This window comes from Marinobacter sp. SS21 (assembly GCF_028369065.1).
In the GTDB taxonomy this organism is placed as follows: domain Bacteria; phylum Pseudomonadota; class Gammaproteobacteria; order Pseudomonadales; family Oleiphilaceae; genus Marinobacter.
This window is the reverse complement of record NZ_JAQNDA010000004.1, coordinates 1-56,414: the sequence shown is the minus strand read 5'-3', so window position 1 is coordinate 56,414 and position 56,414 is coordinate 1. Positions and strand designations below refer to the sequence as shown.

General features: G+C 61.9%; 54 protein-coding genes and 1 pseudogene. 24 read left to right on the top strand and 31 right to left on the bottom strand.

Annotation, left to right across the window (positions count from 1 at the left end; genetic code table 11):
- Window positions 1–177 precede the first annotated feature (177 nt).
- Entirely contained in the window at window positions 178–1,854 is a 1,677-nt protein-coding gene (gene panP, locus N6L25_RS06720) for a pyridoxal-dependent aspartate 1-decarboxylase PanP (RefSeq protein ID WP_271979017.1), read from the top strand.
- Window positions 1,855–1,891: 37 nt separating this feature from the next.
- On the opposite strand, the gene N6L25_RS06715 is transcribed toward panP, so the two are convergent.
- Window positions 1,892–2,158, bottom strand: coding sequence for a hypothetical protein (locus N6L25_RS06715; protein ID WP_271979016.1), 267 nt, complete (start codon window positions 2,156–2,158; stop codon window positions 1,892–1,894).
- Between the two features lie 91 nt (window positions 2,159–2,249).
- Entirely contained in the window at window positions 2,250–3,815 is a 1,566-nt protein-coding gene (locus N6L25_RS06710; protein ID WP_271979015.1) for an inorganic phosphate transporter, read from the bottom strand.
- 377 nt (window positions 3,816–4,192) lie between these two features.
- Here N6L25_RS06710 and N6L25_RS06705 point away from each other — a divergent pair, with 377 nt between their 5' ends.
- The 3 genes from N6L25_RS06705 (at window position 4,193) to N6L25_RS06695 (ending at window position 8,665) form a co-directional block, all read left to right on the top strand.
- The gene (locus N6L25_RS06705) at window positions 4,193–5,293 is read left to right on the top strand and encodes a GGDEF domain-containing protein (RefSeq protein ID WP_271979014.1); all 1,101 of its coding nucleotides are present in this window, start codon (window positions 4,193–4,195) and stop codon (window positions 5,291–5,293) included.
- Between the two features lie 59 nt (window positions 5,294–5,352).
- Window positions 5,353–5,799, top strand: coding sequence for a flavodoxin (locus N6L25_RS06700; RefSeq protein ID WP_271979013.1), 447 nt, complete (start codon window positions 5,353–5,355; stop codon window positions 5,797–5,799).
- Between the two features lie 304 nt (window positions 5,800–6,103).
- A complete protein-coding gene (locus N6L25_RS06695; RefSeq protein WP_271979012.1) occupies window positions 6,104–8,665 on the top strand; it encodes an EAL domain-containing protein in 2,562 nt (853 codons plus the stop codon).
- A gap of 4 nt (window positions 8,666–8,669) precedes the next feature.
- Here the strand turns inward: N6L25_RS06695 and N6L25_RS06690 are convergent, their stop codons facing one another.
- The 3 genes from N6L25_RS06690 to rd form a co-directional block, all read right to left on the bottom strand.
- Window positions 8,670–9,527, bottom strand: a complete 858-nt coding sequence (locus tag N6L25_RS06690) for an acyl-CoA thioesterase (protein ID WP_271979011.1) — start codon at window positions 9,525–9,527, stop codon at window positions 8,670–8,672.
- Window positions 9,528–9,714: 187 nt separating this feature from the next.
- Window positions 9,715–10,869, bottom strand: a complete 1,155-nt coding sequence (locus N6L25_RS06685; protein WP_271979010.1) for an NAD(P)/FAD-dependent oxidoreductase — start codon at window positions 10,867–10,869, stop codon at window positions 9,715–9,717.
- A 24-nt stretch (window positions 10,870–10,893) separates the two neighbouring features.
- Window positions 10,894–11,061, bottom strand: a complete 168-nt coding sequence (gene rd / locus N6L25_RS06680) for a rubredoxin (RefSeq protein ID WP_271979009.1) — start codon at window positions 11,059–11,061, stop codon at window positions 10,894–10,896.
- Between the two features lie 277 nt (window positions 11,062–11,338).
- Here rd and N6L25_RS06675 point away from each other — a divergent pair, with 277 nt between their 5' ends.
- From N6L25_RS06675 to phoR, 5 genes are all read left to right on the top strand, one after another.
- Window positions 11,339–11,896: a hypoxanthine-guanine phosphoribosyltransferase gene (locus N6L25_RS06675; protein WP_271979008.1), complete on the top strand. Its 558-nt coding sequence runs from the start codon at window positions 11,339–11,341 to the stop codon at window positions 11,894–11,896.
- Entirely contained in the window at window positions 11,877–12,455 is a 579-nt protein-coding gene (locus N6L25_RS06670) for a chorismate--pyruvate lyase family protein (RefSeq protein ID WP_271979007.1), read from the top strand. Before N6L25_RS06675 ends, N6L25_RS06670 begins: the two co-directional genes overlap by 20 nt.
- A 67-nt stretch (window positions 12,456–12,522) precedes the next feature.
- Window positions 12,523–13,407, top strand: coding sequence for a 4-hydroxybenzoate octaprenyltransferase (gene ubiA / locus N6L25_RS06665; protein WP_271979006.1), 885 nt, complete (start codon window positions 12,523–12,525; stop codon window positions 13,405–13,407).
- A 105-nt stretch (window positions 13,408–13,512) separates the two neighbouring features.
- Window positions 13,513–14,205: a phosphate regulon transcriptional regulator PhoB gene (gene phoB, locus N6L25_RS06660; RefSeq protein WP_271979005.1), complete on the top strand. Its 693-nt coding sequence runs from the start codon at window positions 13,513–13,515 to the stop codon at window positions 14,203–14,205.
- A gap of 33 nt (window positions 14,206–14,238) precedes the next feature.
- A complete protein-coding gene (gene phoR / locus N6L25_RS06655; RefSeq protein ID WP_271979004.1) occupies window positions 14,239–15,561 on the top strand; it encodes a phosphate regulon sensor histidine kinase PhoR in 1,323 nt (440 codons plus the stop codon).
- A gap of 8 nt (window positions 15,562–15,569) precedes the next feature.
- On the opposite strand, the gene N6L25_RS06650 is transcribed toward phoR, so the two are convergent.
- Window positions 15,570–16,433, bottom strand: a complete 864-nt coding sequence (locus N6L25_RS06650) for a response regulator (RefSeq protein WP_271979002.1) — start codon at window positions 16,431–16,433, stop codon at window positions 15,570–15,572.
- Window positions 16,434–16,844: 411 nt separating this feature from the next.
- On the opposite strand from N6L25_RS06650, the gene N6L25_RS06645 reads away from it, so the two are divergent.
- Genes N6L25_RS06645 through N6L25_RS06635 form a run of 3 tightly spaced genes read left to right on the top strand, consistent with a single transcriptional unit; the run spans window position 16,845 to window position 19,791 of the window.
- Window positions 16,845–18,074, top strand: a complete 1,230-nt coding sequence (locus N6L25_RS06645) for a lytic murein transglycosylase (RefSeq protein WP_442915217.1) — start codon at window positions 16,845–16,847, stop codon at window positions 18,072–18,074.
- Window positions 18,062–19,093: a metal-dependent hydrolase gene (locus N6L25_RS06640; protein WP_271979001.1), complete on the top strand. Its 1,032-nt coding sequence runs from the start codon at window positions 18,062–18,064 to the stop codon at window positions 19,091–19,093. Before N6L25_RS06645 ends, N6L25_RS06640 begins: the two co-directional genes overlap by 13 nt.
- Window positions 19,045–19,791, top strand: a complete 747-nt coding sequence (locus tag N6L25_RS06635) for a pseudouridine synthase (RefSeq protein WP_334312388.1) — start codon at window positions 19,045–19,047, stop codon at window positions 19,789–19,791. Before N6L25_RS06640 ends, N6L25_RS06635 begins: the two co-directional genes overlap by 49 nt.
- A gap of 45 nt (window positions 19,792–19,836) precedes the next feature.
- Here N6L25_RS06635 and N6L25_RS06630 read toward each other — a convergent pair whose 3' ends face one another.
- Entirely contained in the window at window positions 19,837–20,316 is a 480-nt protein-coding gene (locus N6L25_RS06630; RefSeq protein WP_271978999.1) for an asparaginase domain-containing protein, read from the bottom strand.
- Window positions 20,317–20,327: 11 nt separating this feature from the next.
- Complete coding sequence (gene pbpG / locus N6L25_RS06625; protein WP_271978998.1) at window positions 20,328–21,233, bottom strand: D-alanyl-D-alanine endopeptidase; 906 nt, start codon at window positions 21,231–21,233, stop codon at window positions 20,328–20,330.
- 282 nt (window positions 21,234–21,515) lie between these two features.
- Between pbpG and N6L25_RS06620 the strand changes: the two genes are divergently transcribed.
- Window positions 21,516–24,113 (top strand): EAL domain-containing protein, encoded by a 2,598-nt coding sequence (locus tag N6L25_RS06620; protein ID WP_271978997.1) that lies wholly within the window; start codon window positions 21,516–21,518, stop codon window positions 24,111–24,113.
- Here N6L25_RS06620 and N6L25_RS06615 read toward each other — a convergent pair.
- From N6L25_RS06615 to N6L25_RS06605, 3 genes are all read right to left on the bottom strand, one after another.
- On the bottom strand, window positions 24,085–25,623 hold the full coding sequence (locus tag N6L25_RS06615; RefSeq protein WP_271978996.1) for a flavin-containing monooxygenase: 1,539 nt from the start codon (window positions 25,621–25,623) through the stop codon (window positions 24,085–24,087). The genes N6L25_RS06620 and N6L25_RS06615 overlap by 29 nt on opposite strands.
- An 86-nt stretch (window positions 25,624–25,709) precedes the next feature.
- Complete coding sequence (locus tag N6L25_RS06610) at window positions 25,710–26,636, bottom strand: ferritin-like domain-containing protein (RefSeq protein WP_271978995.1); 927 nt, start codon at window positions 26,634–26,636, stop codon at window positions 25,710–25,712.
- Between the two features lie 24 nt (window positions 26,637–26,660).
- Complete coding sequence (locus N6L25_RS06605) at window positions 26,661–27,503, bottom strand: SDR family NAD(P)-dependent oxidoreductase (RefSeq protein ID WP_271978993.1); 843 nt, start codon at window positions 27,501–27,503, stop codon at window positions 26,661–26,663.
- 81 nt (window positions 27,504–27,584) lie between these two features.
- On the opposite strand from N6L25_RS06605, the gene N6L25_RS06600 reads away from it, so the two are divergent.
- Entirely contained in the window at window positions 27,585–28,217 is a 633-nt protein-coding gene (locus N6L25_RS06600) for a TetR/AcrR family transcriptional regulator (protein ID WP_271978991.1), read from the top strand.
- A gap of 286 nt (window positions 28,218–28,503) precedes the next feature.
- Here N6L25_RS06600 and N6L25_RS06595 read toward each other — a convergent pair whose 3' ends face one another.
- From N6L25_RS06595 to ald, 3 genes are all read right to left on the bottom strand, one after another.
- A complete protein-coding gene (locus N6L25_RS06595) occupies window positions 28,504–29,112 on the bottom strand; it encodes a Yip1 family protein (protein WP_271978990.1) in 609 nt (202 codons plus the stop codon).
- Between the two features lie 82 nt (window positions 29,113–29,194).
- Window positions 29,195–29,767 carry a glutathione S-transferase family protein gene (locus N6L25_RS06590; protein ID WP_271978989.1) on the bottom strand — a complete coding sequence of 191 codons (573 nt, stop codon included), beginning with the start codon at window positions 29,765–29,767 and terminating at the stop codon, window positions 29,195–29,197.
- A gap of 72 nt (window positions 29,768–29,839) precedes the next feature.
- Window positions 29,840–30,970, bottom strand: a complete 1,131-nt coding sequence (ald, locus tag N6L25_RS06585; protein WP_271978988.1) for an alanine dehydrogenase — start codon at window positions 30,968–30,970, stop codon at window positions 29,840–29,842.
- A 224-nt stretch (window positions 30,971–31,194) separates the two neighbouring features.
- Here ald and N6L25_RS06580 point away from each other — a divergent pair, with 224 nt between their 5' ends.
- A complete protein-coding gene (locus N6L25_RS06580; RefSeq protein ID WP_271978987.1) occupies window positions 31,195–31,992 on the top strand; it encodes a dienelactone hydrolase family protein in 798 nt (265 codons plus the stop codon).
- Window positions 31,993–32,101: 109 nt separating this feature from the next.
- Here N6L25_RS06580 and cspE read toward each other — a convergent pair whose 3' ends face one another.
- The 5 genes from cspE to cysZ form a co-directional block, all read right to left on the bottom strand.
- Complete coding sequence (cspE, locus tag N6L25_RS06575) at window positions 32,102–32,308, bottom strand: transcription antiterminator/RNA stability regulator CspE (RefSeq protein WP_227173699.1); 207 nt, start codon at window positions 32,306–32,308, stop codon at window positions 32,102–32,104.
- Between the two features lie 232 nt (window positions 32,309–32,540).
- A complete protein-coding gene (gene crcB / locus N6L25_RS06570) occupies window positions 32,541–32,921 on the bottom strand; it encodes a fluoride efflux transporter CrcB (RefSeq protein WP_271978986.1) in 381 nt (126 codons plus the stop codon).
- A 73-nt stretch (window positions 32,922–32,994) separates the two neighbouring features.
- On the bottom strand, window positions 32,995–35,442 hold the full coding sequence (locus tag N6L25_RS06565; RefSeq protein ID WP_271979294.1) for an acyl-CoA dehydrogenase: 2,448 nt from the start codon (window positions 35,440–35,442) through the stop codon (window positions 32,995–32,997).
- A 177-nt stretch (window positions 35,443–35,619) separates the two neighbouring features.
- Window positions 35,620–38,454, bottom strand: coding sequence for an RNA polymerase-associated protein RapA (gene rapA, locus N6L25_RS06560; protein ID WP_271978985.1), 2,835 nt, complete (start codon window positions 38,452–38,454; stop codon window positions 35,620–35,622).
- 13 nt (window positions 38,455–38,467) lie between these two features.
- A complete protein-coding gene (gene cysZ / locus N6L25_RS06555) occupies window positions 38,468–39,220 on the bottom strand; it encodes a sulfate transporter CysZ (RefSeq protein WP_271978984.1) in 753 nt (250 codons plus the stop codon).
- Window positions 39,221–39,311: 91 nt separating this feature from the next.
- Here cysZ and N6L25_RS06550 point away from each other — a divergent pair, with 91 nt between their 5' ends.
- Window positions 39,312–39,755 (top strand): VanZ family protein, encoded by a 444-nt coding sequence (locus N6L25_RS06550; protein ID WP_271978983.1) that lies wholly within the window; start codon window positions 39,312–39,314, stop codon window positions 39,753–39,755.
- 565 nt (window positions 39,756–40,320) lie between these two features.
- On the opposite strand, the gene N6L25_RS06545 is transcribed toward N6L25_RS06550, so the two are convergent.
- From N6L25_RS06545 to N6L25_RS06535, 3 genes are all read right to left on the bottom strand, one after another.
- Window positions 40,321–41,301: a histidine phosphatase family protein gene (locus N6L25_RS06545; RefSeq protein WP_271978982.1), complete on the bottom strand. Its 981-nt coding sequence runs from the start codon at window positions 41,299–41,301 to the stop codon at window positions 40,321–40,323.
- Between the two features lie 15 nt (window positions 41,302–41,316).
- On the bottom strand, window positions 41,317–41,793 hold the full coding sequence (locus tag N6L25_RS06540; protein ID WP_271978981.1) for an NUDIX domain-containing protein: 477 nt from the start codon (window positions 41,791–41,793) through the stop codon (window positions 41,317–41,319).
- 127 nt (window positions 41,794–41,920) lie between these two features.
- On the bottom strand, window positions 41,921–42,571 hold the full coding sequence (locus tag N6L25_RS06535) for a class I SAM-dependent methyltransferase (RefSeq protein ID WP_271978980.1): 651 nt from the start codon (window positions 42,569–42,571) through the stop codon (window positions 41,921–41,923).
- Window positions 42,572–42,698: 127 nt separating this feature from the next.
- Here N6L25_RS06535 and mnmH point away from each other — a divergent pair, with 127 nt between their 5' ends.
- From mnmH to N6L25_RS06510, 5 genes are all read left to right on the top strand, one after another.
- Window positions 42,699–43,787, top strand: a complete 1,089-nt coding sequence (gene mnmH / locus N6L25_RS06530) for a tRNA 2-selenouridine(34) synthase MnmH (RefSeq protein ID WP_271978979.1) — start codon at window positions 42,699–42,701, stop codon at window positions 43,785–43,787.
- A 148-nt stretch (window positions 43,788–43,935) separates the two neighbouring features.
- A complete protein-coding gene (locus N6L25_RS06525; protein ID WP_271978978.1) occupies window positions 43,936–44,769 on the top strand; it encodes a mechanosensitive ion channel family protein in 834 nt (277 codons plus the stop codon).
- A 360-nt stretch (window positions 44,770–45,129) separates the two neighbouring features.
- Complete coding sequence (locus tag N6L25_RS06520) at window positions 45,130–45,687, top strand: aminoacyl-tRNA deacylase (RefSeq protein WP_271978977.1); 558 nt, start codon at window positions 45,130–45,132, stop codon at window positions 45,685–45,687.
- 129 nt (window positions 45,688–45,816) lie between these two features.
- Window positions 45,817–47,103, top strand: a complete 1,287-nt coding sequence (locus N6L25_RS06515) for an FAD-dependent monooxygenase (protein ID WP_271978976.1) — start codon at window positions 45,817–45,819, stop codon at window positions 47,101–47,103.
- Between the two features lie 42 nt (window positions 47,104–47,145).
- Window positions 47,146–47,511: a histidine triad nucleotide-binding protein gene (locus N6L25_RS06510; protein ID WP_271978975.1), complete on the top strand. Its 366-nt coding sequence runs from the start codon at window positions 47,146–47,148 to the stop codon at window positions 47,509–47,511.
- 137 nt (window positions 47,512–47,648) lie between these two features.
- Here N6L25_RS06510 and phoU read toward each other — a convergent pair whose 3' ends face one another.
- From phoU to N6L25_RS06485, 5 genes are all read right to left on the bottom strand, one after another.
- On the bottom strand, window positions 47,649–48,380 hold the full coding sequence (gene phoU / locus N6L25_RS06505; protein WP_271978974.1) for a phosphate signaling complex protein PhoU: 732 nt from the start codon (window positions 48,378–48,380) through the stop codon (window positions 47,649–47,651).
- 36 nt (window positions 48,381–48,416) lie between these two features.
- Window positions 48,417–49,310, bottom strand: coding sequence for a phosphate ABC transporter ATP-binding protein PstB (gene pstB, locus N6L25_RS06500; protein ID WP_271978973.1), 894 nt, complete (start codon window positions 49,308–49,310; stop codon window positions 48,417–48,419).
- Window positions 49,311–49,320: 10 nt separating this feature from the next.
- Window positions 49,321–50,616 carry a phosphate ABC transporter permease PstA gene (gene pstA, locus N6L25_RS06495; protein WP_271978972.1) on the bottom strand — a complete coding sequence of 432 codons (1,296 nt, stop codon included), beginning with the start codon at window positions 50,614–50,616 and terminating at the stop codon, window positions 49,321–49,323.
- The gene (pstC, locus tag N6L25_RS06490) at window positions 50,609–51,997 is read right to left on the bottom strand and encodes a phosphate ABC transporter permease subunit PstC (RefSeq protein ID WP_271978971.1); all 1,389 of its coding nucleotides are present in this window, start codon (window positions 51,995–51,997) and stop codon (window positions 50,609–50,611) included. Before pstC ends, pstA begins: the two co-directional genes overlap by 8 nt.
- 206 nt (window positions 51,998–52,203) lie before the next feature.
- Window positions 52,204–53,262, bottom strand: coding sequence for a substrate-binding domain-containing protein (locus tag N6L25_RS06485; RefSeq protein ID WP_271978970.1), 1,059 nt, complete (start codon window positions 53,260–53,262; stop codon window positions 52,204–52,206).
- Between the two features lie 307 nt (window positions 53,263–53,569).
- On the opposite strand from N6L25_RS06485, the gene N6L25_RS06480 reads away from it, so the two are divergent.
- Window positions 53,570–53,968, top strand: coding sequence for an acyl-CoA thioesterase (locus N6L25_RS06480; RefSeq protein ID WP_271978969.1), 399 nt, complete (start codon window positions 53,570–53,572; stop codon window positions 53,966–53,968).
- 111 nt (window positions 53,969–54,079) lie between these two features.
- Here N6L25_RS06480 and N6L25_RS06475 read toward each other — a convergent pair whose 3' ends face one another.
- Both N6L25_RS06475 and N6L25_RS06470 read right to left on the bottom strand, forming a co-directional pair.
- Window positions 54,080–54,367, bottom strand: coding sequence for a HigA family addiction module antitoxin (locus tag N6L25_RS06475; RefSeq protein ID WP_271978968.1), 288 nt, complete (start codon window positions 54,365–54,367; stop codon window positions 54,080–54,082).
- Window positions 54,368–54,377: 10 nt separating this feature from the next.
- Window positions 54,378–54,657: pseudogene (locus tag N6L25_RS06470) on the bottom strand (type II toxin-antitoxin system RelE/ParE family toxin).
- A 173-nt stretch (window positions 54,658–54,830) separates the two neighbouring features.
- On the opposite strand from N6L25_RS06470, the gene N6L25_RS06465 reads away from it, so the two are divergent.
- Both N6L25_RS06465 and vapC read left to right on the top strand, forming a co-directional pair.
- Window positions 54,831–55,025 (top strand): type II toxin-antitoxin system VapB family antitoxin, encoded by a 195-nt coding sequence (locus N6L25_RS06465; protein ID WP_271978967.1) that lies wholly within the window; start codon window positions 54,831–54,833, stop codon window positions 55,023–55,025.
- Window positions 55,022–55,423 (top strand): type II toxin-antitoxin system VapC family toxin, encoded by a 402-nt coding sequence (gene vapC, locus N6L25_RS06460; RefSeq protein ID WP_271978966.1) that lies wholly within the window; start codon window positions 55,022–55,024, stop codon window positions 55,421–55,423. Before N6L25_RS06465 ends, vapC begins: the two co-directional genes overlap by 4 nt.
- A 320-nt stretch (window positions 55,424–55,743) precedes the next feature.
- Here vapC and N6L25_RS06455 read toward each other — a convergent pair whose 3' ends face one another.
- Window positions 55,744–55,971 (bottom strand): hypothetical protein, encoded by a 228-nt coding sequence (locus tag N6L25_RS06455; protein WP_271978965.1) that lies wholly within the window; start codon window positions 55,969–55,971, stop codon window positions 55,744–55,746.
- On the bottom strand, window positions 55,968–56,192 hold the full coding sequence (locus N6L25_RS06450; protein ID WP_271978963.1) for an addiction module protein: 225 nt from the start codon (window positions 56,190–56,192) through the stop codon (window positions 55,968–55,970). The genes N6L25_RS06455 and N6L25_RS06450 overlap by 4 nt, the downstream gene beginning before the upstream one ends.
- Between the last annotated feature and the right edge of the window lie 222 nt (window positions 56,193–56,414).

Genomic DNA, 56,414 nt, shown 5'->3' with positions numbered 1-56,414 from the left:
CGCGCAATGGTTGTTACAGGACCGCCAAAGGACGCCTGATCGGCAGCGGCATCACCCTTGATGGGGAAATTATGCCAGACTGCCCATGACCGTTTGATGAGAAGCAGGGCTTCTCGCCGTTATCCGCTGGCCAGCCGGGATGGACCTGCGGAATCCCACTGAGACAGAGTGGCGCTTATGACCGGAAAGAAAAAATCCGCTCAGGCTTCGGTAGAGGCCATGTATCGTGTATTCACGGTTCCCGAGGCACCGGAATCCACCCTCAGCCGGATTGACCAGAACATATCCAACAACCTGGCGGGGTTCCTGCAGGAACACATCGTTGCCATTGAGCGCGACCTCGGCGACGTGGAGAAGGATTTCTCCGATTCCAGCATCCCCGAAAAACCGGTTTTTGTGTCTGAGCAGACCCAGTTCCTGCTCGACAAACTGGTGGCCAACTCGGTCCACACCGCCTCTCCCAGCTTCATCGGCCACATGACCTCGGCGCTGCCCTATTTCATGCTGCCGCTGTCGAAAATCATGATTGCCCTGAACCAGAACCTGGTGAAGACCGAAACCTCCAAGGCGTTTACGCCCATGGAGCGGCAGGTGCTGGGCATGATCCATCGCCTGGTGTACAACGAAGACGGCGCCTTCTACCGCAAATGGATGCACGACCCCCGCCACTCTCTCGGCGCCATGTGTTCCGGCGGCACCATTGCCAACCTGACGGCCTTGTGGGTAGCCCGCAACCGCGCCTTCCCGGCGGAGGGCAGTTTCCGCGGCATCCATGAGGAAGGCCTATTCAGGGCGCTGCGCTATTACGGTCACGAAGGGGCCGCGGTGCTGGTGTCCCGTCGCGGCCACTATTCCCTGCGCAAGGCCGCCGACGTGCTGGGCCTGGGCCGGGAGTTCCTGGTGGCGGTGGACACCGACGACGACAACCGCATTCTGACCGATGCCCTGCGGGATAAGTGCCTGGAGCTGCAAAAGCAGAAAATCAAGGTGATGGCCATTTGTGGCATCGCGGGAACCACCGAAACCGGCAACGTCGACCCGCTGGACGCGATGGCCGACATTGCCCGGGAATTCGGCGCCCACTTCCACGTCGATGCCGCCTGGGGTGGCCCAACCCTCTTCTCCCGCGACTATCGCCACCTGCTGCGGGGCATCGAGCAGGCCGACTCGGTCACCTTCGACGCCCACAAGCAGCTCTATGTACCCATGGGGGCGGGCCTGGTGGTTTTCCGCGATCCGGCCCTGGCCAGCGCGGTCGAACACCATGCCCAGTACATCATCCGTAAGGGTTCCCGCGACCTCGGCAGCACCACCCTGGAAGGCTCCCGGCCGGGCATGTCGATGCTGATCCATTCCGGGCTCAAGATCCTCGCCCGGGAAGGCTACGAGATCCTGATCAACCAGGGCATCAGCAAAGCCAGGCGCTTCGCGGAACTGATTGACGGTCGCGACGACTTTGAGCTGGTTACCCGTCCGGAGCTGAACATCCTCACCTATCGCTACTGCCCGCCCCTGGTTCAGGAGGCCCTGGCACTGGCAGACCCGGTTCAGATGGAGCGCATCAACACCAGCCTGAACCGGATGACCAAGTTTCTGCAGAAAACCCAACGGGAACGAGGCAAGGCTTTCGTGTCACGGACCCGGCTGGAGCCGGCACGCTACCAGCACTTCCCGTGCATCGTGTTTCGGGTGGTACTGGCCAACCCGCTGACCACCGAAGAGATCCTGCGGGACATCCTGGCGGAACAGGCGGCCCTGGCCCATGAGCCGGGCATCAGTGATGAGATGAATATCTTGATGGAGACGGCGCAGGCCGCGCTGACACTGCACCAGCCAGACAGCAGGCAGGCCTGAGCACCTGCCTGGACGGGAAAAGGCGGTTTAGCCGACCTCAATACAGGGCGGCTTCGTCGTCCAGCACCTCACGCAGGATGTCCAGGAACATGCGGTCCGCCTCGCTCCAGTTCTCCGGAATGCGCACGGTGGTATTGGCGCTGATTTCCTGCGCCATCAGTTCATTGGCGTTCGGCTGGTCGCGGTACTTGCGGGCGATTTCCATTGACTTGACCGCTACGGTCGGATCGCTCAACACCTTCTTGATAAAGCCCCGCAACTCACTGATGGTCTTGGACTGACGACTTTCTGAAGCTGTGCTCATCGGATACTCCCCCGCTAATGGCACTTGGCGGACCCAGGCTCTGGGCCCGCCTTCAATAGTATGAACGTTTGCCCGCAGAGGCAACCGGGCCTCACTGCATCAGCAGGCCGCGAATGGTGAAGAACAACAGCGCCGCCATGGAGGCCGACGCCGGCACCGTGATCACCCAGGCCGCAATGATGCGGGTCAGGTGCGAGCGCTTGACCAGCTCTTCCCGGTAGATCTTCTTCAGGCGCTTGCGCTCGGCCTTGGAGAGCGGGACTTCCTGCTTGTGCTTGCGCGCTTTCTTCAGCAGCCCTTCCATCTCCTCCACCGAAGCGTCACGGAAGTTGTCGAGAAACGGCTGCAGGCGCGCACGTTCGGACGCATCATGGTTCTCGATGATGGAATGAAGCTGACTGGCGTAGTTGGATTTCAGGTATTCCCGCAGGAAACCGACCCCGAACACCCCACCGATGGCAATGTGAGTAGAGCTCACCGGCAGCCCCAGTTGCGAGGCAATGATCACGGTCAGCGCCGCCGACAGGGCAATACAGAAGGCTCGAGTCTTGTCCAGCTCGGTGATTTCGCTGCCCACCGTCTTGATCAGGCGCGGACCGAACAGCATCAGTCCCACCGACAGCCCGAGCGCGCCCACCAGCATGACCCAGGTCGGAATGCTGGCGGAGGTGATCACGCCGCCGGAACTCAAGGCATCGTTGATGGCGGCCAGGGGCCCGATGGCGTTGGCCACGTCGTTGGCGCCATGGGCAAAGCTGAGCAAGGCTGCGGCAAAGATCAGCGGCCAGGTAAACAGGGTATTGACCCCAGAGGCACTGTTTTCCATGGTGGCCGCCCGACGCACCACCAGCGCCCGCATGACCAGCAACGCCAGGGCCGCCACCCCCAGGCCAACCAGCGACGCCTCAAGGAAATCCACCTTGATCACTTTCTTGACGCCCTTGACCATCAGGTAGGTCCCAAACGCCCACGCCATGATGGCCACCAGCCAGGGCACGAAGGTGCGCGCAGCGGGAATCACGTTGGCCCGGTAGAGCACGGTCTTCTTGATCAGGAACAGGAACAGCGCGGCCAGAACTCCGCCCAGCACCGGCGAGATCACCCAGCTGGCAACGATCTTGCCCATCACGAACCAGTTGGCGATGTCCCAGCCGCCGGCCGCGATACCGGCCCCCAGCACACCACCGACGATGGAATGAGTAGTCGACACCGGCGCGCCCATCCAGGTGGCCAGATTGAGCCAAAGCGCGCCCGCCAGCAACGCTGCGGTCATCAACCAGACGAAGCTTTCCGGGCTTGCCAGTCGCTCCGGCACGATGATGCCGCCCTTAATGGTGGAAACCACGTCGCCGCCGGCGATCAGCGCGCCAGACGCTTCGAAAACCGCGGCAAGCAGCACCGCAGCACCCAGCGACAAAGCGCCAGACCCCACGGCCGGGCCGACGTTGTTGGCGACATCGTTGGCGCCGATATTGATCGCCATGTAACCGCCGATGACCGCCGCTGCCATCAGCAGCATGCTGTTGGGCAGGCCGCTGCCCAGATGTCCAACCGCCAGGAACACCCCCAGCAGGAACAACAGGCTGAGCCCGATGCGATAGCGTTCCGTGGCGGAACTGGTGAGAAGGTTGTCGAGAAAACTGTTTGTTTGGGCCATGGGAACAACCGTGCCTGTACCTCGTGAATCAAGGGCGCCACTATAATTTTTTTGCCATCAAAATGAAATCATCAGCCGGGCCAGAATAACCCGGCCGACCTGCCGGGCGCCCCCGCGAGCGCGTAAAAATCCGATAAAAAATAGATCGTTAGACAAAACATCTGAGCAACTGAAGCGACCCGACCCGGGCACCAAAAAGTTAACCCGCCAGTGACCGAAGTGCCCCTGAGCTATTCTGCTACGACGCGCTTCGGCTCCGTGCAATATTCCCGTCGAGGTTGTCGACCAGGTCATGCCGGGCGGCTGCAATATCACCAAAATTGGCGCATAATCGCGAGCGTTGACGTCAATAATTATAAGAAACCTCCGTTACGGCCATGACCCAGTTAACTCAGGTACGAGACAGCACCGCTGAACAGGACGAAGAGAACCGGGTCGCACGGGTGTTGGCCTGGCTCTCGGCGATGGCGTTACTGTTTCTGATCGGCATTGGCGTCAAGTCGTGGCTCTCCAGCCACACCACCCACGCGCTGGTGCTGTGGGGCTTTGCCTTACTGGTTGGCCTCAATATTGCGGTGTTCCTGCACACCCGCAACCCGACCCAACACAAGGTTGGATTGATTCTGGTGGTAGCAGCCCTGTTCGCCTACCTGTTTGCCAGCGGGGGCGAGAGCAATACCGGTCCGCTCTGGTTCTATGTGTTTCCGCCACTGCTGTTCTACCTCACCGGCCTGCAATTCGGTACGCTGCTGCTGCTCAGCTGCATGCTGTTTGCCACCATCGTGTTTCAGTTTCCTGGACTGCCGTTCGTCAGTGCCGAGTACACGACCGATTTCAAGGTGCGCTTTTTCGCCACCATCACCTTTGAATCGATTTTCTGCTACGTACTGGAATACAGCCGACTCAAGGCCAGAGGCGAGCTGATGGCATTGGCCTTGAGTCACGAACAGGCCGCTCGCACCGATGAACTCACTGGCCTGGCCAACCGGCGAGACATGCACCAGCGGCTGCTCGGCGAATTTTCCCGTTACCAGCGCTCCGGCCATCATTTCTCCATTGCCTTGATCGACCTCGACTGGTTCAAGCGCATCAACGACGAGTTTGGCCACGACGCCGGCGATCTGGCGTTGCAACGCTTCGCCGGTGTGCTACAGAAGCTGGTGCGACAAACCGATTATGCCGCCCGCTGGGGCGGAGAAGAGTTCCTCATTCTGCTGCCGGACACCTCGCTCCTGCAGGCCCTGAGCCTGGCGGAGCGACTGCGGGCGGAGGTGGCCAGCACCTGTTTTAGCTTCCGCGGCACCCGGCTACCGGTCTCTGTCAGCGCCGGCGTCGGCTCCATCACCCAGGCCGACTCCGTCAACCAGCTACTCAACCAGGTGGATATGCAGCTGTATTCCGCCAAGAAAAACGGCCGCAACCAGATTGCCCCACGGGTCCGCAGCCGGGTCGATCCATCGACGTCCCACGACGCTTGAGCCCACCCCCCGCTGCCGTTACCATGGCGACCCCATTCGCCTCAGAGAGACCCGACCCCATGGCTTCGATCCAGATAATAGTCGGCAGTGTATACGGCGGCGCCCTGATGACCGCCCGCGCCATCAAGCAGGCCCTCGAAGCGGAAGGGCACCAGATTACCGTCCTGGACAACCCCACCCTGCCGGACCTGATTGCCAACAACCACCCGGTGCTCATCTGCACCTCAACCACCGGACAGGGCGAGATCCCCCCGAACCTGCTGCCGTTCTACCTGGCCCTGAAAGATCAGCTGCCGCAACAGCCGGGGCGCAAATTTGGCGTGGTGGTGCTCGGCGACAGCTCCTATGGCGAAACGTTCTGCGGCGCCGGCGAGCTGATGGAAGAGGCGTTTTACGAAACCGCAGCGCAGAAGGTGGGCGAGACACTGCGAATTGACGCTCTTGAAACCACCGAACCGGAAGCCGAAGCCCTGCCCTGGGTTCGCGACTGGCTTCAGCGGTTGTAACGTTTTTTAGACTCGGTCGCGTTTCTGGCGTTCCAACCGCACTTAGGACTTGAGCACGGTTCCAGCAATCGCCATACTGCATGCTGGATACACAGGGGGCTCGCAGCGTGCTGACGCAGCTCAGGCTTGATTCGGGCATAGTTCGGGCATAGTTCGGGCATAGTTCGGGCATAGTTCGGGCATAGTTCGGGCATAGTTCGGGCATAGCCCAGCCGCTCCCCGACACCGTGCGACGGGAACGCACTGGGGAGGGACGACCCTCCTCCGGCAGCAAGCATAACAATCACAACAAGACCGGATTACCGTGCGCCAATTTGTACTACTGAGCGGACTGCTGGGCGTACTTCTTGTCCTGGCGTCAGCCACCTATAGTGAACAGGCCCAAGGGGCAGGTTGGGCTCAGCCCGATATCGCTTACCTGAAACTTCCCGCCGATACTTCCTTGACGCTGGATCAGGTCCAGGCTCGCACTGATTGGCTCCGGCTGGCAGAACGCACCCCGAACTTCGGTTACCAGACCGAAGAGTTCTGGTTCCGTATGACCCCACCCCGGTCACTGCGCAACCAGGTACTGGAGATCAGCTACCCGCAACTCGACTATGTCACGTTCTACCTGGTGCAGGACGGTCAGCTGCAGGACACCGTGCGAATCGGAGACCGGATCCCGTTCAGCGAGCGGCCGCTCAAGCACCCCACCTTCCTGATTCCCTACCAGCTGCCCGCCGACCACGGCGCGGAGATCTTCCTCCGGGTGCAAACCAACGGCGCCCTGCAGGTACCTCTTCGCATCTGGGAACAGGCCGCCCTGTTCGACAACATCGCCCTCGAGGACCAACTGCACAGCCTGTATTACGGCGTGCTGATCACCGTAATCTTTTTCAACCTGTTTATTTTCCTGGCACTGCGAGAGACCACCTATTTCCTCTACGTGCTGTCCACGTTCGGCTACCTGTTCCTACTGGCTTCGCTGCGAGGCGTCACCTTCCAGATGCTGTGGCCCGATGCGCCCTGGCTGCACAACATGTCGGTGTTGGTGGCGGTCCCGGCGGCGGTGGTGTTCACGCTGCTGTTTGCCCGTTCGTTCCTGCGCCTGCCCCGACATGCGCCCCGACTGGATCTGCTGGTACGAACCGGCATCCTATTGAACCTGGCCGCCATACTTGGTGCGTTCGCGCTGGACTACAACACCTCCATACGGCTGTCGGTGATGCTGGCCATCCCCAGCACACTGCTGTTGACCCTGATCGGGCCCCTGCTCTGGTTCCGGGGCAGCACCCTGGCGGGCTATTACACCATTGCCTGGGGCCTGCTGACCCTGGGCAGCGCCATCACCGCCGCCAACAAATACGGCCTGATACCCAACAGTTTCATCACCGCCTACGGCATGCAGATCGGATCGGCACTGGAAGCCATCCTGCTCACCATTGCGCTGGCGGCCCGGCTGTACCAGGAGCGGGAGGGAAAGGTATCGGCCCGGGAGGCGGAACTCAACGCCATGGCGGCACGCCGCAAGGCCGAGCTGCGCATGATGGACCAGGCCCTGCATAATCCGTTGACCGGTCTGCCCAACCGCACCAGCTTTGAAATGGTGATCAACGACCTGATCAACCGCCAGCCCAAAAACCGGCTCGCGGTGGGCATCATCTACCTCACCAATTTGCAGGCCATCACCAAGACCCTGGGCCACCGCAACACCGACCGGTTACTGGAGCTGTCGGCGCGCCGTTTCAACAGCATCGTCAGCGAGCTGCCCGGGGTCTACCCCATCGAGCAAACCGACCAGCGGGGGTTCCACCTGGCCTCGCTGGAATCGGCGGCCTTCGGCTTCCTGATCGACGCCGACGTGATTGGCCAGACCCCCCGCAGCATCATCCTCGGCCTGGAACAGTTCCGGGAGCCCATTGATTACCTCGGCATGCAGCTGCCGCTGGACCCCCAAACCGGTGTCGCCATCTACCCGGATCATGCCCAGGACACCAACTCGCTGATTCGGCGCGCCTACATCGCTCAGGAGTCCGACGAGGCCCGGGACCGCGGCCTGGCGTATTATCAACCCACCCGGGATTCCTACAGCGCCGACCGTCTCACCCTGGTATCGGAGTTTCGCCAGGCGCTGCAAAACGGAGAGCTGGCCCTCTACCTGCAGCCCAAACTCTGCCTGCGCAGCAACCTGGTTGTCGGAGCCGAGGCACTGATCCGCTGGCCGGAACGCAAGACTCCGGTACCCACCGACCAGCTGGTGGCCATCGCCGAACAGACCGGATTGATCAAGCCGCTGACCCGCTGGGTGCTGGAGCAGGCCATCGCGGTACGCGAGCGGCTCGTCGAGCACGGTTACCCGATCGGCGTCTCGGTCAACATATCCCCGAACAACCTGCGCGAACCCGAGTTCCCGCTGTACGTCCAGCGGTTGATGACCAGCCACCCTCAACATCGGGGCCACATGACTCTGGAGGTGACCGAAACCTCGATGATGCTGGACCCGGTCAATTCGCTGCGGGCGCTGCAGTCTCTGGACGCCACCGGGATTCCGCTGTCCATTGACGATTTCGGCTCAGGTTACTCATCGCTGTCCTACATCAAGCAGCTGCCGGCCAGGGAAATCAAGATTGACCGCTCACTGGTGAGCGAACTGGCCACCCAAAGCGACGACCGGGTCATTGTCCAGACCACCATCAATATGTGCCACAGCCTGGGCTACCAAGTGGTGGCCGAAGGTGTGGAGGACGCGGAGACAATGGCGATACTGAGGGAAATGGGCTGCGACATGGTGCAGGGCTTTCTGCTGACCAAGCCCCTGCCCCTGCATGAAATGCTCGGCTGGCTGGATCGACGGGCTCCGGACGAAGCCCGAAAGCTCGGCTAACGGCTCAGCCGCGGTGGCGGATCAGGGCTTCCTGAGTGGTGGAAGCGACCAGCACGCCATCGCGATTGAAGAAGTTGCCACGATTGAACCCGCGCCCCCCGGAGGCACTGGGACTGTCTTTATCGTAGAGCAGCCAGTCGTCGATGCGGAAATCACGATGGAACCACATCGCGTGATCCAGACTGGCCACCTGCATCTTCGGGCTCATGAAGGTGACGCCGTGGGGGTTGAGCGACGTCGCCAAGAAGGAAAAGTCGGAGGCATAGGCAAGCAGGCAGCGATGCAGGATGGGATCATCCGGCAGGTCGCCCTGGACCCGTAACCAACTCTGCTTGGTCGGCGGCTTGGGCTCGGGCTTCAGCGGATTCACCGGATCGATGGGGCGAATTTCCACCGGTCGGTCCCGGGACAGCTTGGCATGCATGGCCTCGGGAATCTTGGGCAGCAATTTCTCGACATAGTCCGACTCGGACAACATCCCCTCCGGCCCCGGCGCAGCCGGCATCTCGGCCTGGTGATCAAAGCCCGGCTCGACCCCCTGAAAAGACATGGAGCCGGTGAGGATTTCCTTGCCATCCTGGCGCGCAATCACCCGGCGTACCGAGAAGCTGCCGCCATCACGCACCCGCTGCACCTCGTAATCAATGGGCAGACTGTGGTTGCCGGGACGCAGAAAATAGGCGTGCAGCGAGTGAGGCAGGCGATCCTCAACGGTGCGACTGGCAGCCATCAGGGCCTGCCCCAGGACCTGGCCACCAAACACATTGCGAAAGCCGAGATCTTCGCTATCACCCTGAAAGTGATCGTCTCCGGTGGGCGATAGATCCAGTAACTCTACCAGTTTTCTGGTGACTTCCAGCATGCCTACTCCTCTTCTCACATCGGGGAAACCCGCCCGACCCGCGGTAACGGATCTGAGGCTCTTTAGCTTACTAAGCAACAGGGTCTAGCTCAAGACTACCGCTGGCGCACAAAAAAGGGCAGCGTGATCAATCACGCTGCCCTTTTTGGTACAACCGGATAGGCCCGGACAATCCCCAAGGCGGACCTCAGTTGTGGATCGGCGGCACTTCCTTTGCCAGGGTTTGCTTCTCCAGCGCATAGTCGCCGGTCACCGCAAAGCCGAGAATCTGGCCATCCTCGGCCTTGAACAGGGCACGCACGCTGTTGCCGTCCCGCTCCACTTCCCAGGCGCCTTCGGCCGATGCGGGCGGAGGACACACCGCAGTCGGGCAGCAAGGTGTTTTCACCATCACCGGCATGGTGCCGTAGGCCACCTCGCTACGCTCACCCAGCAGCGTCTTGGCCAGCGCTCGGGCACAGGCCATCAACGGCAGCACGTACAGCAGGACATGGCCGTCCACTTCGGCGCAGTCTCCCAGTGCGTAGACATCGGGCGCCGAGGTTTCCAGTGCGCGATTCACCATGATGCCACGGCCCGCTTCCAGACCGGCCTCAACCGCCAAGCTGGTGCGCGGACGAAGGCCGACGGCGGAGATCACCAGATCCGCAGCCAGCGTTTCGCCATTCGCAAGCTGCAGACGAACGCCGTCACCGTCCTTGTCGATTCGCTCCACCACGGTTTCCAGGTGGAAGCCGACCCCGGCTTCGGTCAACGCATCCACCACCGCATCGGCGGCGGGCTTTGGCAACAGGCCGGGCATCACGGTGTCGGATGGCGCGATGATATCCACCTCAATGCCACCGTTGCGCAGATCGTTGGCGAACTCGCAGCCGATCAGACCGGCCCCCATGATCGCGACCCGCTGTTTACCTGCCACCGCCTTGCGGAACGCCCGGTAATCCATCAGATCGTTGATGGAATACACCTGCTCATGGCCATCGCCCTCGATGGTCAGGCGGATCACATCTGCGCCCCAGGCCAAGACCAGCTTGGCGTAGTCGAGCCGCTCGTCGCCAATCAGCAACTGGTGGGCAGCGGTATCGATGCCCGTGACCGTGGTGTGAGCACGCAGGTCAATGTTGAGCTGCTCCACCATGGCAGCCGCCGTCGCCTGGGCCAGTTCCTCCGCCTCCTTTCCCTTGGTGAAACCGGTGGAGAGCATCGGCTTGGAATAGCTGTAGCCGTCGTCCGCGGTCACCATCAGGATCGGGATTTCCTTGTCTTGCTTGCGAATCTCCCGCGCCAGGGAAAAACCGGACAGGCCGGTACCTATAATAACGATGGGGGCTGCTGCACTCATTCACTGCACTCCTGTCAAACCGGCTCAGCCGATTTCGATCATCTCAAAGTCTTCTTTACCAACACCACAATCCGGGCACACCCAGTCCTCGGGCACGTCTTCCCACTTGGTGCCTGGCTCGATCCCATCTTCCGGCCAACCCTGGGCTTCGTCGTAAATCCAGCCGCACACCACACACTGCCACTTCTTCATATTGTTCCTCCGATGCACTCGAAACGCCACTTTTGTCGGACAATCATACACAACAGCAACACAGGTCTAAACCCAAAGCGACGCGATTTCGTTGTTGGAGGCCTATCATACCGAGCGAACACCTGTACACCAATGCCAAAGCGGACATTGGATTGCCGTTGTTTCTGCCAATGGCGGCACCTCCCCACTCCTGAGCAGCCCTACCAGCCATGACGAGACTCCCTAACCGTCACCGGCTTCGGTATAATGCGGGGTTTTACGATAGGACCAGATCACGATGACCGAGACCGTCGCCGAAATGAATCAGGTACTGGCAGACGCCGACTGCCTGGTTCCGGAATCGCAGGTGCACAGCGCTATCGACGACATGGCGAAAGCCATCACCGCCCGGCTGAAAGACAGCAATCCACTGCTGTTCTGCGTGATGAATGGCGGCTTGATCCTGACTGGCCAGCTGCTGCCCCGACTGCACTTCCCGGTGCAGGCCGAGTACCTGCACGCCACTCGTTACCGCCAGGAAACCACCGGTGGCATCCTGGAGTGGAAGTTGCGCCCGGAACAGGCCTTGCAGCGCCGCACGGTACTGATCGTCGATGACATTCTCGACGAAGGCACCACCCTGGACGCCATCGCCGAGTTCTGCCGGACCCAGGGCGCGGCCGAGGTGCTCACCGCCGTGCTGGTGGACAAGCAGCATGATCGCAAGGCCCGACCGGGGCTGAAGGCCGACTTCACCGGCCTGGAGGTCGAAGACCGGTTTCTGTTTGGCTTCGGCATGGACTACAAGGGCTACTGGCGCAACGCTCCGGGGATCTATGCCGTTAAGGGACTCTGAACCGGCCACCGCACGCTCGGCCAGCATCCCCCCCACCGACTGGTATCGATCGCTGGCGGCGGCCGGGCTGCGCGCCCGGCACACCAACCGGACGGCCCGATACTGGCTGCAACTGGACGGTTCACTGACCCGCGCCCTGCAGTTGCGGTGTCGCGAGCGATTCCACGTGGAAATCAGCCACGAAGGCTTTGGTCGACCGGCACCGGAGGAGGCGCTCACCCTGGGCATCCCCCTGCGGCAAACGGCCTGGATCCGCGAAGTCCGCCTCTGCGGCGATGGCGAGCCCTGGGTACTGGCGCGCACGGTGATTCCCAGACCTACCCTCGAAGGTGCCGGACGGCGATTACGCCATCTCGGCAACAAGCCCCTGGGTGCCTACCTGTTCAGCGATCCACGCTGGCAACGGGGGCCTCTGGAGGCCGGCCTATGCCGCCCCGACCTTCCAGGGCAGCCGGCACTGGCCCGACGCTCCCGATTTACCAGCCACAACGGTCTTAGCCTGCTGGTTGGCGAATACTTTCTTCGCGCCTTGCTGGATCAGCCGCCGACCGGCCCTTAATATCCGCCGGCCCGGCGCGCTATAATCAGGCGACTTTTTCGCCGTCAGCCATTGAAGGACCGTCGCCATGCCCCTGGCCCACGCCGCCCCGGCACTCCAGAGCCGCCTCACCGACTACGCTCGCCTGCTGAGGCTCGATCGCCCGATCGGCAGCCTGTTGCTGTTGTGGCCCACCTATTGGGCGCTGTGGCTGGCCGCCGATGGCATGCCGAGTCTGGCCAACCTGCTCATCTTTACCCTGGGAGTGTTCCTGATGCGCGCCGCCGGTTGCGCCATCAACGATTTTGCCGACCGCAACCTGGATGGCCACGTCAAGCGCACCAAGGACCGCCCCCTGGCCTCGGGGCGTATCAAGCCGGTGGAGGCCGTCGCCCTGTTTGCCGGACTGGCGCTGCTGGCCTTCGGGATGGTGGTACTGTTCACCAACACCCTCACCCTCTACCTGTCCTTCGCTGGCGTGCTACTGGCGTTCATCTACCCGTTTATGAAACGGTATACCCATCTGCCCCAACTGTTCCTCGGCGCCGCCTTCTCCTGGGCCATTCCCATGGCCTGGGCCGCCGAGGCCGGCGAACTGCCGCAGCTGGCCTGGCTGCTGTTTACCGCCAACGTGCTGTGGACGGTGGCCTATGACACCCTCTACGCCATGGTGGACCGGGACGACGATCTCAAGATCGGCATCAAATCCACCGCCATCCTGTTCGGGGAATCCGACCGCGCCATCATCGCCATGCTTCAGGCCCTGGTGGTCCTGGTGCTGGTGATGGTCGGTCTGCAGGCCGACCTGGGCGGCTGGTACTACCTCGGCGTGCTGGGCATGGCCGCCCTGTTCGTGTTTCAGCAGCACCTGGCGCGGGACCGCAGTCGGACCGGCTGTTTTGACGCCTTCCTCAACAACAACTGGGCCGGTTTCGCGGTGTTCCTGGGGATGTTTCTCGACCGCCTGCTTTGAGCCCAGGCCAACCTCGGTGTGCAACCCCACCCTGTCATATACTTGTAACACTGCAGGGTTGTAATGAGGCAGCAACAATACTCCGATTGATACAGGTTGATGCTCATGTCTGGAAAGACCGTTCTGATCGTTGATGATGAGGCCCCGATTCGCGAAATGATCGCGGTGGCCCTTGAGATGGCAGATTACAACTATCTGGAGGCCGCGGACGCCCGCGAAGCCCACGCCCTGATCATCGACAAGCAGCCGGATTTGATCCTGCTGGACTGGATGCTGCCCGGCACCAGCGGTGTGGAGTTGGCCCGGCGGCTCAAGAAAGAAGAAACCACCGCCGAAATCCCCATCATCATGCTGACCGCCAAGGTGGAAGAGGACAACAAGATCCAGGGCCTGGAAGTGGGTGCGGACGACTACATCACCAAGCCCTTCTCCCCGCGGGAACTGGTGGCACGGCTGAAGGCGGTACTGCGACGGGCCACGCCAGCGGGAGTTGAGAGTCCGATCGAAGTGGACGGGCTGACCCTGGACCCGGTCGGACACCGGGTAACCACCCACGAAGGCGCTCTCACCATGGGCCCCACCGAATACCGGCTGTTGCAGTTTTTCATGACCCACCAGGAGCGGGTCTACACCCGGTCGCAGTTGCTCGACCAGGTCTGGGGCGGCAACGTCTACGTGGAAGAACGCACTGTGGACGTCCACATCCGCCGGTTGCGCAAGGCCCTGGGAGACCAGTACGATCACCTGATCCAGACCGTGCGCGGCACCGGCTACCGTTTTTCCACCCGGGCCGCCTAGCGCCAAGGATTCATCCCTGACAACGGAAGCCCCATGCAGCACAACTGGTCGCGGTATCTGCGCCTGATTTTCGGATTCCTGATTGCCAGCACCGGCGTTGGATTGTTCTTCGGCCAGCCCCTGCTCGGCCTCCTGGCAGGCCTGGTGGTCTATCTCGCCTGGACCCTGGTCCAGGCGCGCAAGCTCTACCAGTGGCTGGCCAATCCCAGCGCCACCGACGGTGCGCCGGAGAGTCTGGGCATGTGGGGGGACATCTTCGACGGCCTGCATCGGCTGAACCAGGGCCATCTGCGCTCCCGCGACCGATTGCTGGCGCAGATCAACCGGGTGCAGGAATCCACCAACGCCATGCGCGACGGCGTCATCATGACCGACTCCCGCGGCGCGATGGAGTGGTGGAACGGATCGGCAGAATACCTGCTCGGATTCCAGCGCCGCTCGGACCGGGGCCAGTTCATTCATAACCTGATTCGGACGCCGGCCTTCAAGACCTACTTCGATGCCCGGGACTACCGGGAACCGCTGGACATCACGTCACCGGCCAAGCCCCACATCCATCTGCAAATCCAGATCAGCCTGTTCGGCGATGATGATCGACTGATCGTCGCCAAGGACGTGACCCGATTATTCCAGCTTGAACAGATGCGGCGGGACTTCGTTGGCAACGTATCCCACGAGATGAGAACCCCGCTCACGGTCATTAGCGGCTATCTGGAAACCCTGGTGGACAACGCCAACGACCTGCCACCGAAATGGCGACGCGCCATCGTCACCATGGCGCAGCAGGCCTCGCGTATGGAGGCGTTGATTACCGATCTGATCCTGTTGTCCAAGATCGAGACCGGCGAACAGTCCATGGCCGACAGCGTGACCGACGTGCATAGCCTGATCACCCAGATCAGCAACGACGCCAAGGCCCTGAGCGGTGAGCAGAATCATGAAATCCAACTGGACATCGGCGAGCGCCGACTGCTGCGGGGGGATGAGAGCCAGATACGCAGCGCCTTTTCCAACCTGATCTTCAACGCGGTGAAATACACCCCCGCCGGCGGCCGGATTGCGGTGTGCTGGCACACCGACCGCACCGGCGCCCACTTGTCGGTCCGGGACACCGGAATTGGCATCGACCCGGTCCATATCCCGCGGCTAACTGAGCGTTTCTACCGGGCCGACCCCAGCCGACACAAGGAAACCGGCGGTACCGGCCTGGGCCTGGCCATCGTCAAGCACGTGCTGCTGAATCACGACGGCAACCTGGAGATCAAGAGCCGGATCGGCGATGGCAGCGAGTTCATCTGCCACTTCCCGCGGGAGCGGCTGGCGGAACGCCCGCCGGAACCACAGCCAACAAACTGAAGCCGCGGCTAGCCGCGAGCGCGGAAGCGGGCAATAAACCGGGACAGATCCTCCAGCTTGGCCGGGTCTTCGTCCACGAAACGGATCACCACACTGACAAAGTCCGTGTCCTGGCGCTTGTCGACCGCCTGCAACTGGTGCACATAGCCATTGAGCCGCGCCATCTTGCCCTCTGCCACTTCGATATCCACCACCGCCGGGTCCAGAATGCCCGGGAACACCTGATCCCGCTTGGCGACAACCTTGACTTCGGTCAGGTTGATGTCCTTCACCACCGAGCGCAGGGTCTGATCGGCAAATCGCACCGCCGCCACGCTGAGACTGGTTTTGCCGGCCAACGGCCGTTTCGCTGCCGGCACTTGCGGCCGCGCCGGCGTGGTCGGTGCCTCTGGGGCACCGCCGCTGGGTTTCTGGGTCAACAGTTGGGCAGAAGCCTTGAACACATCCGCCGGCCCGGCCATGGATTTGCCGCTACCTGCCATCGCCTCCTGCAATCGCGCCCCCATTACCTTGACGATCTTGCCGCTCAGGCCCTCCGGACTGAAGGGCTTGCCCAGGTACTCCGACACCCCTTCCCTGATTGCCTCAACCACATGGTCCTTGTCACCGCGGCTGGTAATCATGATGAACGGGGTATCACGATACGGGTCCTGTTGCCGCATCCACTGCAACAGTTCCAAACCGGACATCTCCGGCATTTCCCAATCGCACAGGATCAAGTCGAACCGAGTCCGGCTCATCAGTAACTGGGCGCGACGCCCGTTCTGCGCCTCACTCAGCTCAATGACCGGAAACCGCTGGCGTAGGGTCCGCTTTACCAGATCGCGGACGAAGCTGGCATCGTCCACCACCAGCGCCGTTAATACTGTCATAACAACAACCTTCAGCGAGAACGGGCCGGAGCTCGGGCCCGGAACGAGCGGGTATCCGGCGCGACCAGATTCGGCCAGACTTAGCGTGAGCCTCGGCCGGGCGCCGAAATCGTTGCCGGCGTTCAACGGCCATACCGAGGCCCCCTAACTATAGATCAAAGCCGCGATCCTAAAACCCGGCCGTTACCAGCACACAACAAACTTCAGAATCCGGTTACGTTTCCGTTCGCGTCAAGGCGTCTTTAAAACACGCCGACTCCTGGAGGCCCTTCAGTACACCCAGAGACGATACGGCGTTTTTCAGGACCACCTTAAACAATTGTCACTTTCGGCCGCTAAATCCCCGTTTCAAGGGCCGCCAAACGCGTTAACATAGTCGCTGATTTCAATTACTTCGCTTCGAGGTCATTCGTGTCCAGCCCCAAGTCCCGGCATCCTGCTACTACCTTTCGCCGTCTTGTCGCCTTACTCTCCCTTGTCGCCGCGCCGCTGGCTCAGGGCGCTACCACCGGCGACTTCCAGGAATGTGTCAATGAACTTGAGCACAAAGCCGTAGCGGCAGGTGTCTCAGCGCAGGTCGCCAATACCGTGTTGGCCCGTGTCGAATACCTGGAAAGGGTCATCGAGCTGGATCGGCGGCAGCCGGAATTCACCACCACGTTCGCCGACTACCTCAACCGTCGCGTCAATGCCCGCCGCATCCTTCAGGGCCGGCTGCTCTTGCGGCAGCACCAGGAACTGCTGCAACGGGTCACCCGGGAGACCGGCGTACCGCCAGCGTACCTGCTGGCGTTCTGGGGCCTGGAAACCAATTTCGGCAGTTACTTCGGCAAGATGTCGGTGCCCAGTTCCCTGGCGACCCTGGCCTGCGACCCGCGGCGAAGCAGCTTCTTCACCACCCAGTTGATTGCGGCCCTGAAAATCATTGACGAAGGCGCCATCAGCGTCGATCAGATGGAAGGCTCCTGGGCTGGCGCCATGGGCCATGTCCAGTTCATGCCCACGGTGTTCCTGCAGCACGCGGTGGACGCCGACGGCGACGGACGTCGCGACTTATGGAACAGCCTGCCCGACGCGCTGATGTCCGCCGGCAAGTTTCTCCAAGCCATGGGCTGGAACCGCGAATACCGCTGGGGGCGTGAAGTCCTGTTGCCGGCGGACTTTGACTACGGCCTGGCGGACGGCGGCAAACGGCCACTGTCGGAATGGCGGACACTGGGCCTCAAGGACGCTTTCGGCCAGCCGCTGGGCACCGCCGATATCAATGCCAGCCTGGTGGTGCCCGCCGGACACCGGGGCCCCGCCTTCCTGGCCTACCACAACTTCAAAGTCATCATGGGCTGGAACCGCTCCGAATTCTACGCCCTCTCCGTCGGCCACCTGGCGGACCGGATCGCCGGTGCCGGCGGCCTGCACACGCCGCCACCAGAAGACGCGCCGGCACTGTCCCGGGACACCATCAAGACCTTGCAGCTGACGCTGAATGAGCGCGGCTACGACTCCGGCCAGCCCGACGGCATCCTTGGCCCGGGCACCCGCCAGGCCATTAGACAATTCCAGCACGCCAATGACCTCACCGCCGACGGCTACCCGGATCAGGCCCTGTTCCAGGCGCTGGGACTTGAGACATGGACTCAATAACCCAGGCGGCGCTGGGTGCCGTCCTCGGCGGAGCCATTGCAGGCAAGACGCTGGGAAGGACGGCACTGTTAGGCGGGGCCCTGCTCGGCACCCTGCCAGACCTGGACGTGATGATTGATTACGGCTCCGCCGTGGCCAACTTCACCCAGCACCGGGGCTTCAGCCATTCGCTGTTGCTGCTCACCCCCCTGAGTCTGGTACTGGCCTGGCTTTTCCAGCGCTGGAAACCCGTGCTCAGCTACCGCCGCTGGTTGCTGTTCTGCGCCAGCATACTGCTCACCCATCCGCTGCTCGACGCCTTCACCACCTACGGCACCCAATTGCTGTGGCCGTTCGGATCTCCGGTGGCGCTAACCAGCGTGTTCATCATTGATCCGTTGTACACCCTGCCGTTACTCATCGCGGTGGCCCTGGCACTTTGGCGGCCACAACGGAGCCAGCCCATGGTGCTGGCGCTGATGCTGTCCACGGTTTATCTGGGCTGGAGCCTGATGGCGCAACAGTTGATCAGCAGCCGAATCACGCCGCTACTGGCGGAACTGGGTGCCGACGAAGCCCCCCGGCTGGTTCAACCCATGCCCCTGTCCACCCTGTTATGGCGGATTACCGTGCTCAACGGCGACGAGCGTCTGGAACTGGTCACTGGTTTCTTCGATGGCCGCGAACCGCCCCGGGTGCGACGCTATCCGGTCGATCCCGGACTGGTCGCCGCCGCCACCGCGCTGCCGGAGGGCGAACGGCTGGCCTGGTTTACCAAGGGATTTCTGGCCTACCAAAGCCAGGACAATCGCCTCACCGCCACCGACATTCGGCTGGGCCTGCCCGGGGCTCATCCCTTTACCTTCGTGCTGGCTCAGGGTGAGAACGGCGCCTGGAGCGCGACTCCCAGCTACCAACTGCCGCGACCGGCGGTATCGCCAGCATTTCTGGGTGCTCTGTGGCTGCGGCTCACCGGCCGGCAGGCCGAGCTGTGCCTGGCCGACGTCGCACCAGCCGGACCGGAAGAGCACTGCTCCTGACCATGCGCCTGGATCAGTTTGTCGCCAAAGCCACTGGCCTGTCCCGCAAGGACGCCAAGCAGGCCATCAGCCGAGGCAGGGTGACGGTGGACGACCGCCCTTGCCGGCAGGCGGCCAGTAAGGTGCTCGAGCACCAAACAGTGCAATTGAAAGACCAACGGCTGACGCTGCCGGGGCAACGCTACCTGATGTTGAACAAGCCCGAAGGCGTAGTCAGCAGCACCGGCGATGACCCCCACCCCAGCGCACTCAGCCTGCTGCCGCCAGCCTTGCGGCCGGAGCTGCATATGGTGGGCCGGCTGGACCTGGACACCACCGGACTGTTGCTGCTCACCAGCGACGGCCAGTGGTCCCATCGGGTGACCTCACCTCGCCTCCGCTGCCCCAAGACTTACCGGGTTACCCTGGCCGACACCATCGACTCGGTCGCCCTGGAGCAGCTGCGGCGGGGGGTGGCTCTGCGTAACGAGCAGCGCCTGACGGCCCCGGCTGAGGTCACGCTGCTGACGCCACGGATGATCGACCTGACCATCACCGAAGGCCGCTATCATCAGGTCAAGCGGATGCTGGCCGCGGTGGGGAACCGAGTGGTGGCGCTGCATCGGACCCGGATCGGCGAGATCGTTCTGGATCCGGCACTGGCGCCGGGCGAATTTCGGGCGTTGAGCGATGCGGAGATCCACAGTATCGGCGGGTAAAAGGCGGCCTCGGACTAACCCTGGGCGTCGGCGGTGCGATACCGCTCAAGCCGGCTCGAATCGCTGGGCGGCCCGATTCTTACGGACTCGACCGGCCTCAAACACCCCGCCACTCATTGCAATGTAGACGCCTGGCGGCAGCAGCTGGACAGCGGCCCAGGCAAAGCCGAGGTTGAATTCGGCATCGCTGCGACTCATCCGTGCCGGCTGCATGGCGCCCACCAACACGATGGTCTTACCCGTCACCCCGGATAGCACCTCGGCAGTCGCGGTCATGGTGTCGGTGCCATGGGTCAGCAGAATCCGGTGGGCCTCGGAGCCGACGACGGCGTCGCGAATGCAGACCCGGTCCCGGTCGTCGAGATCCAGACTGTCTTTTCGCATCAACTCGGTGAGTCGGTATCCGCCCTCGATTCCGGCTTGTTGCAACATCTCCGGCACCAGGCTGGCTGCGATCTGAAACTCACTGCTGGCATCGAAATACTGCTTGTCGATGGTGCCGCCGGTGGTAAAAATCTGGATCATCACCAAGCCCCCTATTGCGCCGATCCGGCGGTGTTGGCCGAGGCGTACTGCGCATTTCGGCGAAGCTCATAGGCTTTGGCCGCGCCGGCAACACGCCCCGGCGCGCCAGTCTGCAGCCAGCGCTTGATCCGGCCGGCGTCGCCCACCGGAGAACGGCTGCCGAACGAATCCAGCAGCACATGCACCAGCTGCCGACCGCCCACTTCCGCCACCATCACCAGGCAGCGTCCCGCTTCATCCAGGTAGCCGGTCTTACTCAATGCCACGCCCCAGCTGTCCCGATGCACCAGCACGTTGGTGTTGCCGTACGACAGACTGTAGCGGGGCTGACGAAACCGGCCGGTGAAATAACGGCTGGTTGAGTATTCGCCAATTTCGGGGTGCTGGGCGGCGGCCAGGGCGAGCTTGACCAGGTCTGCCGCCGTCGAGCGGTTATCGGAGGACAGTCCGGTGGGATCGACAAACTGGCTGTCATTCATCCCCAAAGCCCGGGCCTTGGCGTTCATGGCGGCCACGAACGCGTCGTAGCCACCGGGGTAGTGGCGGGCAAGGGTATAGGCGGCGAAGTTTTCCGACGACATCAGCGCAATGCGCAACATATCCCGACGTCGCATCTCCGAACCCACCCGAATGCGAGTATAGGCATTCGCCGCCGCCGGAAGATGGCGGGGATAAAACTCCAGCCACTCGCCGAGGGGCTGTTCCGACTCCAGCACCACCAGCGCCGTCATCAATTTGGTCACCGACGCGATGGGCACCACCCGCTGCGCATTCTTGGCAACAATCAGCTCGCCATCGTCGACGTAGGCCACCGCGGCATTGACCGACGCCAAATTGGGGGCCTCTGCGGACGCCCTGGCCATGCCGGCGGTCAACAGTATTAGGATGGCCAGGTGCAGGGGCAACAGCACACGCATGATTCCAGTATCGCTCCAGACAGTGAGTTTCACCGGCCTGCCTTCGCAAACGCCGACGTGGCGCCTACTATACCAGCCCTGTTCCGCCGGGGAATTGCCGGACACCGGGAAAAATATTACGACTGCGCCACATCGTGTAAATTCAGCGCATGAAAGAATTCTTAAAATTACGTAAAATACCCTTGAATTCAGCATGTTACATAACGTGTGCTTTTCGTTTCCCTGTGTAACCGAACGAATCGGCCACAAGGACGCCAGCACCGCTTACGCACCGGGTCAGCGATGGAAACCAGCCACTCCCACAGCCAACCAGCTCTACCCGCACTGGCCCAGCCGCTGAGCCTGACCCCCGCCTGGGTGCCTCTGCTCCTGGTGCTGCTGGCGGTCGGCTACGGTTTACTGATGCATGCGTTTTATCACCCGCAGCCCCTGCTGGCCCACCCTGGCGGGTTCGAGTCTGACCAGCCCCCCCGCCCTCGCCTCCACTACGTACTCGACAGCCTGGATAGGGTGTTGGCGAGTGGCCACTGGCGCCAACACAACTGGCAGGCCGCGCCTAACAACGGCAGCGGCATTGGCTACCTGACCGGCCCGGCCACCTTCCGTTTCCAGCTGGATAACCCCGGCGACCAGCCGAGGCAGCGGCTGATTGTGGTTGCGGCGCCCTTTCTCGACCATATCGCCCCGGCCGCCATTCGCGACGGGGTTGTCGATCGGCTACCGGTGATGGGGGATCTGTACCCGTTCAACACCCGCCTCTACAAGCTGCCGCAGTGGGTCTGGCCGGTGACCCTGCCGCCTCGCAGTTCGACGGTCTATCTGTTCGAAGTTCGCAACACCGGCCCCACCATGCTGCCGGTAACCCTGCAGTCGCCCCAGGAAGTGGTGGATTCGAGCGCGCTGACCCTGGTGTGGAAAGCGTTCGTGGCCGGTCTGCTGGGCTTCGCCATGGTGTTCAACATCCTCATGGTCGGCATGCTGCGACGCCCGGAACTGGCCTGGCTGAGTGTGCTGCTGCTCGGCGTCATTCTCACCCAGCTGGTGATCGAGGGTTTCGGCCCCTGGCTACTCTGGCCAAACCTGCCCGCAGCCAACGCCCTGATCGGCATCAGCCTGCCCATGTGCCTGATTGCCATCTGCCAGTTCACCCGCCACGCGATCGAATTGCCCCAACTGCCCTCCCGCATTCTCAACGGCTTGTCGCTGATCGCTTTTTTGTTACTGGTGACCACACCACTGCAGATTCCCTACTTGGGCCAGGGCAGCCTGCTGGTGCTGGCCACCGTGGCCCTGTTCTATATTCTGGTGCTGGTCTTGCAGCGTCTGCGCAGCCACCTGTACGCCCGCTACTTTGCCGCGGCGGTGTTGGCGTTGTTGCTGGGCGCGTTGGTGTCGTCCATCCGCACCATCGGTTGGGTACCGGTCAACAGTCTCACCAATTCGGCCTTTTTCCTGGGCACCAGCGCCGCAGCCCTGATCCTCACCATGGGCATCGGCCAACAGCTGCTGGAAGAACGACGGCGACGGCAGCTGGCGTCACTGCGGGTACGGGAAGAGCGTAGCCGGAGAGTCCGGCTGAAGGCCGACTATGACCGCTTGCTCATTACTCACCGGGTCACCGGGCGCCCCAACCGGGTGGTGGTGGAAGAAACCCTGGACCAGCTACACCGCCAGGGCGAGCCTTACACGCTGCTGCTGATCCGTATCGAGCGCTTCCATGAAATCGAGCAGTCCCTGGGGCACCAGGCCTCGGAGCACCTGCTCAATGCCTACCTGGGCCAGCTCGACAGCTTTCTGCGCAAGCTGCTGGGCAATGCCCTGGTCCGGTTCAATCGGCAACCCCTGGGCACGGTGGATACCGTAAATCACACCTTCGCGGTGTACCGCAATCATCTGGAGAAGCCCACCGACCAGCTCTGGCCCGCCCTGACTCAATGGCTGGAAGCCGGCTTCGTTGAAGACCGCTACGCTTTTAGCTGGGCGCCGTCAATCGGCATTGCCCACTCCCAGCAGCATGGCAACAGCGGTGCCGAGGTGCTGTCCTGCGCCGGCTCTGCATCCCTCAATCGGACCCAGACCCTGACCGAGTACGACTCTGCGGTGGCGGAGCAGCAGTACCAGAAACAAATGCTGATGCTGGATCTCGACGGCGCCCTGAACAACGACGATATCTATTTGCTGTACCAGCCTAAAGTCAGCCTGGCCGACCACCGGGTGGTGGCATTCGAGGCCCTGATCCGCTGGCAGCACCCGGAGTTTGGCGCCATCGCGCCGGATCAGTGGATTCCGCTGGCGGAACAGCTGGGCACCATCCATCGGGTCACCCGCTGGATCCTGGACCGGGTGTGCCGGGACTGGCACCAGTTGGCGCCCCACTATGGCAACGATCTCACCCTGGCCATCAACATTTCGGCCCTCGATCTGACCCAGCCGGCGTTTGACCAAACCGCGCTGGCGACTCTCCAGCGTCATGGCATCGCGCCCCAGCAGCTGATCCTGGAGATTACCGAGACCTCGATGATGGCCAACACCGCACTGGCCCAAGGGATGATCCACCGGCTCAGCCAGGCCGGCTTCCAGATTGCGCTGGACGATTTCGGCACCGGCCATTCGTCGTTAGGCACCCTGGCCAGCTTCGATCTTGATGAGCTGAAGATCGACCGCAGTTTCCTTCAGGACATCACCACCGACCTCACCCGCCAACGCATCCTGCGGACCGCGCTGGAACTGGGGGAGGCCTTGCAGCTGAGGATCGTGGTGGAGGGGGTCGAAAATGGGGATGTCGCAGCCTGGCTGCAACAGTTCCCTGGCCTCTACGGCCAGGGTTACTACTGGAGCCGGCCCGTCAGCGTCAGGCAGTTATCAGAGCGTAATCCTTGAGATCCAGCTCTTCCATCTGGCTGGCGTACTGGGTCGCGAAACCGGGGAACATGGTGGCATTGAAACCGTCCTCGGTGAGGTACCAGCTCTTGCAGCCGGAGTTCCAGTTGGTTTTCGCCAGACGACGCTGAATGTCTGCGTTATAGACCTGCTGGGCGCGATCTCGCACCGCCAGCGCCTTTAGGTTCTTGTCGAGAATGGTGCGCACCCCCTTCACGATGTAGTCGATCTGGGACTCCATGTACACCAGCGCCGAGTTGTGACCCGGACCGGAGTTCGGGCCGAACGTCAGGAACAGATTGGGATAGCCGGCCACGTTGATGCTCTTGTAGGCCTGAGCGCCCCGCTGCCAGTCTTCCGCCAACAACCGACCGCCGCTGCCCCGCACCGGGAACGGCGTCCCCGAGTGACTGACCTCGAAGCCAGTGGCGAACACGATGCAGTCGAATTGATGCTCAATGCCCTCCACGGTACGGATGCCATTTTCCGACAAGCGCGCGATTGGCCAGGTGATCAACTTGCAGTTGGGCTGCTGCAGGGCCGGATAATAGTCGTTAGACACCAGAATCCGCTTACAGCCAATGCGGTAGTTCGGCGTCAGCTGGCGACGCAGCCACTTGTCCTTGACCTGACGCTTTAGATGCCAACGCCCCAATCGTTCAGCGATTGCCGTCATCGGAGAATTCCAGATCACCGCCAGCGCCATGGATTCATGGGCCAGATAGAGGCCCTTGCGCAGCGCGCTCTGACTCGCCGGCAGTTTGCGGAACAGCGTCTTCTGCCAGTTCGGGGTCTGGAAGTCGGGGCGTGGCATGACCCAGGCGGGCGTGCGCTGGAACACCGTCAGTTTGTCGGCGTCCCTGACCAGCTCGGGAATGATCTGGATGGCGCTGGCACCGGTGCCGATCACGCCCACCTTCTTGCCCCGGAAATCGTAGTCGTGATCCCAGGCGGCGCTGTGGATCTTGTGGCCCTGGAACTCGTCAATGCCGGTGATGGCTGGGAAGCTGGCGTTGGACAGCGGCCCCTGGGCCATCACTGCGGCGCGGGCACTGAACACCTCGCCAGCCTCGGTGGTGGCGTGCCACAGCCCCTGGTCATCATCGTAGGCCAGATCGGTGACATTCTGGTTGAAACGAATGTAGTTGCCGAGATCGAACCGCTCCACCATGGCCTTGATGTAATCCAGAATTTCGGCACTGCCGGAAAAGCTCCGGGACCAGTCCGGATTGGGATCAAAGGAATAGGAATACAGGTTCGAGGGGATGTCACAGGCAGCGCCGGGATAGGTGTTGTCCCGCCAGGTGCCGCCCACCTCGCTGGCCCGCTCCAGCATTACGATGTCCTTGATTCCGGCCTGCTGCAGCCGGATGGCGGCACCAAGACCGGCAAAACCCGCGCCGACGATCAGCACGGTACTGGGACGACTCCGTTTCGGAGCGGCCAGACTCTTGGCCTTTGCGCCGTTGGCTCGCTTACCGCTGTTACGGTTGGTGGTCGCGTTGGTCATAGCTACTTCTCACTGTCTCTGGATAACGGCGCACCGGCCCGCCAGCCCAGGGCGGCGACCGGTGCGGCGGTTGGTCGGGGACCGGCTCAGGCGGTCGGTTTGTAAGTCAGCTCTTTGACCCAGCTCGGGACCGCCGGCAACGCCTTGCGCGGAATGTAGCTGGTCGCCTTCACAATGGCGTCCACCGGCTTGTGATACAGCCGGTTGTCGCGGTCCACCACCCAGCGACTGTGGAGTTTGATGATCTGGAACCAGGGGTTGCGGCGGCCATCCTCGGTACGCCCGCCGATCTTCTCGAACTTGCGCATGCACTCGTAGAGCTTTTCTTCCGACAGCCCCATCGCCACCACGTTGTCCCGCATCTTGTTCAGCAGCGGGAAGTAGGAGGCGATGCCGAGGATCAACCGTGGGTCCATCAACCGGGCGGCCATCTGCACCATCTTGATGTAAGTGGCACCATGGCCCTGCATCTCCATCACGGTGAAGCCCACGCCCAGGTGGCGGGACTCGTCGTCATTGATTTTTTCGAAGGCGGCATGGCACACCGGGTCTTCCACGGTATCGAGCAGGAATTTGCACAGCGCGCCGTCCAGGGCGATCTCCAGCATCGGCACCACGGTGCCGAGCACGTACACCGGCATCTCGTCGCTGTAGCGGTCGAGCCACTCGATCACCAGGCGCAGGTTGATGTTGGGCTCCGGCAGCTCGTCCCCATCCAGCATGCCCCAGCGCTTCATCAGCGCCATCTCGGCGTTGGCGTGACGCTGCTCTTCGGCATGAAAATAGGAATACAGCTGACGCAGGGTGTCGGTGGGGGCTTTGTTCGCCATGGCAGCGAAGGCGCGGGCACCCACGTGCTCGATCCACATCAGGTCCGCCATGAACTCCTTCAGTTTTGGCCACTGCTCTTCCGTGATCAGGTCCGCGCCCGGCGCGTCCCAGTCGATGTCCGACAGGGCCCACTGGGTGTTCTTAACTTTCTCGAGCATTTTGTCGAGGTCGATCTTAGCCATAACTTACTCCTTGAGCAGGTTGAATCAGTGCAGGCGACTGGCGCCAAATCGGTTAATCAGTCCCGTGCCGGCGGCATAAGTACGCGGAATCAAGCGCTTGGCGCGCCAGATCAGGCGGGCATCGAACTGTGGCATGACGTACAGGTCGCCCCGATCGAGGGCATTGAGGGCATCCCGGACCACCCGTGACGCGGACATGCCAAAACGATCCATCAGCCGGTCAAACAGCTTGGAGGACTCGCCGACGATGCGACCGTTAGCATTGATGTTGGTTTTGACCAGGGTTGGACACAGCGCGGTGACGGTCACGCCGGTACCCGCCAGTTCCGCCGACAGGGTCTCACTCAGCGCCAGCGCACCGGCCTTGGTGACGTTGTAGGGCCCCATCAGCGGGGCCGCGGAAAAACTGGCGGTGGAGGCGACGTTGATGATGCCGCCCCGGCCCAGCTTCCGCAGCCGTGGCGCAAACACGTGGCAACCGTGAATCACACCCCACAGATTGATGCCCAGGGTCCACTGCCAGTCACTGATGGCGGTCTCGCCGATGGGCTTGCCGCCAATACCGACTCCGGCGTTGTTGATCACCAGATCCACCGGTGCGGGCAGCAGTTCATCCGCCTTGGCAGCCAGCGCCTCCACCTCGGCCAGCTCACTGACGTCGCAGCGCCAGGCCCAGGCCTGGCCGCCAGCCAGGGCAATCAATTGGACGGTTTCCCGTGCCGACTCCAGATTAATGTCGGAGCACAACACCACGCCCCCACGGCGGGCGATTTCAAGTGCGAAGGCCCGGCCGATACCACTGCCGGCACCGGTCACGACCGCAGTGGCGGCTGTGCTGTTTTTTTTCGGCGAACGAATTCCAAACATGATGAACCTGTCTGCTATGAATAGTAGGATGCTTCCTCTACACTAAAGCGAATGCTTGTTCGGATACAATTCGGAAAAAATATGGCCAGAAAACCCCGTCAAAAGCGCGCTAAAGAGACCGTCAACGCCATCATCGAGGCCGGTTTCATCGCCATGGCCGAGCACGGTCCGGCGGCGACAACCACCAGACAAATTGCTGATATTGCAGGGGTTGGTGTGGGTTCTCTGTACGAATACTTCGACAACAAGGAACAGATCTTCCAGGTGATGGCGGAGCGTTTCGTGGCCGACACCATCGCCCTGATCCAGCCGTTGGTGCCTACCCTTGTTCGGAAACCGATACGGGATGCGGTGCGGGAACTGTTGCAGCAATTCAAGGAATTTCTGCAGCAAAACGATGCGCGCTACCTCAAGTGCGCCCGCCACGCCATGACGCTGGGCTTCGAGGAACACCTGGAGCCGTTACAAAAAACCCTGCAAGAACTGGTGACCCAGTACCTGATGCACCATCCGGAAACCCTGACAATCCGCAACATTCCCACCATGAGCTACATCATGATCAATGGCGGTATTTTTGCGGTGGTCAGACACCTGTCCGAGCCGGCGCCGCCGATTGACTTCGACGAGTTGGTGGAGGGCTTGGCCAATATGATCGGTCATTACACGGAACAGGAAATGGCCCTGATCGAACGCCAGGGCGCAGAATCAAGCTAGGGAGCCTCTGATTAACTCCGAATCGCCTCTGCGCGATCTGAAGGCTGTAGATGCAAGACGCGGTTCGCAGCCAATAGCCGTCGCCCTTGGCAAGAGCCGCAACGCCGCAGGTGCAGCCTTCAGAGCGCGCCCTGCGGGGCATTCAGAGCCATCCACACTCGGCGTTGCGCCTTTTTGCAAGGTCCAGACATTACTGCAAAGTCGCGCCTTGATTGTGAATGGCTCTGAATGCCAGAGGTGATCCGGAGTTAATCAGAGGCTCCCTAGATGACAGCGCCCGGAGGCGCTACACCTCGATGAAGGTCGGCCCGAAACCGTAACTCCACAACAGCACCGACCCGACCCGGGTGGAGACCAGAATCACCAGCGCCACCGCCAGCAACGAACCGGCGTACATGATCGCCTGGTCCTTGGGGATCTGCATCACGATGGGCAGGCCATCGTACAGCAACCAGGCGCCGTAACAGGCGGCACCAAGGAACACCAGGGCATTGAACCAGGGTACCGGATACAGCAGGGCAAACCCCGCCAGGAACAGCGGGGTGCAGGAATAGGCCGCCAGGGCGATGCCGTTGGCCGCGTTGTGCTCCTCATGGGCACCGTAGGTGCGCGCCATCCAGTTGATGGCATAGCCCAAGGCAAACACCCCCACCAGCATGGCCAGATAGGTGAGCACGCTCAGCTGCAACGCGCTCATTTCGGTGAGTTTGAGCGTACGTTCGCCCACGCTCCAGCCAAAGTGGGCGGTGGACATATACGCGCAGACCGGCCCAATGGCCGCCAGGAGCAAGACATAGGCCACATAGACTCTGGCCGGTGTCTCGTGTTCTTTTCGGATGGAAGCCCACTCGTCGTCTGGGTGGGTAAACAGACCAAACGCATGACTCAGAAGCATCGCCGTTTCCCTCTTGTTGTATGGCGTCTTTCAATACGCCTCATTCACAAACTAGTTCAGATCCGGCAAAAGCTCCAGCGACTCAGGCCAGCCTGGGGTCGGTTGCCGCGACAATCTCGCGCTGGCGATGACGGTCGCGGAACGCCAACAGGGTGTCCTTGGCTGCCCCCGCCAGCAGCTCCCGAAAGTCGAGCCAGTCCACCAGGCAGTACAGGCACATTGCCGGATAGTTCCAATCGACAAAGCGGTTTTCGCTGATCAGCGCCGCCAGCGCAGTGAGGGTCTTCTCCACCCGCTCCCATTGCAGACGGTAAAACATGGCGCCCTGGTCGATGTCGAGCCCGGAGCGCTTGGACAACAACAGGGTGACGAACGAATCGTTGGCGGCATCAATCACGGTGAGCTGGTTCTCCTGCTCCCAGTCCAGGCCCGGCAAATCGAACTTGGTCATCAGATAACGGGCGATTACCCGGGAGTCGTACACGGTCTGGCCATCGTCGATCAGCATGGGAATTTTTAGTGCGGGATTCTGCCGGCGCAGCTCATCGCGGTCGGCACCGTAGATGTCCAGGTTATCGAATTGGTAGGGCCGGTCCGCCAGCAACAGCCGGATGCGACGAACATAAGGGGACGTGGTGGAGCCGATCAGTTTCATGTTCATTCCTTGGTCAACGGAGATTGGCAAAGGCCTGCAGGGGGAGGTCGGCCGGCGCCGCGCCCCCCTGCCTCAGTGGGTTTGCAGTTGCCGCAGCAGCGGCTCGGCCTCGGTGTATTCGTAGCCATGCGCCTCTGCCACTTGCCGATGCGTTACCTTGCCGGCACACACATTCAGCCCAGCCCGCAGGTGGCCGTCCGCCAGCAGGGCGGGCACTGGCCCCTGGTCCGCCAGGGCCACAATGAATGGCAGCGTCACATTGCTCAGCGCCTGACTGGAGGTGCGCGCCAGGGCACCGGGCATGTTGGCGACGCAGTAGTGCACCACGCCCTCCTCCACATAGGTAGGGTCGGCGTGGGTGGTGGGGCGGGAGGTCTCGACACAGCCACCCTGATCGATGGCGACATCCACCACGACACTGCCATTCGCCATTCGCCGGAGCATGTCCCGGGTCACCAGTTTCGGTGCCGAAGCGCCGGGAATCAGCACCGCCCCGATCACCAGGTCGGACTGGATCACCGACTGCTCCAGGGCGTCCCGGGTCGAGCACAGGGTACGAATGCGGTTGCCATAACGATTATCCAGCTGCCGTAGCGCCTCGATGTTCCGGTCCAGCACCGTGACGCTGGCGCCCAACCCCACGGCCATGGCGACCGCATTCTGGCCCACCACACCGCCGCCGATCACCGTCACCCGGGCCGGCTCGACACCGGGGACCCCGCCCAGCAACACGCCCCGCCCGCCCATGGATTTTTCCAGGCAGCGGGCACCGGCCTGCACCGACATCCGCCCTGCCACCTCCGACATCGGCGCCAGCAATGGCAAGTGGCCGTGGGCGTCGGTGACGGTTTCATAAGCGATGCAGGTGGCGCCGGAGGCCAGCAGATCGACGGTTTGAGGCCGGTCGGGCGCCAGGTGAAGGTAGGTGAACAGGGTGTGATCCGGTGTCAGCATCGAGCGTTCAGCCGCCTGCGGTTCCTTCACCTTGATGAGCAACTGTGCCTGCGCAAACACCTCCCGGGCCGAGCCAACAATGGTCGCACCGGCATCACCGTAGTCCGCATCGGAATAGCCAATGCCGGCACCGGCCTGGCTTTCCACCAGCAGCTGGTGGCCATGGCCGCCCAGCTCGCGAACCGCTGCCGGCGGCAAACCAACCCGATACTCGTGGTTCTTGATTTCCTTGGGAACGCCAATGATCATACCGCCCGCCGCATTGGGACCTGGGTTCAGCCATTCAGAAAGCCCGAAAGGCCTCCTTAAGTTCAGCAGATGAACACCGATCCGACAACTTCTCCACCGCCCAGCCACGCTCACTGACACCTCCCCAGGCCTGACAAATCACCGGGAGCGATTACACTTAGGGTGCTTTGGGAGCCCCCGAACTACGCCCCCCTGAAAATCCAGGAAACCCAAGGAGTTCAAACATGAAAGCGTTCGCTATCCCGGCCACCGCCCTGGCCCTGATGCTGGTGTCGGCAACAGCTCAGGCCGAGCTGAAATCGGAAACCGTGACCTATCAGGTTAATGGCGAGGACCACACCGGCTATCTGGCCTTCGACGAGACGCTAGGTGAGACGCGACCAGGCATCCTGATCGTGCACGAATGGTGGGGGCACAATGACTTCGTTCGCCAGCAGGCGGACAGACTGGCCCGCGAGGGCTACACCGCGTTTGCCCTCGACATGTATGGCGGCGGTAAGGTGGCGGACCATCCCGACGACGCCCGCAGCTTCATGCAGGCGGCCACCGCAGATGCCGAACAGTTACGCCAGCGCTTCGTGACCGCCCTGGAGTGGTTGCAGGCGCATCCAACCGTGGCGGCGGGCAAGATCGCCGCCCAGGGCTACTGTTTCGGCGGCGCCGTGGTGCTCAACATGGCGCGGCTTGGGGTGGACCTGGCCGGCGTGGTGAGCATCCACGGCGCTCTGACCGGCCCCATCCAGGCCGAACCGGGTCAGGTCAGGGCCCGGGTGCAGGTCTACACCGGCGGCGCCGACCAGATGGTACCCGCCAGCCAGGTGGCACAACTGGTGACCGAGATGCAGGACGCCGGCGTCGACCTCACGCTGACCAGTTTCCCCGGGGTCCTGCACTCGTTCAGCAATCCCGCTGCCGATGCGCTGGCGGAGCGGTTCGGCATGCCCATCGGCTACGATCAGGCCGCCGCAGAGCGCACCTGGCAAGGCACCCTGGCCTTCTACCAAGACCTGTTCGGGCGCTAGCGAGCGCCCCGGCAACGCGCCAAGATCCGGGCGAAGCCAGCGTCCGCTGAATTCAACGCAATAAAAAAGGCAGCCTGGGCTGCCTTTTTTGTGAACGGGTGCCTGTAGCTTACAGGGCGACCACGTTCTCCGCCTGAGGACCTTTCTGGCCCTGGGTCACGGTGAACTCAACCTGCTGGCCTTCGGCCAGGGTCTTGAAACCGGAGCCCTGAATAGCGCTGTAGTGAACGAAAACGTCCGGGCCATCTTCACGAGTGATAAAACCGAAGCCCTTGGTTTCATTGAAGAATTTAACGGTACCGGTAGTTGTAGACATACTTACACTTCCTGAAATCAATCTTGGGGTTGTCATCGCAGCCACTGCGACTGACGTTAACGGAAAAACTTAACTCGCGGAATCAAAAACAGGACGATGCACTACAACCTACGGTGGGATACGTCTTATTCATGAAATGCTTTGCCAATCTTTCCTTCACTGAGAACTCTACTCTTAGTTCAGCGACTTGCCAAGAGCATTTTCGATCGATAGGTGAAGATACCGATCAATTTCAACCACGTACTAGACTAAAGGTGTAGACCCCCAGGGCAACCATGATCAGCGAGCCCAACAGATGGGCCAAACAGCCCAGAACCGCCATCAGCCACTTGCCATCCTGGATGGCCGCGAACATTTCCAGAGAGAAGGTGGAGAAGGTCGTCAGCGCACCACACAGCCCGGTGATGGCAAACAGTCGCCATTCCGGTGCCAGCGTCGTACCGTGACTGAAGTAGCTGATCAGCAACCCCACCAACCAGCCACCGGCCAGGTTAGCCACCAGGGTCCCCGGCGGCAGCACGTGGTATTCGCTGTTGAGCCAAAGCCCCAGCGCCCAGCGCAGATTCGCCCCGATCACCGCGCCGCCACTGACGGCAAGAATCGACCACCACATACCTTGCGTTTGTCTCCACTGGGGGCCGGCGGAGCGGGCGGCCACAGCCGTTAGCCCCGCCCGACGGTTGGGATCAAGCGGCGTTGTGCTCGATCACCGTTTCCTTGTTGTGAGCGAAAGCGTCGAACGGGAAGTCGTCAACACTGAGCAGCTCCAGCACTTCGGCCTCGTAACGTCGCATGAACTCGGCGTCCTGCTCGCTGATGAGTTCCGCCTGCAGCGCCGCCTCCACCCGTTGTTCCGGGTGCAGCGCCTCCATCGGTAGCTGCCCCTTGGCATAGGCCTTGGTCACCTTGCGGTAGAGGTCCTCGGCATGGGGATAATCCGCTAACAGGGCATTGTAGCGAGCCACCGGGTTGGCATTGCCCAGCTCCCCTGGCGTGGTCCAGGCACCGGCCAGCAGCCGGCTGCGCAAGGGGCTGTCGGTGGAGATGGCGCGGGCCAGGGCCCGGGTGGTGTCGTCATGGGGCTTGTCCCAACGCTGCCCCAGCGGCATGGTGATGCCCCGCAAGGCGACGGCCACCGGCCGGTTGGGCAGGTTCTGGAGAAACTCCTCCAGGGCCGCCTCGGTCCGGTGCAGCAACAGCCGCAGGCTGTACTGCATGATCTCCTTCTCGCCCTCTGCCGGCTGCGCTTCGTACCAGTGCTTGAGCACCATCGACGCCAGATACAGGTTGGACAGCATATCGCCCAAGCGGGCGGAGATCAGCTCGCGCATCTTGAGTTCGGCACCCAGGGTGGTCATGGCGGCATCGGCACACAGGCCAAAGGCGGCACTGAACCGAGCCACGCCTTGGGCGTAGCGCCGCGAAGCGCTGTCAAAGGGCACTTCCGGCCGCCCCAACCCCAGCGCCTGGGTGAAGGCGCGGGCTGCGTTGCCGAAAATCAGCCCGGCGTGACCGAAAAAGGCCCGGTCGAAGGCCGCGATGTCGTCGTTGTCCTTGGCCGCCAGCTCATCCAGCACATAGGGGTGGCAGCGGATGGCGCCCTGGCCGAAGATCATCAGGCTGCGGGTCATGATGTTGGCGCCCTCCACCGTGATGGAAACGGCGGTGCCGGCGAAGCTGATACCCAGGTAGTTGCGGGGCCCCAGGGTAACCGCCTTGCCGCCGTGGACATCCATGGCGTCAGTCAGCACGTTCCGCTGGTACTCGGTCAGGTGGTACTTCAGGATCGCCGACGGCACCGAGGGCTTCTCGCCCCGGTCCACCATGTTCGCGGTCTGATTCACCGCGGCCTGGGCGATGTAGGCATGGGCGGCGATGCGCGCCAGCGGTTCCTGCACCCCCTCCATCTCCGCCACCGGGGTATTGAACTGGCGACGCACCCGGGTGAAACCACCGGCGGTACCCACCGCGTAAGCCGCCGCTCCGGCAGCGCCGGACGGCAGGGTAATGCAACGGCCAACGGACAGGCATTCCACCAGCATCCGCCAGCCCTGGCCAGCCATGTCCTGGCCGCCAATGATGTACTCCAGCGGGATGAACACGTCCTTGCCCTTGATCGGCCCGTTGAGGAACGGACTGCCAATGGGGCAATGGCGGCGACCGATGTCCATGCCCTTGGTGTCACGGGGAATCAGCGCGCAGGTGATGCCGTAATCCCTGGTATCCCCCAGCAGGCCGTCGGGATCGAACATGCGGAAGGCCAACCCCACCACCGTGGCCACCGGTGCCAGGGTGATCCAGCGCTTGTCGAAATTCAGCTTGAGGCCAAGCACCTCCTTGCCCTCGAACGTGCCCTTGCAGACGATGCCGGTATCGGGAATGGAGGTGGCGTCAGAACCGGCGCGCGGCCCGGTCAGGCCGAAACAGGGAATCTCGCGACCATCCGCCAGCCGTGGCAGGTAATGCTGCTTCTGCTCCTCGGTGCCGTACTTGAGCAACAGCTCGCCCGGCCCGAGGGAGTTGGGTACACCCACGGTCACCATCAGGGACTCGTTGGGGGCCAGCTTCTGCAAGACCGCGGTCTGAGCCTTGGCGGAGAATCCCAGGCCACCGTATTCCTTGGGAATGATCATGCCGAAGAACTTTTCCCGTTTCAGAAACGCCCACAGCTCCGGCGGCAGATCGGCCCGGTCGACCGCGACATCCCAGGCATTGCACATGGCGATGGCGGTGGTGCACTGCTGATCGACGAAGGCCTGTTCCTCGTCTGTCAGTCCGGTATTGCGATTGATCAGCAGGTTGTGCCAGTCCGGGCGACCGCTGAACAGTTCGCCGTCCCAGCCCACCGTACCGGCCTCCAGGGCGGTGCGTTCGGTTTCGGAAACCTTCGGCGCCACCTTCTTGAACAGATCGAAAATCCGCGGCGTCAGCCAACTCTGGCGGAAGCCCGGCAGGCCGCAGGCCGCAGTCGCGGCAGCGGTTGCGAACAGCACCAGCGCCAGGGTAGCGGAGGCGAACAGCAGCGAGGCCACGCCGATCACCACCAGCAGGGTAATGGCGGGCCTGGCCCCGGATTCATTACGCATGACCACCAAAACGCCAGCGACAGCAATTAGAGACAGGATTAACGTCATCATAGCCACTCATCCTTAGGGAGCCGTTGAATGTTTCCTGAAGACTGCACGGGAAGCACGCCGCCAGTCGCGGCGGTAAGCCTCCACTCTCCAGTTACCTGGAACTGCTTTTCTGACAACGCTCAGCGAGCCTTGAACTCATCCTAGATGGTTACTCGCCAGGCCGTTGCCGTCAACTCACGAGGTGACAATCACCCGAATGCCTTCCAATGCCAGCGAAGCCCGCCCCACGGCCTGCTCGCTGGCGGCCAGTTGCGCTTCGAAGAAATCGATTTCCTCGGCACGGATGGCGGGGTTGGTCCGCTGCAACGCCCTGAGGCGATCGATTTCCGGATTGAAGAACGCCCGCACCCGCGCCAACGCAGCGTCACGCAAGGGCTCAAGCTGGTTATCGGCCAGGGTCTCGGCGTGATCCACCATGGTTTCCACTTCGGCACGGATCTTGGGCACCACCGCCTGGGCAGTGCGGCGACGGATGTTGGAACACAGGTCGTTGAGCCGCTCATGGGGTAACGCCGCCGACAAATCCCGCCCCGAGACATCCACCAGCAATCGCAGCGGCGACAACGGCAAATAGCGGGACAACTGCAAGGCCTGCGGGGCCGGGCAGTGCACGGTGAACAGCGCCTCCAGCATCAGGGTGCCGGGTGGCAGCCCCTTGACCGAGAGGCTGGCCAACGCCGCCTTGCCGAGATCGGTGCTGGTGACCGACTCCATCACGCCGGTCACCAGCGGGTGTTCCCAGCTCATGAAGGCCATGTCTTCGCGCTCCAAAGCCTGTTGCCGGTCCCAGGTCACGGTCAGGCCATCCTCCGGCAGGTCCGGCACATGACCGGTGTGGCGCTGTTCGCTGGGCCGCAGCACGTCGGCGTGCTCGGAGTGGTCCTCCACATCGACACCGAGGATGTCGCAGGCCTCCATCATGAATTCCCGCACCGGCGCTTCCGCCTCTTCCGCCTCGATCGCCGCAATCAACGCCTGCGCCTGGTCACGGCGGCAGGAATTGAGCTCGATCAGCGCATCGCGACCGTTCTGCAGCAGCGCCCGGAGCCGGTCGGCTTCGTCCCGGGTGCGGGCGATCAGCGCGTCGCGGTCCCCTTCTCCGTCCAGTACCGCCTGCCACTCCTCAGCCAGCTTATCCTTCACCGCAACACCGACCGCACAGCTTTGTGCAAACGCATTGAGACCTTCATGGAACCAGCGGTACTGCTGTTCCTGGGCGCCACCCGCCAGATAAGGCAGGTGGATATGGATGGTTTCGGTCTGGCCGATACGATCGAGGCGGCCGATCCGCTGTTCCAGCAGATCCGGGTTCACCGGCAGATCGAACAGGATCAGGTGGTGGGCGAACTGGAAGTTGCGCCCCTCACTGCCGATCTCCGAACAGATCAGCGCCTGTGCGCCCTGCTCGCTCTCCGCGAAATAGGCCGCCGCCCGGTCCCGTTCCACCAGGCTCAGGTGTTCGTGAAACGCCGCGCTGCGGATACCGGCCCGCAGCTGGAGATGGTATTCCAGGGCCATGGCGGTTTCGGCGTGGGCGCAGATCACCACCACCTTCTCCCGTTTGAGCGAGGTCAGGGTCTGCTCCAGCCAGGCCACCCGGGGGTCGGCGGCAAGCCAGTCTTCAGCCGCCAAGCCACACTCGGGGGTAAGCCCCACGCATCCCTGGAGGCGATCACGATAGAGTTCCGGGCACGGCAGCTCGACCGGCTCCGGCCGCCGCTCGGGAAAGCCCTGAATGGCGGCCCGGGTATTGCGGAACAGCACCCGGCCGGTCCCGTGACGGTCGAGCAGGGCATCAACAATGGTGATCACCGGATCCTCGGCCTGCAACATGGTGTCCAGCTCAGCCCCCAACCAGGTCCGCAGCACCGCCTGCTCGACGTCACCGGGAGCACCCGGCTGAGCCAACAGGGTCCGAACCACCTGATTGATCCGCTCGTAATCCTGTTCCTGCTGGCGAAACGCCTCCAGGTCGTGAAAACGGGCCGGGTCCAGCAGCCGCAGGCGGGCAAAATGACTGGCCACACCCACCTGCTCCGGGGTGGCGGTCAGCAGCAGCAGGCCGCGGGTCAGCTCTGCCAGACGTTCGATCACCTGGTATTCGGCACTCGCCCCGTCCGGGCTCCAGGCCAGATGGTGGGCCTCGTCCACCACCAGCAGATCCCAGCCGGCGGCTTCGGCATCGGTTTGCGCGGTCCGGTTTCGGGTCAGAAAATCCAGGCTACACAGCACCAGCTGTTCGGCCTCGAACGGATTCCCCCGCTCTTCCAGCACCGGATCGTCACCGTCATAGTCGGCGCTGTAGTGGTTATGATCGACAATGGCGAAGCGCAGGTTGAAACGCCTCAGCATTTCCACCAGCCACTGGTGCACCAGGGAATCGGGCACCACAAGCAGCACCCGGCGTGCCCTTTCGCTGTGCAGCTGGTAGTGCAGGATCAGCCCCGCCTCAATGGTTTTGCCCAGCCCCACTTCGTCGGCCAGCAGTACCCGTGGCGCGAATCGGCGCGCCACTTCGTGGGCGATGTGAATCTGATGCGGCAGGTGCTGGGTACGGGCACCGATCAGGCCCTGGGCCGGCGACGACCTCAGCCGTTCGAGATGCTGCATCGCCGCCACTCGCAGGCGAAAGGCACCGTTGCGGTCGAACTGGCCGGCAAACAGCCGTTGCTGGGGGGCAGAGAAGTTCACCGAACTGCTGAGCTTGACCTCTGAAAGCTGCTGCAACTCGCCGTTGCCGTCATCGGCGTGGTACAACACGACCCCGCCCAGATCTTCCACCGCCCGCACCGTAAAGCGTTCGCCGTCGAAGGTCTCAATATGTTCGCCAATCTGAAACACCACCCGCGCCAGGGGGGCGTTGTCGATGGCGTAGGTACGCTCTTCATCTGCCGCCGGAAACCCCAGGGTGACCCGACGACCGGAAACATCAGTGACGATCCCAAGGCCCAGGCCGGTATCGCTATGACTGACCCAGCGCTGTCCTATGACAAAATCTGACGTATCCAAAAAACCTCCGAAATTATTGCGTTAACGGTAAGCGGGATTCTCGCACCCAGAAGGCGGTGGCGCCGCAGACGGCTGCGGGCACCACGAACAGGTTAAGCACCGGCACCATCGCCGCGAGGGCCACCGGCAAGCCAAAGCCCAACGCCGACAGCCGGCGTTGGGCCAGCTGTTGCCGCAGCAGCGGGAAACTCACCCGGTTGTTGTCCGCCGGGTAGTCGACGTACTGCAGCGCCATCATCCAACAGTTGAACAGGAACCACAGTAGCGCCGCCACCAGGTTGACGACCGGGATCAGGCCGAGAATGAACAGGCCGAGCGCCCGCGGCAGGTAGTACATGATTTTTTGCACCTCCCGCCACAGGGCGTGGGGAATGTCCTTGATGAGCTGGCTCCAGCCGCCGTCCACGCCCAAGTCTTCCCCGGTCAGCAGTTTCTCGGTCAGCTCAGCCAGATAACCGTAGAACGGCGAGCCGATCAGATTGGCGACGATCACAAAACCGTAGGCCAGCATCAGCAGGATCACCGCGCCGTACAGAATCCAGAACAGCCAGTCCAGGCTCTGCAGCCAGGCCCAATCCGGCAACCAGCCCATGGCAGTGGCAATCAGCATGGCAAAGAATTCGGCGAGCAGGTAAAAAAGCAGGGCAAACAAAAGAATATTGAGGCACAGGGGAATGATGACGAACAGCCGCAGGCCCGGCTGCCGGATCAGCCGGAACCCCTCCGCCAGATAACCCAGGCCGTGGAAAAAGTTGCCTTTGAACATGGTGTCAGGTGCTCCGCTGGTGATTGCCGCAGTGACAGTAACGGGGCGCAAAGCATATCATGATACGCCTGAGCCAACAGCCTGAACGCCTATGAAAACCATGATGTTGCCGCTGGCAAAGCTGATCGACCAACCGCGCTTCTGGCGTTTCGCGTTGGCCCTGTCGGTGGTCGCCATCCTGTATCTCGCCACCACCAGCTCGCCCTACCCGCTGCCGGCCACCCCGAGTGACAAGCTCAATCATCTGCTGGCGTTTCTCGAACTGACCTTGCTGGCGCGTCTGGGCTGGCCCGGGGCCCGTCGGCTACCGGTGGTGATTGCCCTGGCCAGCTACGGCGTTGCCATCGAACTGATCCAGAGCCAGCTCGACCACCGGGAATTTTCCGGCGCGGATATGCTGGCGGATGGCGTCGGGATCCTGCTGGGCCTGATGCTGTGGCCGCTGTTGCGGCGCTGGCAGGCCCTCGCAGCCGGCAGCCCCGACCAGTGCGACAATCACCAGCGCCAGTGTGCGAGATCTCTCACAAAGCGGTGAGATTTTTCGTCAAAGTTGCGTGCGCAGGCCGAGCACTTCGCCAGCAAACCATTTTAATCAACTGATTTTTATACCCTTTATCAACGCCCTCTGCAATCCGGCCGATATAACTACGACACTGTCACAAAATCATCACGGTCGGATTGCTATAGTGGACTCGTCAAGGATGACAGGGAAAAGGACGCCGCTGGGAAGCACCTCTGCAACGGGATGCGGAGAGAAGCAGGGAGATACGGACGCCGAGCTTAAGGGATAAATTCGGATCGCTGGCTAGGACGCCGGCGCCACGGAGCTGGCATCAGGACAACATAACGCGACAGGATAGTCGCATGTGCGCAGGGAAGCGACGACCTGTTCCGACACAAGGGCAACCCCAAGGGGTTGCCCTTTTTTTGGTTCATCGCCTTCCGCCGCGAGCTTCCAACACCACCAACAGGCTGGATAGCCTGGCAGGCTGCCGCTGAGCGACGCGAACCGCATCACCGCCGAGGCGTCACAACCACAGAGCACCCCGTACCGGCAATGAGAACGCAGCGGTTCGGCGCTGCGCCCGACGTTGGCGGGCTCATCCGGCCAGCACACGCGCCAACTTGCTGATCAGCCGTCCCACCTCTGGCGGCTGGACCCATTGGCTGGCCGGCGTCGCCGCCAGCCACTCGCGTGCCCGATCGGCCGCAATCCAGTTGTCGCCATCCAGCACCTGGTGCACCTCCACCCCGTAGACAGCAACGTCGCAGTCCGCGCCCCACTTTTCGCGGCGGAAATAGCCCAGGCAGGGCAGGTTGACCTCACCGACCACGCCGCCCTGGACTCGGGCCTGGCGGCAGGCGGTGGCCATTTCGCTGCACCCCGGCTCGACCTTGCCTTGGGGAAGCCGCCAGCGCTCGCCCTTGCGGCAGCCGGTCAGCAGTACCTCCAGGCGGCCATCTTGAAACCGGTAGGGAATGGCGGCGGCCTGGTGATAGTAGTAGGCGGGTCGCGGCCGCCATTCCTGGCGCTCGCCGGCGTGGGGAAACGGGAACCGGTGCGCCAGCGCGCTGGCGCGAACCAGCGCCACCAGCTCGCCGCGCCCCTTCGGAAGGGCCCGCCAGCTGGCACCGGGAAGGCTCAGCTGAGCCAGGGTGGCGGTGGCGAGTAGCTTGCCGTCAGCCGGCACCGTGGGTGCCGTGCTGGCCAGCTCACGCAACAGCGTTTCCAAACCGGGATTGTGCCCCACCAGCAACACCCGTCGACACTCATCCGGCACCCGCGCCAGCACCCGCAGCAGGGCATCAGCATCGGCAAGGTACAGCTCCCTGTCGATCTGAATTCCTCTGCCCGGGTTCCCCAGGACCTTGCAACACAGCTCGGCGGTTTGCCGGGCACGATCCGCCGGCGAGCAGAGGATCAAGTCGGGCCATAACTCGGCCTGTTGCAGCCAGGCGCCAATTCGCTGCGCGCCTTGCCGCCCGCGCTTTTTCAACGGCCGCTCGATATCCGACAGCGGGTGACGCCAATCAGACTTGCCATGCCGAAGCAGCAACAGTTCCCGAAAGTCCCCCTTCATCCCGGCAGATTTCCCTCAGGCAAACGCGGGATCACGGAAGCACCCCAGATAGGTCGGCGAGGATGGCTGGCCGCGATAGCTGGCCATTGCGGACGCCAGGTAGGGTTCTGCCAGGGCATGGCGATCCAGGTCGCAAATCCGTATCCAGCAGACATCGAGTTGATGAAGGTCAGGCCGACAGCCATTGCGGGGCTCATAGCCCGGCGGTACGTCACAAAGAAACACCATTTCGATGACGTGGCGATTGGTGGAGCGACTGCGGAAGTAATCCGCCACCCACAGCAAATCCCGCAGCCACACTTCGGTGTCGATCTCTTCCAGACATTCCCTGGCCACGGTCTGCTCCAGGGTCTCGCCGGTGTACTGGCCGCCCCCCGGCAAGGTGTAGTACTCCCCCTGGTCCGGGCTGCATTTACGCAGTAACAGCACGGAGCCGTCTCGAACAATCAAGGCCCTGGCGGTATTGCGGATATCCGGGTGCAGCTGTGTCATATAGGGTCCGACGGCCTCCTTCACAGAGGTCTTATAAAGCATGAATGTGCGCACACACGTTGGGTGGTGCTTACACTAAATCGAATCTTCTTACACTAAGATGTCAGCGACGCCGACGCCAGCTTCATTAACCAGCGTGATAGATCCTGACGCGGTTGAATTCCTCAAATTCATTCAGGTCCGGCCAGGTCCTCCCTTCGATGACGGCTTGGCGGGCATAGGCCTCATCCCCCAACACCTTCACCCGCGAATCCGCCAGCAGCACCGACGGCGCCGCGGCCCGGAACTCCGCCAGAAAATGCCGGTTGTCTGGATCGTAGAGCACATCCGCCGCGGTGATGACATCCAGCTCCGAGGGCCGCCGATACCAGTCCTCGCACCGCTGCAACGTGACACCGTTGAGTGCGGCATTGGCCTGGGCGGCATCCAGGGCCGCGGTATCCAGGTCGCAGGCAATGACTTCCCGGGCCCCGGCCAGGGCCGCCGCAATGGCCACCACCCCGGAGCCGCTGCCGAAATCCAGCACCCGCTTGCCGGCCACCCGTTCCGGGTGATCCAGAATCCAGGCCGCCAGCACCTGACCGCTGGCCCAGCAGAAGGACCAGTAGGCTGGCTCATCCACCACCGCCTGGGCCTCATCGTGACTCAGTGGCCCTTCGAGGACCTCAGGATCAAACAGATACAGGCTAATGGCCGGGCAACCGCCCGGACGGGTTTCTGCCACCCGACCGTGGGGGAGCGTTTGCTGGAGGTAGCGATTGAGCTGCTGCGGCGACATGACGGGCCCTGGCTGCGGTACAAATTGGCCATTCTAAACCGCCGCCCTCCCGGAGGCACCCATTTTGGCTTACCACGGCCGGGGTTCGGTATACTGCACGCCTGTTTTCGACAACGAGTGCGTGGCGATGGCCAGAGCGGATACCGACAACTACCTGGAGCTGTTCCTCAACGACATTCCTTTGATGGATGTACGGGCGCCGGTGGAATACCAACGCGGCAGCTTCCCCAACAGCTGCAACGCCCCCCTGATGAACGACGACGAGCGCCACCGGGTGGGCATCTGCTACAAGGCCAAGGGCCAGCAGCAAGCCATCGAACTGGGGCACCAGTTGGTGGCCGGGGACATCAAGGCCGAGCGCATCGCCGCTTGGAAGCGGTTCACCCTGCAGCACCCCGACGGCTACCTGTACTGCTTTCGCGGCGGCCTGCGCTCACGGCTGACCCAGCAATGGCTGCGAGACGCCGGCATTGACTACCCCCTGGTCACCGGCGGCTACAAGGCCCTGCGCCGGTTCCTGATCGACCAACTGGAAGACCTGGTCCAGCGCACCGAATTCCGTATCCTCAGCGGTCGCACCGGCACCGGCAAGACCCGGGTGCTGCACCGGCTGCCCAACCCGGTGGATCTGGAGGCACTGGCCAACCATCGCGGCTCCAGCTTTGGCCGCCAGGTCACCCCGCAGCCATCTCAAATCGATTTCGAGAATGCCCTGGCGGTGGCCATGCTCAAGGCCAGCCATCAACACGGCGGCCCGCTGTATCTGGAAGACGAAAGCCGCCTGATCGGCCGCTGCGCCCTGCCCGAGGCCTTCCGCGAACGCATGGCGACGGCCCAACTGATGATTCTGGAACGTCCGCTGGCGCAGCGGATTGCCATCATCCGCGAGGACTATGTCGAGACCATGCTGGCACAGTACCGGGACCGCGACGGCCAACAGGCCGGCTGGGCGAACTTCGAGGACTATCTGCTGAGCGCGTTGGATCGCATCCGCAAGCGGCTGGGAGGCGAGCGCCACCAGCAGTTGCGCAAAACCATGGAGACCGCCCTGCAGCAACAGCAGGCGTACGGCGACCCCAGCGGCCACGACGCCTGGATCGAGGCACTGCTGACCGACTACTACGACCCCATGTACGACTACCAACTGAGCCAGAAGGAAGGCCGGGTGGTGGTGCGGGGCAGCGCCGACGACCTTGTGGCCTGGAGCCGGGGATAATCGCCAATCAGGATAAATAGACCTTGGATCAAGGCATTATCGGCCTTTAACGTGTCACCTTAACTACATGGCAAGTCCCCTTCTCTGCTATAACCTAGGGAGCCTTACCCGTGACAGGAATCAACAACCAACAATCAAGGAGCCTTATATGGACGATCTGTTCGGCGCGAATGGAAAAGCGTCTGAGTTAATGGACCAAGCCCTGGCCATGATCATGGCCTACGCGCCCAAGGTGGTGCTGGCACTGGTCACGCTGTTGATCGGGCTGTGGCTGATCAAACGCCTGGTGGGCGTGCTTGAAACCCGGCTGACCGCCAAGGACCCCACCCTCAGCAAGTTCCTCTGTGGGCTGATCAGCGTCACACTGAAAATCCTGCTGCTGATCTCGGTGGCCTCGATGGTGGGCATTGCCACCACCTCGTTCATTGCCGTTATGGGTGCCGCCGGTCTGGCGGTCGGCTTGGCGCTGCAGGGCAGCCTGGCGAACTTTGCCGGCGGCGTGCTGATCCTGATCTTCAAACCGTTCCGGGTTGGCGATGTGATCGAGGCCCAGGGCTATCTGGGCACCGTGGTCGAGATCCAGATCCTCTACACCATTCTCAACACCTTCGATAACCGCCGTATCGTGATCCCCAACGGCAACCTGTCCAATGCCAGCCTGATCAACCTCAGCGCCTACGACACCCGTCGCTGCGACATGAGCTTCGGCATTGGCTACGGCGACGACATCGGCAAGGCCAAAGCCATCATCCAGCGGCTGATCGACGCCGACCCGCGTGCCCTGAAGGACCCCGAAGCGATGGTGGTGGTGGGCGGCCTGGGCGAAAGCTCGGTGGACTTCACCGTTCGGGTCTGGCTGAAGGCTTCCGACTACTGGCCGTTCTACTTCGACATGCAGGAGAGCGTCAAGGTCGCCTTCGACGCCGAAGGTATCTCCATCCCGTTCCCGCAGCGCGACGTGCACCTGTACAAGGCCGACTAACGCCGACCGGCCGGGTCGCGTCCTGCGTTCCGGCCAGTTCCAGCGCCCCGCGGCTATCCTCTCGTTGCCCTCCAGTCACCGTCTCGCCACCCTTTGATCACCCCCTCAGCCCCCGCCTCATCACCTTCTCACCACCTTCTCACCACCCCCTCGCGACCACCTTGTTACACCTTTGTTACCAACTATTTCCGCTTGGGAGGTATTTCGCAATTCCGCGTTAAAACCCCTCGCATTCCTGTCAGGCTCAGCTAAGCTGACCGGTAAGGAAGTTGGCCCCTTGGGCCAAAGTCCTGGCGCACGGGCAGACGTCCCCCGGGACGCAGGCCGGTAAGCTGTCATTGCTGGTAGGAGGTTGTCACTATGCCGGTACAGCAGTTGAAGAACTTTCTCGATCAGGCCGATGTCGAATACATGTGCCTGCCCCACCCTCCCGCGTTTACTGCCCAGGAGCTGGCCCATCACGTTCAGATCGCCGGTGATCGAGTGGTCAAGACCGTCATCATCGAACTCGATGGCAAAATGGCCATGCTGGTGATGCCCGCCACCTGGCGGATACGCTGGGACCGGCTGAGCAACGTACTCGACACCGACTTTGTCGACCTCGCCGATGAACGGGAATTCCAGGACCGCTTCCCGGACTGCGAGGTGGGCGCCATGCCCCCCTTCGGCCACCTGTTCGACATGTCCGTCTACTGCTGCGAAGCCCTCACCGACCAGCCAGAACTGGCCTTTGCCGCCGGCAGTCACACCGAATCGATTCACATGAAAACCGCCGACTTCCTGAACCTGGTACACCCGGTGGTGATCGACCAGGGCTTCACCAAGCCCGGCACCCAGAAACCTTCCTGGCTCAAGAAGAGCCGAAAACCTCGCCAGCTCGGCACGGGCAACCGCACCACCGGCATGGCCGGATACTGAGTCCGCAGGCCGATTTCGACAACCGGGCACGCTTGTCTGAATCGCTCCATCGCGTAAACTGGGGCCCTCAGGAGACGGGGTGAAAGCGTCCGTGCTTTCGCACCCTCTCTTCCGACAGGAAGCCCTTGTATGACACAGTCCTATGACATCCTGGTGGTCGGTGCCGGCATGGTGGGCGCCGCCCTCGCCTGCGGCCTGGCCCAAACTGGCTACCGCGTTGCGCTGATCGACCGGGTAGATGCCGACCGCTTCGACCCTGGCGCCACGCCAGACCTGCGGGTGTCCGCGCTCAGCGTCGGCAGCGAGCGTTACCTGCGCCAGCTGGGCGCCTGGGCGGGCATCGCCGCTATGCGCATGACCCCTTATCGCCGTCTGGCCGTGTGGGACGCCACCCCCCATCCCATGCAACGGCTGCTACCCCAGGCCCGGACCGAGTTTGACGCCAGCGGGCTCGACACCAGCCATCTTGGCCACATCGTGGAGAACCGGGTCACCCAACACGCGCTATGGCAACTCGCGCAAGACCAGGACAACATCACCTTGCTGGTCGGCCAGGGCATCGCCAGCTTACAGTCGCAGCCAGACCGGGCCACCATCACCCTGAGCGACGGCAGCGAGCTGCACGGCCAGCTGGTGATCGGCGCCGACGGCGCCCAGTCGCGGGTCCGCACCCTGGCCGGCATCGGCACCACGCGGGATCAGTACGCGCAACAGGCGCTGGTGGCGTCGGTGCGCTATCGGGGCCCGGTGACCGACATCACCTGGCAGGCGTTCCACCCCAGCGGCCCCCGCGCCTTCCTGCCGCTGCATGCCGCCGGGTCCCATCCCGGTGAAAGCTGGGCGTCGCTGGTGTGGTACGACCATCCGGATACCCTGGCCGGCCTCAAGGCGCTGGCCCCCGAGGAATTCCTGGCCACCGTGCAAGACGCCTTTCCCGGCGACCTGCCACCATTGACCCACGTCGATGGCCGCGCCAGTTTCCCCATCGCCCGCCAGCACGCCAACCACTACCAGCAGGACCGGGTGGTACTGGTGGGGGACGCCGCCCACACGCTCAATCCGCTGGCCGGCCAGGGCGTCAACCTGGGCTTCCAGGACGCCGACTGCCTGCAACAGCTGCTGCAGGAATGCCGGCGCGCCGGACTCGACCCGGCGACACCGCACTGGCTTGAACGCTATGAACGCCTGCGCCGACCCGCCAATCGTCGCATGATGCTGGCCATGGACCTGTTCTACCATCTGTTCAGCAACCGGATTCCGCCGCTTCACCTGGCCCGCAACCTCGGGCTCGGCCTGGCCCAGGCAATGCCGTTCGCCAAAAATCGGGTGGCGCGGTACGCTATGGGGATCGAGGACACGCTGCCGCCCCTGGTGCAGACCCTGGCCAACCGGCTACCCGGTTTCGGGCCGCGCTAATCGGCGCCAGTCGGCCACTCACCACTCGCAAGGATACCCGCCATGTCAGAGACTCTGTTCAGCAAGATCATCAACCGCGAGATCCCCGCCGACATCGTGTACGAGGACGATCTCAGCCTGGCCTTCCGCGACATCAACCCCCAGGCCCCGGTACACCTGCTGCTGATTCCCAAGAAAGCCATTGCCACCATCAACGACCTGGGGCCGGACGACCGCGAACTGGTGGGGCACCTCTTTGTCGTCGCGGCCAAGCTGGCCAAGGAGATGGGCTTCGACGACGACGGCTACCGCACGGTGATGAACTGTGGCGCCAATGCCGGCCAAACCGTGTTTCACCTGCACCTGCACCTGCTCGCCGGCAAGCCCTTCGGCTGGCCGCCCTACACCGACCGCATGAAGCAGGCGTAAGTCCGGCGCCGCACAGCCGGCGGCCCGCCGGGGACAGGCTTCACACCGATTGCCAGTCCAGGGAAACGGCCACAAAAAAACCGGTCGGCAAGCGCCAGACCGGTTTTTTTTGTGGCTTTGGCACAGCCCGGATGCAATCAGCGCCGGGTGTGACCAACCACCCGCTCCGCCTCTTCCATGGAGGTGTGGCGGACGTCCTCGCCCTTGACCATGAAGATGACGTTTTCCGCCAGGTTGCAAGCGTGGTCGCCGACTCGCTCCAGCGCCCGCAGCACCCACATCACCGACATGCAGCGGGAGATGTTGCGGGTGTCTTCCATCATGAAGGTCAGCAGGCTGCGGGTAGCGGCCTGATACTCCTCATCGACCCGCTTGTCCTCTTTCATCACCAGCAGGGCCTGCTCGGAATCGAGACGGGCGAAGGCGTCGAGGGCATCGTGCAACATGCCGGCAACATGGTTACCGATGTGACGCACCTCCACGTAGCCCCGAGGTGCCTTACCCTCTTCCGCCAGACCGATGGCGAACTTGGCGATCTTCTTGGCTTCGTCACCGACCCGCTCCAGGTCCGCCACCATCTTGATCACCGACACCACCAGGCGCAGGTCGCGGGCGGTCGGCTGGCGACGGGCGATCACCCGGGTGGCTTCCTCGTCGATGTCCACTTCCATCTGATCGACTGCCTTGTCCCGGCCTCGAACTTCGTCGGCCAGCTGGCTGTCGCTCTCGACCAGGGCCTGAACGGCATCGTTCAGTTGCTGTTCAACCAGCCCCCCCATTTTCAGGAATTCGGTCTTGAGCTCCGCCAGTTCCTCGTTGAACTGATGGGAAATGTGATCACCGTATACGTCGTCCTTCTTATGCGGCATAAGTCTTGTTCTCCTTTATGCTGTCAACGGGCGCGGTTAACCGAAACGTCCGGTGATGTAAGATTCCGTCAATTCGTGCTCGGGCGTGGTGAACACCTTGTTGGTCTCGTTCACTTCCACCAGGTGGCCGAGATGGAAATAGGCGGTACGATCCGACACCCGCGCCGCCTGCTGCATGGAATGGGTCACGATGATGATGGTGTAGCTTTCCGACAGCTCGGCAATCAGCTCTTCCACGCGCGCGGTCGCGATCGGGTCCAACGCCGAACAGGGTTCGTCCATCAGCACCACCTCCGGGCTGACGGCGATGGTACGGGCGATGCACAGGCGCTGCTGCTGGCCGCCAGACATGCCGGTAGCGGGGGCATCCAGGCGGTCTTTCACCTCGTTCCACAGCCCCGCCTTACGCAGGCTGTTCTCGACGATGTCGTCCAGCTCGGACTTACGATTGGCCAGACCGTGAATGCGCGGGCCATAGGCGACGTTGTCGTAGATCGACTTGGGGAACGGGTTGGGCTTCTGGAACACCATACCCACTCGCGCCCGCAGCTCCACCACGTCACGCTTGGGGTCGTACAGGTCCTGGCCGTCCAGCTCCAGCTGCCCCTTGACCCGGCAGATGTCGATGCTGTCGTTCATCCGGTTGAGGCAACGGAGGAAGGTGGACTTGCCGCATCCGGACGGACCGATAAAGGCAATGACCTCATTCTTGGCGATGTCCAGGCTGATGCCCTTGATGGCCGGGCTGTCGCCGTAGTAGACCTCGACGTCGCGCAGGGAAAACTTGGGCTTGTCGGAAAACGGTGTACCCACGGTCTTGCCGTATTCGATGACGCTCTCCGCCGGCTGCTCCCGGGCATCCACGGGCACTGGCTCCGCGGTATCCCGTTGGACGTTTTCGTTACTGAGACTCGGGTTCATGCTGTTCATGGGATTCTCCTCACCACCGGCGTTCGAGACGTTTGCGGAGCCAGATGGCCAATGCATTCATACTGATCAGAAAGGCCAGCAGCACCATAATGGCCGCTGACGCGCGTTCAATAAAGCCCAGTTCCGGGCTGCCCGCCCACAGGAAGATCTGGACCGGCAACACCGTGGCCGAGTCGAAAAACCCACTCGGCACGTCCACAATAAAGGCCACCATACCAATCAACAGCAACGGCGCGGTTTCGCCCAGGGCCTGCGCCATGCCAATGATCGAGCCGGTGAGCATACCCGGCAACGCCAGTGGCAGCACATGGTGCAGCACCACCTGCATCTTGGACGCACCAATGCCCTCGGCGGCCTCGCGAATGGACGGCGGCACACTCTTAATGGCGGCCCGGCTGGAAATGATGATGGTGGGCAGGGTCATCAGCATCAGCACCAGGCCACCGACCACCGGCACCGAACGGGGCATACCGAACAGGTTGATGAAGATCGCCAGGCCCAGCAGGCCGAAGATGATTGACGGTACCGCCGCCAAGTTGTTGATGTTGACCTCGATAAAGTCGGTGAAACGGTTCTGGGGCGCGAATTCCTCCAGATAGATGGCCGCCGCCACCCCGATCGGGAAGGACAGGAACAGGGTCACCATCATGGTCAGCAGCGAACCGACCATCGCCCCCAACACCCCGGCGTTACCCGGCTCGCGACTGTCGCCATGGCTGAAGAACACGTCGTTAAAGGAGGTCTCGATCACACTGCGCTCCAGCAGCGATAAGGTCCACTGCTGCTGTTGCTCGGACAGCTTGATGGAGTAGCTGGTATCACCCCGGTGCTTGACGAACACATCCACGTCATCGCTGGCCAGAAAGGTCATTTTCCGGGTTGTGCCCATCACCGATGGGTCCGCTTCCACCGCGTCCCTCAGGTCGCTGGCCGCGTAGCTGCTGAGCAGCCCTTTCAGCGCCCGCTCCTGCTGACGGCCCGAAACCTCCGGCAGCTGCCGTTTGAGCGCGGCCATCAGCGGGGCGAGGTAATCGGCGTTGCGCAAGGCGACGGCATCGGTCGGGTCGTCCAGATACATCAGTTCCGAATCGAACGTCACCTCCAGGGTTACCGTGGTTTTCAGGAAACCGGTGTAGCCCTTGCCGATGATGTCGGCGAACAGCACCACCAGCGCGAACAAAGCTACGGCGATGGCTGCGATGCCATACGCACGGAAGCGCATTTCCTTGCGGTAACGGCGCTTGAGCGATTGGCGGACCCGTTCCGCCTGAGACCCGGAAGGGGTCTGGGAGATTGGCTTAGTCATACTGTTCCCGATATTTCCGAACCACATGAAGGGCGATGATGTTCAGCGCCAGGGTCACGATGAACAACATCATGCCGAGGGCGAAGGCGGCCAGCGTCTTGGCGCTGTCGAATTCCTGGTCACCGACCAGCAGTGTCACAATCTGGACCGTCACCGTGGTCACCGCATCCAGTGGATTGGCGGTGAGATTGGCCGCCAGCCCTGCAGCCATCACCACAATCATGGTTTCGCCAATGGCGCGGGACACCGCCAGCAGGATGCCGCCCATAATACCCGGCAACGCCGCCGGGAAGATGACCTTCTTCATGGTCTCGGACTGGGTGGCGCCCAGGGCCAGGGAACCGTCCCGGAGCGACTGCGGAACCGCATTGATCACGTCGTCCGACAACGACGACACGAACGGGATGATCATGATGCCCATCACCAGGCCCGCCGCCAAAGCGCTCTCGGCCGAGGCCTCCAGCCCCAGCACCTTGGCCAGATCGCTGATAAACGGCGCCACGGTGAGGGCGGCAAAAAAGCCGTACACTACCGTCGGCACCCCCGCCAGCATTTCCAGCAGCGGCTTGACGATGCCTCGCATGCGCTTGCTGGCATACTCCGACAGGTAGATGGCGGACAGCAGACCCACCGGCACCGCCACCACCATGGCAATCACCGAAATCAGCAGGGTGCCGACAAACAGCGGGATCATGCCGAAGGCACCCTCGGCTCCGACCTGGTCGGCCCGAATGGCGGTTTGCGGACTCCAGCTGCTGCCAAACAGGAATTCGGTAATGGGCACCTTGCCAAAGAAACGGATGGTCTCGAAGATCACCGAGAACACGATGCCCACGGTGGTCAAAATGGCCACCGCGGCGCAGGCAAAAAAGATCCGCCGCAGGGTGGTCTCAAACTTTTCCCGGGCGTTGATGTGGGGCGCAATGCGCAACCAGGCCAGGAAACCGCCCAGCACCGCGATGGCCACCACCAGCAGGGTCATCAGCAGCTGACTGCTTTGGCGCAATTCGGTCAGCCGCGTCGCCGCCTCAGCCACCGCCGGCGGCACGAAATCCGCCGACAACGCGCCCGAGGCCACGTTACTGATCTGCGACAGCACCAGACTGGCCTTGCCGGCGGAATCCGGCTGCAGCTCCGGGGGCAGGCCGCCCACCACCAGGGTCTGGATTACCTTGCCTTCGAAGCCGAGCCAGCAGGCCAGCACCACCAGCGCCGGCAGGCCACACCACATGGCCGCCCGGGCGGCGTAATAGAAAGGCAGGGATTTCAGGTTCCGGATGCCGCCCAGTGGGGCCGCCAGGGCCCTCGACCGCGCATAGCCCAAGGCAAACGCGATGGCGACCAGAACCACGATCAGTGGGAATAGATTGGCCGGTTGCATGGTTTCTCTCTAGTTTCTAGCTATCTGTTTCTGGCTATTTCTAGCGGCGCCTGGCACTCAGCTGACGCTGAGGACGGACGCAAGCCCTCGAATGAAAGTCGAAAGTGTAGCTTGATCGCCCACTATTCTCAGGCCTTTTGTTACAGACGCAAAAAAGCACGGGACCGGGTCCCGCACTTTTCAGTCATCCTGACCTGCACAGACGCTTACAGCTCGTCGCCGGTCATGATTTCCAGGGCGCCGGCGTGGCGAGAAGCCTCCATCCGCGTGGCACGATCCAGCGGGATCAGGCCAACATCGGCCAGGTAGCCGTTATCACCCCAGGCACCTTCGCTGGCGAACTCGGACACGTACTCCTGGATACCCGGAACCACTCCCACATGGGCCTTCTTGACGTAGAACCACAGCGAACGGGCCACTGGGTACTGGTCGCTGCTGATGTTGTCCATGGTCGGCTCGAAACCGTTGACGGTCGCCGCCTGCAGGGTACCGGAGTTCTCTTCCAGGAAGCTGTAGCCGAAGATACCGTAGGCATTGGTGTCGGCGGTCAGCTTCTGTACGATCAGGTTGTCGTTCTCACCGGCTTCCACGAAGGCACCGTCTTCACGGATGCTGTGGCAAATCGACTTGTAGGCGGACTTGTCTTCACTCTTGATCGCCTTGATCCAGGAGTAGGTCTTGCAACCGCCTTCCAGGGCCAGCTCGTTAAAGGCATCGCGGGTACCGGAAGTCGGTGGCGGCCCCATCACACGAATCGGCTTGTTGGGCAGGCTGGCGTCGATGTCACTCCAGTTCTGGTAGGGGTTGGCAACCAGTTCCTCGCTGCCGTCCGGGTTCGGCACTTCCTTGGCCAGCGCCAGGAACAGGTGGCGCAGGGTCACGTCCAGATTCTCGGCTTCGCGTGAGCTGGCCAGCACGATGCCGTCGCTGCCGATTTTCACTTCGACGATCTCATCCACGCCGTTGCTCTGGCACAGCTCATACTCGCTGGACTTCATGCGGCGGGAGGCGTTGGTGATGTCCGGGTGCTGAGTACCGATGCCGGCACAGAACAGCTTCAGACCGCCGCCGGAACCGGTGGATTCCAGCTTCGGCGTCGGGAAGCTGGTGTTGCGACCGAAACGCTCTGCCACCACGGTTGCGAACGGATAAACGGTGGAAGAACCAACAATGTTGATGGTGTCACGAGCCAGGGTCGGGGCAGATACGGTAGCCAGGGCACCGGCAACGGCAACACTGGCGAGAGCTGCTTTCAGTTTAATCACGTTACGTCTCCATCATTCACATGAGCTTGTTGAGCTGCTTTTAGCGTGCTGATCGAGCCAGATCCCGTCCGGTTGCACCCCGAAACGCCAAACCTTGACCCGCAGACAAAACGGCACGTTTGAGCCGATGGTTGGAGAATACGCAGCCTGTGTGACAGCTTTGTTACAGAAACTGAAATAATGAAATATAGGACACCCTCTGGGTAGTCACACTTTTTTCTTGCTACCCGGGCAGCGGCCATTAACATGCAATCAAGAACAACCGGGCAGCCCGGCAACAACATTAAAAAATCAGAGGCCTAACTCCATGAGCAATCTCGACGACGACAAACCAGTTCCCAGAGGCGAGCTGACGCTGCAGGTCGTGCCCCTGCCCGCCGACACCAACGCCAACGGCGACGTCTACGCCGGCTGGCTGGTCAAGCAAATGGACCTGGCCGCCGCCACCGTGGCCGGGCGGATCTCCCTGGGCCGCAACGCCACCGTGGCCATCGACCGGATGGAGTTTCTGGCGCCGCTGCGGGTAGGCTCCCAGGTGAGCTGCTACTGCGAGCTGCAAGACATTGGCCGCAGCTCCATGAAGATACAGGTGGAAGTGTGGACCCTGGACCGCAACGCCAAGCGCCAGCGCAAGGTCACCGAAGCGCTGTTCGTCTACGTCGCCATCGACGAGCACGGCCGCATCCGGGAAGTGCCGGAGCAGTAGACGGCGCAACTGCGGCTCAGACTTGCGCCCTGACCGTCTTCAGCACCCGTGACGCATCCATAGCGAAGCGGAAGTTCTGGCATTCGGCGTATATCTTGGATTTCTGCTGTCTTAGGCCGCAACAAGCCTCTTAACGTTGAGCTCTTTGCGATGTTTCTCAGCATGCCAGAGCTCATACTGGGCCTGCTGATTCAGCCAGCTCTCTGCGGAGGTATCAAAAGCTATAGAGAGCCGGATCGCCATCTCGGGGTTGATACCGGCTTTGCCGTTTAACACGGCACTCAGAGTCTTGCGGCTAACGCCCAATGCCTCTGCTGCAGCGGTGACTGTAAGACCGAGTGGCTCAAGACAAAGCTCTCGCAATACTTCACCAGGGTGGGGAGGGTTGTGCATCAACATTGACAGTACCTCAGTGATAATCTTCGTAGTTCACAATCTCGGCATCTCCATCTTCGAATCGGAAGGTCACCCGCCAATTACCGCTGACGGTGACGGACCTGATGCCGACGCGATTACCGGAGAGCTCGTGCAATCGAAGGCCTGGCAAGTCCATGTCTTTGGCATCCGACGCTACATTTAATCTACCGAGAATAAGCCGAAGCCTTTTTTGCGTGAGCGGCCTGAATCCCTGCGGTGCTGCCGGACTTGAAAAATTTGGCTAAGCCCTTGTGTTTGAAGCTTCGTATCATCCCTTGAGCGCAACCCGGAACGTATCAGGTGTCAAAATGCCCAACGCCCGACTCACGCCCCAGCTTGGAGGTGCGAAGCTGCTGAAAATCGGTCGCTGTGCAGCCGATTGATGCGTTCTCCCCCAAGTGCTAGATTGTGTATAGAGGCAGACAACCATACACATAGGTGACACATGAGAACGAACATCGTCATTGACGACCAGTTGATGGCCGAAGCCCTCAAGGCCTCCGGCTACAAAACCAAAAAGGAGGCCGTTGAGCAAGGGCTGAAACTTCTGGTCCAGCTTAGCAAGCAGCAAGAGATTCGAAAGCTGCGAGGCAAAATCAAGTGGGAAGGCAACCTGGATGAAATGCGGAGCGCCGGATGATACTGGTGGATACCAGCGTCTGGATCGACTATTTCAATGGAGCCAATAACCCGCACACTGACTTGCTGGATGCCTCGATAGTCCAAGGGTCAGTCGCTATTGGCGACCTCATCTTTTTGGAAATCCTTCAAGGCATCCGCAACGACAGGCAATACCGTCAGACCAAACAAAGCCTACTGGCGCTGAATCAATATGAAATGTTAAACAAAGATATGGCGGTCAAATGCGCTGACAATTATCGCGCGCTTCGCAAAAGGGGCATCACGATCAGAAAAACTGCCGATGTGATTATCGCGACGTTCTGCATAGAAAAGGAGCTACCTCTGCTGTTCCTGGATCGCGACTTTATCCCTTTTGTTGATCACCTTGAGCTTGAGCCTGCTCTGAAAGAGGCATAACAGAAATTAGCTAGAGCGCTTCGCCATGGAATCATTTGAGCGCCATCATTTGCTCTCACAATAACCGGTATCCGTGGCTCTTCTCTTGGGCTACGAGAGCCGATGCGCGGCGTTGTTCGTGTGAATCGCCATAGGGGAATAGGTAATTGACCCCGGCAAGCCTCACACATTTCATGAGCCGGTTAATTATTATTTTCTACTCTAATAGCTGGATCGTATTCAGGCGGTCGTTAATGTGAACCTGACCCGATTGTTAACGCCCGCCAAGCCAGTACTGCAGACGTCGCCGGTCATGGGCAACAGCCAGAACTTGAAAGCCATCAGGCTTTTCTCGGTAAACGATCGATAGCGGAAATCTGTGAAGGGGGCGCTCTACGAATATCTGGCGACAACTCGACCTGCCAGGCTTTCGGTGACTCGCCAATTAAATTGGCAAGGGCCTCAAATTCCTCTATCAAGGCACCACCCAATCCCGGAACTTTTGACTCGTAATAACCAACTGATTCCAGGATCTCGGCTTCCGCTGCCGGGTGAAAAGAATAGTTCATTTGATCAGAGCTCGAGCCTTCCTCATAACATCCTCACCAGACACGGCCTGAACTGAGCCACTGTCGAGCTCTTCGCCCCTTCTTCGGGCCTCAAGTAGCCAATCTGACCTGAGCTCTTCTTCTGACGGAGACTCCAGGCTCAATACCAGTCGCTGGATCAACTTGGCCCGCTCCTCTTTCGGAAGGTGGAGCGCCAAGTCTTCAATTTTCTGGAGATTCATGCAAGAAACCTCTCGTTCCCTTGTCTCCCAGTTTTGACACGGATGGGTACCGGCTGCCACGACTCGGTTTTCCGCTTTAACGCGAAGCTTTGCGGCAATTTTGGAGGTCGAGTAGGCAATGGGAACCGCCCCCAAAGCCTCTCACAGAACCGTACGTGAACCTCTCGATTCATACGGCTCTTATTACCCAACCGCTACCTGTTATCCTGCCCAATGCGCAAA

Coding starts and splice junctions, on each gene's coding strand:
- crcB (WP_271978986.1), bottom strand. CDS start 32,921: ATGTGGTGGTCGATTCTTGCCGTCAGTGGCGGCGCGGTGATCGGGGCG.
- phoR (WP_271979004.1), top strand. CDS start 14,239: ATGCAGCACAACTGGTCGCGGTATCTGCGCCTGATTTTCGGATTCCTG.
- N6L25_RS06595 (WP_271978990.1), bottom strand. CDS start 29,112: ATGCTTCTGAGTCATGCGTTTGGTCTGTTTACCCACCCAGACGACGAG.
- N6L25_RS06480 (WP_271978969.1), top strand. CDS start 53,570: ATGAGCAATCTCGACGACGACAAACCAGTTCCCAGAGGCGAGCTGACG.
- N6L25_RS06630 (WP_271978999.1), bottom strand. CDS start 20,316: ATGATCCAGATTTTTACCACCGGCGGCACCATCGACAAGCAGTATTTC.
- N6L25_RS06540 (WP_271978981.1), bottom strand. CDS start 41,793: ATGACACAGCTGCACCCGGATATCCGCAATACCGCCAGGGCCTTGATT.
- panP (WP_271979017.1), top strand. CDS start 178: ATGACCGGAAAGAAAAAATCCGCTCAGGCTTCGGTAGAGGCCATGTAT.
- N6L25_RS06650 (WP_271979002.1), bottom strand. CDS start 16,433: ATGACAGTATTAACGGCGCTGGTGGTGGACGATGCCAGCTTCGTCCGC.
- N6L25_RS06545 (WP_271978982.1), bottom strand. CDS start 41,301: ATGAAGGGGGACTTTCGGGAACTGTTGCTGCTTCGGCATGGCAAGTCT.
- N6L25_RS06475 (WP_271978968.1), bottom strand. CDS start 54,367: ATGTTGATGCACAACCCTCCCCACCCTGGTGAAGTATTGCGAGAGCTT.
- rd (WP_271979009.1), bottom strand. CDS start 11,061: ATGAAGAAGTGGCAGTGTGTGGTGTGCGGCTGGATTTACGACGAAGCC.
- N6L25_RS06610 (WP_271978995.1), bottom strand. CDS start 26,636: ATGGCTAAGATCGACCTCGACAAAATGCTCGAGAAAGTTAAGAACACC.
- mnmH (WP_271978979.1), top strand. CDS start 42,699: ATGGCCAGAGCGGATACCGACAACTACCTGGAGCTGTTCCTCAACGAC.
- pstC (WP_271978971.1), bottom strand. CDS start 51,997: ATGCAACCGGCCAATCTATTCCCACTGATCGTGGTTCTGGTCGCCATC.
- N6L25_RS06670 (WP_271979007.1), top strand. CDS start 11,877: ATGCCGTTAAGGGACTCTGAACCGGCCACCGCACGCTCGGCCAGCATC.
- N6L25_RS06715 (WP_271979016.1), bottom strand. CDS start 2,158: ATGAGCACAGCTTCAGAAAGTCGTCAGTCCAAGACCATCAGTGAGTTG.
- phoU (WP_271978974.1), bottom strand. CDS start 48,380: ATGCCGCATAAGAAGGACGACGTATACGGTGATCACATTTCCCATCAG.
- N6L25_RS06520 (WP_271978977.1), top strand. CDS start 45,130: ATGCCGGTACAGCAGTTGAAGAACTTTCTCGATCAGGCCGATGTCGAA.
- N6L25_RS06620 (WP_271978997.1), top strand. CDS start 21,516: ATGGAAACCAGCCACTCCCACAGCCAACCAGCTCTACCCGCACTGGCC.
- N6L25_RS06615 (WP_271978996.1), bottom strand. CDS start 25,623: ATGACCAACGCGACCACCAACCGTAACAGCGGTAAGCGAGCCAACGGC.
- N6L25_RS06700 (WP_271979013.1), top strand. CDS start 5,353: ATGGCTTCGATCCAGATAATAGTCGGCAGTGTATACGGCGGCGCCCTG.
- N6L25_RS06565 (WP_271979294.1), bottom strand. CDS start 35,442: ATGACGTTAATCCTGTCTCTAATTGCTGTCGCTGGCGTTTTGGTGGTC.
- N6L25_RS06605 (WP_271978993.1), bottom strand. CDS start 27,503: ATGTTTGGAATTCGTTCGCCGAAAAAAAACAGCACAGCCGCCACTGCG.
- N6L25_RS06710 (WP_271979015.1), bottom strand. CDS start 3,815: ATGGCCCAAACAAACAGTTTTCTCGACAACCTTCTCACCAGTTCCGCC.
- N6L25_RS06600 (WP_271978991.1), top strand. CDS start 27,585: ATGGCCAGAAAACCCCGTCAAAAGCGCGCTAAAGAGACCGTCAACGCC.
- pstB (WP_271978973.1), bottom strand. CDS start 49,310: ATGAACAGCATGAACCCGAGTCTCAGTAACGAAAACGTCCAACGGGAT.
- vapC (WP_271978966.1), top strand. CDS start 55,022: ATGATACTGGTGGATACCAGCGTCTGGATCGACTATTTCAATGGAGCC.
- N6L25_RS06640 (WP_271979001.1), top strand. CDS start 18,062: ATGGACTCAATAACCCAGGCGGCGCTGGGTGCCGTCCTCGGCGGAGCC.
- N6L25_RS06525 (WP_271978978.1), top strand. CDS start 43,936: ATGGACGATCTGTTCGGCGCGAATGGAAAAGCGTCTGAGTTAATGGAC.
- N6L25_RS06580 (WP_271978987.1), top strand. CDS start 31,195: ATGAAAGCGTTCGCTATCCCGGCCACCGCCCTGGCCCTGATGCTGGTG.
- N6L25_RS06705 (WP_271979014.1), top strand. CDS start 4,193: ATGACCCAGTTAACTCAGGTACGAGACAGCACCGCTGAACAGGACGAA.
- N6L25_RS06455 (WP_271978965.1), bottom strand. CDS start 55,971: ATGAACTATTCTTTTCACCCGGCAGCGGAAGCCGAGATCCTGGAATCA.
- pstA (WP_271978972.1), bottom strand. CDS start 50,616: ATGACTAAGCCAATCTCCCAGACCCCTTCCGGGTCTCAGGCGGAACGG.
- N6L25_RS06550 (WP_271978983.1), top strand. CDS start 39,312: ATGAAAACCATGATGTTGCCGCTGGCAAAGCTGATCGACCAACCGCGC.
- ubiA (WP_271979006.1), top strand. CDS start 12,523: ATGCCCCTGGCCCACGCCGCCCCGGCACTCCAGAGCCGCCTCACCGAC.
- N6L25_RS06685 (WP_271979010.1), bottom strand. CDS start 10,869: ATGAGTGCAGCAGCCCCCATCGTTATTATAGGTACCGGCCTGTCCGGT.
- N6L25_RS06590 (WP_271978989.1), bottom strand. CDS start 29,767: ATGAAACTGATCGGCTCCACCACGTCCCCTTATGTTCGTCGCATCCGG.
- N6L25_RS06675 (WP_271979008.1), top strand. CDS start 11,339: ATGACCGAGACCGTCGCCGAAATGAATCAGGTACTGGCAGACGCCGAC.
- N6L25_RS06515 (WP_271978976.1), top strand. CDS start 45,817: ATGACACAGTCCTATGACATCCTGGTGGTCGGTGCCGGCATGGTGGGC.
- N6L25_RS06510 (WP_271978975.1), top strand. CDS start 47,146: ATGTCAGAGACTCTGTTCAGCAAGATCATCAACCGCGAGATCCCCGCC.
- ald (WP_271978988.1), bottom strand. CDS start 30,970: ATGATCATTGGCGTTCCCAAGGAAATCAAGAACCACGAGTATCGGGTT.
- N6L25_RS06535 (WP_271978980.1), bottom strand. CDS start 42,571: ATGTCGCCGCAGCAGCTCAATCGCTACCTCCAGCAAACGCTCCCCCAC.
- N6L25_RS06690 (WP_271979011.1), bottom strand. CDS start 9,527: ATGCTGGAAGTCACCAGAAAACTGGTAGAGTTACTGGATCTATCGCCC.
- N6L25_RS06450 (WP_271978963.1), bottom strand. CDS start 56,192: ATGAATCTCCAGAAAATTGAAGACTTGGCGCTCCACCTTCCGAAAGAG.
- pbpG (WP_271978998.1), bottom strand. CDS start 21,233: ATGCGTGTGCTGTTGCCCCTGCACCTGGCCATCCTAATACTGTTGACC.
- phoB (WP_271979005.1), top strand. CDS start 13,513: ATGTCTGGAAAGACCGTTCTGATCGTTGATGATGAGGCCCCGATTCGC.
- N6L25_RS06465 (WP_271978967.1), top strand. CDS start 54,831: ATGAGAACGAACATCGTCATTGACGACCAGTTGATGGCCGAAGCCCTC.
- cspE (WP_227173699.1), bottom strand. CDS start 32,308: ATGTCTACAACTACCGGTACCGTTAAATTCTTCAATGAAACCAAGGGC.
- cysZ (WP_271978984.1), bottom strand. CDS start 39,220: ATGTTCAAAGGCAACTTTTTCCACGGCCTGGGTTATCTGGCGGAGGGG.